53 protein-coding genes (2 of these 53 cut by a window edge) are annotated in these 57086 nt (G+C 64.2%); 22 read left to right on the top strand and 31 right to left on the bottom strand.

Features of this window, described 5'->3' with window-relative positions:
• A protein-coding gene (locus AWB67_RS02820; protein WP_200822153.1) for an arylsulfatase crosses the window boundary here: on the top strand, nucleotides 1-528 show its 3' end. Its footprint begins 1908 nt before the window's first position; only the last 528 of its 2436 coding nucleotides appear in the window; its start codon lies off the left edge, out of view; the stop codon is at nucleotides 526-528.
• 141 nt (nucleotides 529-669) lie between these two features.
• Here the strand turns inward: AWB67_RS02820 and gap are convergent, their stop codons facing one another.
• Together gap and tkt are read right to left on the bottom strand one after the other, a co-directional pair.
• Nucleotides 670-1680, bottom strand: a complete 1011-nt coding sequence (gap, locus tag AWB67_RS02825; protein ID WP_087654717.1) for a type I glyceraldehyde-3-phosphate dehydrogenase — start codon at nucleotides 1678-1680, stop codon at nucleotides 670-672.
• 63 nt (nucleotides 1681-1743) lie between these two features.
• Nucleotides 1744-3753, bottom strand: coding sequence for a transketolase (tkt, locus tag AWB67_RS02830; RefSeq protein ID WP_374729798.1), 2010 nt, complete (start codon nucleotides 3751-3753; stop codon nucleotides 1744-1746).
• Nucleotides 3754-4108: 355 nt separating this feature from the next.
• Here tkt and AWB67_RS02835 point away from each other — a divergent pair, with 355 nt between their 5' ends.
• Nucleotides 4109-4522: a VOC family protein gene (locus AWB67_RS02835; RefSeq protein ID WP_087654719.1), complete on the top strand. Its 414-nt coding sequence runs from the start codon at nucleotides 4109-4111 to the stop codon at nucleotides 4520-4522.
• A gap of 57 nt (nucleotides 4523-4579) precedes the next feature.
• Nucleotides 4580-5317, top strand: a complete 738-nt coding sequence (locus AWB67_RS02840) for a 16S rRNA (uracil(1498)-N(3))-methyltransferase (RefSeq protein ID WP_087654720.1) — start codon at nucleotides 4580-4582, stop codon at nucleotides 5315-5317.
• 53 nt (nucleotides 5318-5370) lie between these two features.
• Here AWB67_RS02840 and AWB67_RS02845 read toward each other — a convergent pair whose 3' ends face one another.
• The 3 genes from AWB67_RS02845 to AWB67_RS02855 all read right to left on the bottom strand — a co-directional run bounded on the left by AWB67_RS02845 (nucleotide 5371) and on the right by AWB67_RS02855 (nucleotide 9140).
• Nucleotides 5371-5934: a barstar family protein gene (locus AWB67_RS02845; RefSeq protein ID WP_087654816.1), complete on the bottom strand. Its 564-nt coding sequence runs from the start codon at nucleotides 5932-5934 to the stop codon at nucleotides 5371-5373.
• Nucleotides 5935-5950: 16 nt separating this feature from the next.
• Complete coding sequence (locus tag AWB67_RS02850; RefSeq protein WP_374729796.1) at nucleotides 5951-6424, bottom strand: ribonuclease; 474 nt, start codon at nucleotides 6422-6424, stop codon at nucleotides 5951-5953.
• 421 nt (nucleotides 6425-6845) lie between these two features.
• Complete coding sequence (locus tag AWB67_RS02855) at nucleotides 6846-9140, bottom strand: NADP-dependent malic enzyme (RefSeq protein ID WP_087654721.1); 2295 nt, start codon at nucleotides 9138-9140, stop codon at nucleotides 6846-6848.
• A gap of 248 nt (nucleotides 9141-9388) precedes the next feature.
• Between AWB67_RS02855 and thiL the strand changes: the two genes are divergently transcribed.
• The 4 genes from thiL to AWB67_RS02875 are packed head-to-tail and all read left to right on the top strand — an operon-like array spanning nucleotide 9389 to nucleotide 14825.
• On the top strand, nucleotides 9389-10402 hold the full coding sequence (gene thiL, locus AWB67_RS02860) for a thiamine-phosphate kinase (protein ID WP_087654722.1): 1014 nt from the start codon (nucleotides 9389-9391) through the stop codon (nucleotides 10400-10402).
• Nucleotides 10392-10934 (top strand): phosphatidylglycerophosphatase A family protein, encoded by a 543-nt coding sequence (locus tag AWB67_RS02865; RefSeq protein ID WP_200822154.1) that lies wholly within the window; start codon nucleotides 10392-10394, stop codon nucleotides 10932-10934. The genes thiL and AWB67_RS02865 overlap by 11 nt, the downstream gene beginning before the upstream one ends.
• A gap of 28 nt (nucleotides 10935-10962) precedes the next feature.
• Complete coding sequence (locus tag AWB67_RS02870) at nucleotides 10963-11463, top strand: CinA family protein (RefSeq protein WP_087654723.1); 501 nt, start codon at nucleotides 10963-10965, stop codon at nucleotides 11461-11463.
• A 32-nt stretch (nucleotides 11464-11495) separates the two neighbouring features.
• On the top strand, nucleotides 11496-14825 hold the full coding sequence (locus AWB67_RS02875) for a DEAD/DEAH box helicase (RefSeq protein ID WP_087654724.1): 3330 nt from the start codon (nucleotides 11496-11498) through the stop codon (nucleotides 14823-14825).
• A 9-nt stretch (nucleotides 14826-14834) separates the two neighbouring features.
• Here the strand turns inward: AWB67_RS02875 and pyrF are convergent, their stop codons facing one another.
• From pyrF to mpl, 16 genes are all read right to left on the bottom strand, one after another.
• Complete coding sequence (gene pyrF / locus AWB67_RS02880; protein WP_087654725.1) at nucleotides 14835-15647, bottom strand: orotidine-5'-phosphate decarboxylase; 813 nt, start codon at nucleotides 15645-15647, stop codon at nucleotides 14835-14837.
• A gap of 251 nt (nucleotides 15648-15898) precedes the next feature.
• A complete protein-coding gene (locus AWB67_RS02885; protein ID WP_087654726.1) occupies nucleotides 15899-17017 on the bottom strand; it encodes an aldose 1-epimerase in 1119 nt (372 codons plus the stop codon).
• Between the two features lie 85 nt (nucleotides 17018-17102).
• Entirely contained in the window at nucleotides 17103-17978 is an 876-nt protein-coding gene (locus AWB67_RS02890) for an SMP-30/gluconolactonase/LRE family protein (RefSeq protein ID WP_200822155.1), read from the bottom strand.
• Nucleotides 17978-18766: an SDR family NAD(P)-dependent oxidoreductase gene (locus AWB67_RS02895; protein ID WP_087654727.1), complete on the bottom strand. Its 789-nt coding sequence runs from the start codon at nucleotides 18764-18766 to the stop codon at nucleotides 17978-17980. Before AWB67_RS02895 ends, AWB67_RS02890 begins: the two co-directional genes overlap by 1 nt.
• A 25-nt stretch (nucleotides 18767-18791) precedes the next feature.
• Nucleotides 18792-19808 carry an L-arabinose ABC transporter permease AraH gene (gene araH / locus AWB67_RS02900; RefSeq protein ID WP_087654728.1) on the bottom strand — a complete coding sequence of 339 codons (1017 nt, stop codon included), beginning with the start codon at nucleotides 19806-19808 and terminating at the stop codon, nucleotides 18792-18794.
• Between the two features lie 28 nt (nucleotides 19809-19836).
• Entirely contained in the window at nucleotides 19837-21351 is a 1515-nt protein-coding gene (araG, locus tag AWB67_RS02905) for an L-arabinose ABC transporter ATP-binding protein AraG (RefSeq protein ID WP_087654729.1), read from the bottom strand.
• Nucleotides 21352-21426: 75 nt separating this feature from the next.
• Nucleotides 21427-22437 (bottom strand): arabinose ABC transporter substrate-binding protein, encoded by a 1011-nt coding sequence (locus AWB67_RS02910; protein ID WP_087654730.1) that lies wholly within the window; start codon nucleotides 22435-22437, stop codon nucleotides 21427-21429.
• A 168-nt stretch (nucleotides 22438-22605) separates the two neighbouring features.
• Nucleotides 22606-23388 carry an SDR family oxidoreductase gene (locus AWB67_RS02915; RefSeq protein ID WP_087654731.1) on the bottom strand — a complete coding sequence of 261 codons (783 nt, stop codon included), beginning with the start codon at nucleotides 23386-23388 and terminating at the stop codon, nucleotides 22606-22608.
• A complete protein-coding gene (locus tag AWB67_RS02920; RefSeq protein WP_087654732.1) occupies nucleotides 23385-24062 on the bottom strand; it encodes a 2-dehydro-3-deoxy-6-phosphogalactonate aldolase in 678 nt (225 codons plus the stop codon). The genes AWB67_RS02915 and AWB67_RS02920 overlap by 4 nt, the downstream gene beginning before the upstream one ends.
• Nucleotides 24063-24075: 13 nt before the next feature.
• Nucleotides 24076-25062 (bottom strand): 2-dehydro-3-deoxygalactonokinase, encoded by a 987-nt coding sequence (locus AWB67_RS02925; protein WP_087654733.1) that lies wholly within the window; start codon nucleotides 25060-25062, stop codon nucleotides 24076-24078.
• The gene (locus AWB67_RS02930) at nucleotides 25059-25994 is read right to left on the bottom strand and encodes an IclR family transcriptional regulator (RefSeq protein ID WP_087654734.1); all 936 of its coding nucleotides are present in this window, start codon (nucleotides 25992-25994) and stop codon (nucleotides 25059-25061) included. The genes AWB67_RS02925 and AWB67_RS02930 overlap by 4 nt, the downstream gene beginning before the upstream one ends.
• A 348-nt stretch (nucleotides 25995-26342) precedes the next feature.
• Nucleotides 26343-27065 carry a monofunctional biosynthetic peptidoglycan transglycosylase gene (gene mtgA, locus AWB67_RS02935; protein WP_087654735.1) on the bottom strand — a complete coding sequence of 241 codons (723 nt, stop codon included), beginning with the start codon at nucleotides 27063-27065 and terminating at the stop codon, nucleotides 26343-26345.
• A gap of 27 nt (nucleotides 27066-27092) precedes the next feature.
• Nucleotides 27093-27938: a shikimate dehydrogenase gene (gene aroE, locus AWB67_RS02940; protein ID WP_087654736.1), complete on the bottom strand. Its 846-nt coding sequence runs from the start codon at nucleotides 27936-27938 to the stop codon at nucleotides 27093-27095.
• Nucleotides 27935-29995, bottom strand: coding sequence for a ribonuclease catalytic domain-containing protein (locus AWB67_RS02945; protein ID WP_087654737.1), 2061 nt, complete (start codon nucleotides 29993-29995; stop codon nucleotides 27935-27937). Before AWB67_RS02945 ends, aroE begins: the two co-directional genes overlap by 4 nt.
• Before the next feature lie 137 nt (nucleotides 29996-30132).
• Entirely contained in the window at nucleotides 30133-30732 is a 600-nt protein-coding gene (locus AWB67_RS02950; RefSeq protein ID WP_087654738.1) for a YqiA/YcfP family alpha/beta fold hydrolase, read from the bottom strand.
• Nucleotides 30729-32135, bottom strand: coding sequence for a UDP-N-acetylmuramate:L-alanyl-gamma-D-glutamyl-meso-diaminopimelate ligase (mpl, locus tag AWB67_RS02955; RefSeq protein WP_125477536.1), 1407 nt, complete (start codon nucleotides 32133-32135; stop codon nucleotides 30729-30731). The genes AWB67_RS02950 and mpl overlap by 4 nt, the downstream gene beginning before the upstream one ends.
• A 178-nt stretch (nucleotides 32136-32313) precedes the next feature.
• On the opposite strand from mpl, the gene AWB67_RS02960 reads away from it, so the two are divergent.
• From AWB67_RS02960 to AWB67_RS03000, 10 genes are all read left to right on the top strand, one after another.
• Complete coding sequence (locus AWB67_RS02960; RefSeq protein WP_087654740.1) at nucleotides 32314-32967, top strand: UDP-N-acetylmuramate--alanine ligase; 654 nt, start codon at nucleotides 32314-32316, stop codon at nucleotides 32965-32967.
• Between the two features lie 30 nt (nucleotides 32968-32997).
• Nucleotides 32998-33531: a TlpA family protein disulfide reductase gene (locus AWB67_RS02965; protein WP_087654741.1), complete on the top strand. Its 534-nt coding sequence runs from the start codon at nucleotides 32998-33000 to the stop codon at nucleotides 33529-33531.
• A gap of 204 nt (nucleotides 33532-33735) precedes the next feature.
• Nucleotides 33736-33942, top strand: a complete 207-nt coding sequence (locus AWB67_RS41715) for a hypothetical protein (RefSeq protein ID WP_125477537.1) — start codon at nucleotides 33736-33738, stop codon at nucleotides 33940-33942.
• Between the two features lie 82 nt (nucleotides 33943-34024).
• A complete protein-coding gene (accB, locus tag AWB67_RS02970) occupies nucleotides 34025-34504 on the top strand; it encodes an acetyl-CoA carboxylase biotin carboxyl carrier protein (RefSeq protein ID WP_087654742.1) in 480 nt (159 codons plus the stop codon).
• 177 nt (nucleotides 34505-34681) lie between these two features.
• Nucleotides 34682-36052: an acetyl-CoA carboxylase biotin carboxylase subunit gene (gene accC, locus AWB67_RS02975; protein WP_087654743.1), complete on the top strand. Its 1371-nt coding sequence runs from the start codon at nucleotides 34682-34684 to the stop codon at nucleotides 36050-36052.
• A 6-nt stretch (nucleotides 36053-36058) separates the two neighbouring features.
• Entirely contained in the window at nucleotides 36059-36961 is a 903-nt protein-coding gene (gene prmA, locus AWB67_RS02980) for a 50S ribosomal protein L11 methyltransferase (RefSeq protein ID WP_087654744.1), read from the top strand.
• 48 nt (nucleotides 36962-37009) lie between these two features.
• Nucleotides 37010-38494, top strand: a complete 1485-nt coding sequence (locus AWB67_RS02985) for a DUF3426 domain-containing protein (protein ID WP_087654745.1) — start codon at nucleotides 37010-37012, stop codon at nucleotides 38492-38494.
• 91 nt (nucleotides 38495-38585) lie between these two features.
• Nucleotides 38586-39086, top strand: a complete 501-nt coding sequence (tpx, locus tag AWB67_RS02990; protein WP_087654746.1) for a thiol peroxidase — start codon at nucleotides 38586-38588, stop codon at nucleotides 39084-39086.
• Nucleotides 39087-39229: 143 nt separating this feature from the next.
• Nucleotides 39230-40168 (top strand): carbohydrate kinase family protein, encoded by a 939-nt coding sequence (locus AWB67_RS02995; protein WP_087654820.1) that lies wholly within the window; start codon nucleotides 39230-39232, stop codon nucleotides 40166-40168.
• 16 nt (nucleotides 40169-40184) lie between these two features.
• Nucleotides 40185-40661, top strand: a complete 477-nt coding sequence (locus AWB67_RS03000) for an outer membrane lipoprotein (RefSeq protein ID WP_087654747.1) — start codon at nucleotides 40185-40187, stop codon at nucleotides 40659-40661.
• A 208-nt stretch (nucleotides 40662-40869) separates the two neighbouring features.
• Here the strand turns inward: AWB67_RS03000 and AWB67_RS03005 are convergent, their stop codons facing one another.
• The 4 genes from AWB67_RS03005 to AWB67_RS03020 all read right to left on the bottom strand — a co-directional run bounded on the left by AWB67_RS03005 (nucleotide 40870) and on the right by AWB67_RS03020 (nucleotide 44030).
• A complete protein-coding gene (locus AWB67_RS03005; protein WP_087654748.1) occupies nucleotides 40870-41625 on the bottom strand; it encodes a histone H1-like repetitive region-containing protein in 756 nt (251 codons plus the stop codon).
• Nucleotides 41626-41654: 29 nt separating this feature from the next.
• Entirely contained in the window at nucleotides 41655-41969 is a 315-nt protein-coding gene (locus tag AWB67_RS41720) for a hypothetical protein (protein ID WP_087654749.1), read from the bottom strand.
• Between the two features lie 101 nt (nucleotides 41970-42070).
• Entirely contained in the window at nucleotides 42071-43318 is a 1248-nt protein-coding gene (locus AWB67_RS03015; RefSeq protein WP_087654750.1) for a ribonucleotide-diphosphate reductase subunit beta, read from the bottom strand.
• A 499-nt stretch (nucleotides 43319-43817) separates the two neighbouring features.
• A complete protein-coding gene (locus tag AWB67_RS03020; protein ID WP_087654751.1) occupies nucleotides 43818-44030 on the bottom strand; it encodes a DUF3820 family protein in 213 nt (70 codons plus the stop codon).
• Between the two features lie 150 nt (nucleotides 44031-44180).
• On the opposite strand from AWB67_RS03020, the gene AWB67_RS03025 reads away from it, so the two are divergent.
• Nucleotides 44181-45578, top strand: coding sequence for an MFS transporter (locus AWB67_RS03025; protein WP_087654752.1), 1398 nt, complete (start codon nucleotides 44181-44183; stop codon nucleotides 45576-45578).
• Between the two features lie 166 nt (nucleotides 45579-45744).
• On the opposite strand, the gene AWB67_RS03030 is transcribed toward AWB67_RS03025, so the two are convergent.
• The 4 genes from AWB67_RS03030 to AWB67_RS03045 form a co-directional block, all read right to left on the bottom strand.
• Nucleotides 45745-48729, bottom strand: coding sequence for a ribonucleoside-diphosphate reductase subunit alpha (locus AWB67_RS03030; RefSeq protein ID WP_087654753.1), 2985 nt, complete (start codon nucleotides 48727-48729; stop codon nucleotides 45745-45747).
• Between the two features lie 546 nt (nucleotides 48730-49275).
• Nucleotides 49276-49878 carry a 1,6-anhydro-N-acetylmuramyl-L-alanine amidase AmpD gene (gene ampD / locus AWB67_RS03035; protein ID WP_087654754.1) on the bottom strand — a complete coding sequence of 201 codons (603 nt, stop codon included), beginning with the start codon at nucleotides 49876-49878 and terminating at the stop codon, nucleotides 49276-49278.
• The gene (locus AWB67_RS03040; protein WP_087654755.1) at nucleotides 49875-50198 is read right to left on the bottom strand and encodes a PP0621 family protein; all 324 of its coding nucleotides are present in this window, start codon (nucleotides 50196-50198) and stop codon (nucleotides 49875-49877) included. Before AWB67_RS03040 ends, ampD begins: the two co-directional genes overlap by 4 nt.
• A 30-nt stretch (nucleotides 50199-50228) precedes the next feature.
• Complete coding sequence (locus tag AWB67_RS03045; RefSeq protein ID WP_087654756.1) at nucleotides 50229-51140, bottom strand: cytochrome C assembly family protein; 912 nt, start codon at nucleotides 51138-51140, stop codon at nucleotides 50229-50231.
• A 102-nt stretch (nucleotides 51141-51242) separates the two neighbouring features.
• Between AWB67_RS03045 and ffh the strand changes: the two genes are divergently transcribed.
• A complete protein-coding gene (ffh, locus tag AWB67_RS03050) occupies nucleotides 51243-52610 on the top strand; it encodes a signal recognition particle protein (protein ID WP_087654757.1) in 1368 nt (455 codons plus the stop codon).
• Nucleotides 52611-52729: 119 nt separating this feature from the next.
• Nucleotides 52730-53281 carry a hypoxanthine-guanine phosphoribosyltransferase gene (locus tag AWB67_RS03055; protein WP_087654758.1) on the top strand — a complete coding sequence of 184 codons (552 nt, stop codon included), beginning with the start codon at nucleotides 52730-52732 and terminating at the stop codon, nucleotides 53279-53281.
• Nucleotides 53282-53328: 47 nt separating this feature from the next.
• Here AWB67_RS03055 and AWB67_RS03060 read toward each other — a convergent pair whose 3' ends face one another.
• Nucleotides 53329-53928: a MarC family protein gene (locus AWB67_RS03060; protein ID WP_087654759.1), complete on the bottom strand. Its 600-nt coding sequence runs from the start codon at nucleotides 53926-53928 to the stop codon at nucleotides 53329-53331.
• 1 nt (nucleotide 53929) lies between these two features.
• The gene (locus AWB67_RS03065) at nucleotides 53930-55666 is read right to left on the bottom strand and encodes a proline--tRNA ligase (RefSeq protein WP_087654760.1); all 1737 of its coding nucleotides are present in this window, start codon (nucleotides 55664-55666) and stop codon (nucleotides 53930-53932) included.
• A 216-nt stretch (nucleotides 55667-55882) separates the two neighbouring features.
• Between AWB67_RS03065 and AWB67_RS03075 the strand changes: the two genes are divergently transcribed.
• Together AWB67_RS03075 and AWB67_RS03080 are read left to right on the top strand one after the other, a co-directional pair.
• On the top strand, nucleotides 55883-56530 hold the full coding sequence (locus AWB67_RS03075) for an RNA pyrophosphohydrolase (protein WP_087654762.1): 648 nt from the start codon (nucleotides 55883-55885) through the stop codon (nucleotides 56528-56530).
• Nucleotides 56531-56655: 125 nt separating this feature from the next.
• Nucleotides 56656-57086, top strand: partial view of a CNP1-like family protein gene (locus tag AWB67_RS03080; RefSeq protein WP_087654763.1) — the 5' portion only. The gene runs 127 nt beyond the window's last position; 431 of the gene's 558 nt are visible here — the first part of the coding sequence; the start codon lies at nucleotides 56656-56658; its stop codon lies beyond the right edge, outside the window.

The raw sequence follows: 57086 nt of genomic DNA on the forward strand, positions 1-57086 counted from the left end.
CGTCCGGACCTGATGTTCGGCCGCAAATCGCTCACGCTCTATCCGGGCATGCGCGGCATGACGGAAAACAACTTCATCAACACGAAGGCCGTGTCGTACACGATCACCGCCGATCTCGACATTCCAAAGGAAGGCGCGAAGGGTGTGATCATCTCGCAAGCCGGGCAGAACGGCGGCTGGAGTCTCTACGTCAAAAACGGCAAAACGAAGTACGTCTACAACTGGCTCTCGCGCGAGAAGTACGTGATCGAATCAAGCGAGCCGCTGCCGACGGGCCGCGTCAAGGTGACGTTCGACTTCGCCTATGACGGCGGCGGCCTGAACAAGGGCGCAACGGGTACGTTGTCGATCAACGGCAAGAAGGTCGGCTCGGGCCGCATCGAGAAGACGCAGGGCGCCGTGTATTCGCTCGCGGGCGAGACGGCGGACGTGGGCATTGACGCCCCGACGCCCGTCACCGACGACTACCCCTTCTACGACAACGAGTTCACCGGCACGATTCGTACGGTGCGTATCGACTTGAAGTAAGCCGGATCGGCGGGGGTGCTCCCCGCTGCTGTTTTACGACCAAGCCCTGCCGGCGCGCAGGGCTTTTTTATTTGCCGTCGCGCAAATAAAAAAGCCCGGCCGCTTTCGCGACCGGGGTTTTCGTGTGACATCGCAGCGCTATTACTTCGCGTTCGCGAGTGCGACGGCCGTATCCAGCATGCGGTTCGAGAAGCCCCACTCGTTGTCGTACCAGCTCGACACCTTGACCAGCCGCCCCGACACCTTCGTCAGCGTCGCGTCGAACGTCGACGACGCCGGATTGTGGTTGAAGTCGATCGACACGAGCGGCGCGTCGTTGTAGCCGAGAATGCCCTTGAGCGCGCCTTCCGATGCTTCCTTCATGATCGAGTTGACTTCATCGACCGTCGTGTCGCGCGCGGCGATAAACGACAGATCGACCACCGACACGTTGATCGTCGGCACGCGGATCGCGTAGCCGTCGAGCTTGCCGTTCAGTTCGGGCAGCACGAGACCGACCGCCGATGCCGCGCCCGTCTTCGTCGGGATCTGGCTGTGCGTGGCCGAGCGCGCGCGGCGCAGGTCTTCGTGATACACGTCGGTCAGGACCTGGTCGTTCGTGTACGCGTGGATCGTCGTCATCAGGCCGTTCACGAGGCCGATCTTGTCGTTCAGCGGCTTGACGAGCGGCGCGAGGCAGTTCGTCGTGCACGATGCGTTCGAGATGACCGTGTCCGATGCCTTCAGCACATGATGGTTCACGCCGTAGACGATGGTCGCGTCGACGTCCTTGCCGCCCGGCGCCGAGATGATCACCTTCTTCGCGCCGCCCTTGATGTGCGCGCTCGCCTTTTCCTTTGTCGTGAAGAAGCCGGTGCACTCCATCACCACGTCGACGTTCAGCTCGCCCCACGGCAGTTCGGCCGGGTTGCGGTTCGCCAGGACGCGGATCTTGTCGCCGTTGACGACGAGGTAATCGCCGTCCACCTTCACTTCGCCCGGGAACTTGCCGTGCGCTGTGTCGTACTGCGTGAGGTGCGCGTTCGTCTTGGCATCGCCGAGATCGTTGATCGCGACGATCTCGATGTCGTGCTTCTTGCCGTTCTCATAAAGGGCGCGCAACGTGTTGCGGCCGATCCGGCCGTAGCCGTTGATTGCAACGCGAATCGTCATGGTCTATCTCCTTGGCTTGAAAAAATACTTCCCGGGCGCGGCGCGTTTGAGCTTCGATAACGCTCAGGCGCCGGCGAGCGCGGCCTTGGCCGTCGCGACCACATGCTCGACGGTAAAGCCGAAATGCTTGAAGAGAGCGCCGGCCGGCGCGGATTCGCCGAACGAATCGATGCCGACCACGCCGCCTTCGAGACCCACATACTTGCGCCAGAAATCCGTCACGCCCGCTTCGATCGCCACGCGCACGACGCCCTTCGGCAGCACGCGCTCGCGGTACTCAGCGTCCTGCTTGTCAAACACGTTGGTGGACGGCATCGACACCACGCGCGCGCCGATGCCTTCCTGCGCGAGCTTCTCGACGGCTTCCATCGCCAGTTGCACTTCCGAGCCGGTCGCGATCAGGATTATCTTGCGCGCGGGGATGTCGTCGTTCCAGTCGCGCAGCACGTAGCCGCCCTTCGCGATATTCGCGATCTGTAAGTCGCTGCGCGGCGAGAATTGCAGGTTCTGGCGGCTGAAAATCAGCACCGACGGGCCTTCGTGGCCGACCGCGTGCGTCCAGGCCACGGCGGTTTCGACCGTATCGGCCGGGCGCCACGTCTGGAGTTGCGGAATCAGGCGCAGGCTCGACACGTGTTCGATCGACTGGTGCGTCGGGCCGTCTTCACCCAGGCCGATGGAATCGTGCGTGAACACGAAGATCGAACGCGACTTCATCAGCGCCGCGACGCGCAGCGCGTTGCGGCTGTAGTCGGAGAACGTGAGGAACGTGCCGCCGAACGGACGGTAGCCGCCGTGCAGCGCGATGCCGTTGATCGCCGCGCTCATGCCGAATTCGCGCACGCCGTAGTTGATGTGGTTGCCCCACTCGATGCCCTTGGCATCGTTGCCGTCGCCGGCCGCGCGCACGGGCTTCGACGCCTTCCAGTTCGTCAGGTTCGAGCCGGTCAGGTCGGCCGAACCGCCGAGCAGTTCCGGCAGCGCGGCGGCGAGGCCGTCCAGCGCCTGTTGCGACGCCTTGCGAGTCGCGATCGTTTCGGCCCGCTGGTTCGCGCCTTCGATGATCTTCTTCGCGTCGTCCACCCAGTTCGCCGGCAATTCGCCCTTCATGCGGCGCGTGAATTCGGCGGCTTGCTGCGGATGCTTCGCGCGGTAGGCGTCGAACGCCTTGTTCCACTCGGCCTCCGAGTGCGCGCCCTGCTCCTTCGCGTCCCACGCCGCGTACACCTCCTGCGGGATCACGAACGGCTCGTACGCCCAGCCGATCGCGGCGCGCGTATCGGCGATTTCCTTGTCTCCGAGCGGTGCGCCGTGCGCGTCGTGGCCGCCGGCCTTGGTCGGCGCGCCCTTGCCGATCACCGTGCGGCAGCAGATCAGCGTCGGCTTGTCCGCGTTCTTGGCCTGCGCGATGGCGGCATCGACGGCATCGACGTCATGGCCGTCCACTGCGCGGATCACGTTCCAGCCGTAGGCTTCGAACCGCTTCGGGGTGTCGTCGCGGAACCAGTGCTCGACGTGGCCGTCGATCGAGATGCCGTTGTCGTCGTAGAGCGCGATCAGCTTGTTCAGCTTGAGCGTGCCGGCGAACGAGCAGGCTTCGTGCGAGATGCCTTCCATCAGGCAGCCGTCGCCGAGGAACACGTACGTGTGGTGATCGACGATCGACGCGCCTTCCTTATTGAACTCGGCGGCGAGCAACGCTTCGGCGAGCGCCATGCCAACCGCGTTCGCGAGACCCTGGCCGAGCGGGCCGGTGGTCGTCTCGACGCCTGCCGTGAGGCCCACTTCGGGGTGGCCCGGCGTCTTCGAATGCAATTGGCGGAAGTTCTTGAGCTCGGCGATCGGCAGGTCGTAGCCGGTCAGGTGCAGCAGCGAATACAGCAGCATCGAACCGTGGCCATTCGACAGCACGAAGCGGTCGCGGTCGGCCCAGTGCGGATTCGACGGATTGTGCTTCAGATGGCGCGACCACAGCGCGACGCCGATTTCCGCCATGCCCATCGGCATGCCCGGGTGGCCGGAATTGGCTTGTTGAACGGCATCCATCGACAGCGCGCGAATCGCGTTGGCCATCAGGGCGGTTTGGCTGGAGATCGGGGTCGTCATGTGGATTCGGGGTAAGTCCTGAAATGATCCCGGATGTTTCCGGATGACGCGCCGGGCGGCGGCGAACGATGCTTTCAGGCCCCGGAACGACGAGAAACGAGGAGGATCAGAGGCCGCCATTCTAACAGACACGTCTGATTGACAACGTCCGAAAGCCGGCAGACAGGCGGCGCGAATCGAGTCGGGGCGCCATGTTTGTTCAGGCACGCTCCGTGCATTCGTCCACGCGACGTGCGTCTGGATGGCCGATTGGCTGACCTTTGAGCGTCAAACCTTCGTGGCACAATGCGCCTCACGGACCCAAGCTGCAGGAGTTTTCCCGATGACCGATCCCCGCCCAGCCGATGTGCCGTGGCTGACGCCTTACCTGACCGTCCACGACGCGCGCGTCGCCACCGGCTTCTATGAGCAGGCGCTGGGTTTCGCCGTGCGCGACAGCGTCAACGACGACGGCGCGGTCATCCACGTCGAGATGACATATCGCGGGCAGTTGATTTTGATGTTCGCGCCCGAGGGCGCGTACGGCTCGCAGGCGCGCACACCGAAGACTTCCGGCCTGATGGCGCCGCAGTCGTTCTACCTCTACGTCGACGATGTCGATGCCGTCTATGCTCGCGCGCTGGCGGTTGGGGCGAAAGGGCTGATCGAGCCGCAGGACCAGTTCTGGGGCGACCGCTTTGCACAATTCGAGGACCCGGACGGCTATCGCTGGGCGATCGCGCGGCATCTGAGCTAAGGCGCGCCACCCGCTCTCCACCTTATCCGCTGGCACCATGAGCCGGCGATCATCGACATGCCACGCTTTTTCGTTGACCGTCCGCTTGTCGCGGGCGAAACCCTTCCGCTGCCCGACGACGTCGTGCGGCACGTCCACGTCCTGCGCCTGCAAACCGGCGACGCGATCACGCTCTTCGACGGCGCCGGCGGCGAATTCGACGCCGAACTCACCGATATCGCCAAGCGCGCGGCGGTCGCGCGCATCGGCGGGCATCACGATCGCGAGGCCGAGCCGCCGTATCGCGTGACGCTGGCGCAAGGCGTCGCGGGCGGCGACAAGATGGACTGGCTGATCGAGAAGGCCGTCGAACTGGGTGTCGCTGCGCTCGTGCCGCTGACAGCGGAGCGCGGCGTCGTGCGTCTTGCTGGAGAACGCGCGCTCAAGCGTCAGGCGCACTGGCAGGCGCTCGTGCGCGCAGCGTGCGAGCAGTGCGGACGCAATCGCGTGCCCGAAGTCGCGCCGCCGCGCGATCTCGACGCGTGGCTTTCCGGAATGCCGCCCGCTGTGGACGGTGAGATGCGCTTGCTGCTATCGCCGCGCGCGGAGGTGAGCTTCGCATCGCTGCCGAGTGCGCCGCCGATCGATCCGGTCACGGTGTTGATCGGCCCGGAAGCAGGTTTTTCACCTTCAGAGGAGAAATATATCGTAGATGCGGGATTTACGACGCTTGGGCTAGGCCCGCGCGTCCTGCGTACCGAAACTGCTGGGATCGCCGTACTGGCGGCGCTGGCTGCGCGCTGGGGTGGGTGGTAAACGCAAAAAGCCGGTCGCAGAGACCGGCTTTTTGCTGCAAAGAAACCTGACGCTCAGGCAAACGAATAAAACACCCGGAACGCCACGCGCCGCTCGGCCCAGAACTCGGACGCCTCGCGGAACACGTCGAGCAGCGTTTCGCGCCCTTCCTTGTCGAATTTCTGCGCGATCGGCAGCGCCTCGAGCACGATCACGAAGCCCGGCTGCGAACCCGCCTTGTGGACGAGATCGGTGAGACTGTCGTACAGCGCGTCGTAATTCTTGCCGAAGTGCTTGGGAAACAGAAACGACGTAGCGATGGTTTCGAGCACTTCCTGCTTGCTCTGCGCCTGCCCGCAATACGCGAAGAGAAAATGCTGGCCGAGCCGGCTGGCTTCGTCGGCGAGGTCCTGCACGCGATACGCGCGGATCGACTGCACGATGTTCGGCCGCACCGTCCTGAAAAGACTCATGGACCCCTCGTCCGTTGATGAGAGCGCCGGGTTCGGTTCGTCGTCGGATCTGTCGTCGTGTTCAGTCGTGCGTAGCCGAAGTACTCGCTGGAACAGGTTGCCATCGCCGGTGGCGAAAAGATCACCCGCCGCACCGTTGCCGTGCGCGTAGATGTTGTCGCTCATGCCGTTCATCCCGAAGTTATCCCGCAATGCGTTTAAAACTGGCGTAATGGTCGTCGGAGTAATAACACTCGCCGATCTGCCGCCGAGGCCCACCGCACACGATCCGGCGCGCGCCGCGGTCGCGGGCACGCGGCGTGGGGACGGTGTACTCGTGGTAATAGCCGCGCGGATGCGGCGGAAGCAAACGCTCGCGATTGCCGAACACGACGCCATCCTTCTCGAACGGATACGGCCCGCCGGACTCGATCAGCCGCAGCGTCGCGATGGCCTGGTTCGGCAATTTCGCGACGGCGACGATGTCGCGACCGTCTTCCGTTTCCCGCTTGACCGAGCCGCCCGATGCGCTCCGTCCCGGCGATTCCGCCGGCTGAACCGGCTGGGCCAAAGCGCTCGAACCGGGCGCCGTATCAAGCGCGTCCGGACCATGCATGCCCTTGTCACAGCCGCTCAGGACCACGAAAAGCGCAAGAATGCAGTGCTGAAACCACATGCGCTTCACGTAGCGATATCCCCGCGATAAACCCAGATTTCGACGACCATTAAAGACGTAAGGGTATCGCTAATGACACCCGGAATCAACGTTCGGCCGGGAAATGAAAGTTCGGTCGGCGCTTTGGAGCCGAGTTTTGCGCCCGCAAAACTGGGCCGCTGGCGCAATTTTTAGCCCAAATCTGAGAGATTTTTATCTCGGATACGCTAATAATTAGATCCAGCATGGTTCAGAGACCCGGGGGCATGTTTGCCTCGCTTGTCGCCGGCCTCGCGGCGCTCGCCGTCGCCATTGCTGATTGGAGGAGACGCAAATCCCCTTGCATGCCTCAAAGCGTGCCGGTCATCCGGCACGCTTTTTTTTTGATTTTTTTCGTGGAGGCAAGGGGTGCGGCGCTCGTTGCGAGCCCCGCACCGGGATTTCAGCGCGTGGCCGTCGTGTCCGCGACCAAAAGCGCCGTCATGTTGACGATCCGCCGCACCGTCGCCGAAGCGGTCAGCACATGCACCGGCTTCGCCGCGCCGAGCAGGATCGGCCCGATCGCGATGTTGTTGCCCGCGGCCGTCTTCAGCAGGTTGTACGAAATGTTCGCGGCATCGATGTTCGGCAGGATCAGCAGGTTCGCGTCGCCTTCGAGCGTCGATTCCGGCAGCACTTCCTTGCGCAGACGCGCATCCAGCGCGACGTCGCCGTGCATTTCGCCATCGACATCCAGGTCCGGCGCGCGTTGCTTGAGCAATGCCAGCACGTCGCGCATTTTCTGCGCGGAAGGCGCGTTGCTCGTGCCGAAATTCGAATGCGACAGCAGCGCGATCTTCGGCTCGATACCGAAGCGCCGCACCTCTTCTGCCGCCATGATCGTGATTTCGGCGAGCTGCTCGGGCGTCGGATCGACGTTCACGTGCGTATCGACGATGAAGATTTGCCGCCCCGGCAGCACCAGCGCGTTCATCGCGGCGTAGACCGTCGCGCCTTCCTTCCTGCCGATCACCTGATCGATGAAGTGCAAATGGCGATGCGTCGTCGAAACCGTGCCGCAGATCATGCCGTCCGCCTCGCCGCGCTCGACCAGCATCGCGCCGATCAATGTCGTGCGGCGGCGCATTTCGAGCTTCGCCATCTGCTCGCTGATGCCCTTTCGCGCCATCATCTTGTAATAGCTCTGCCAGAAATCGCGATAACGCTCGTCGTGATCGGTGTCGATGACGGTGAAATCGACGCCCGGCGTCAGCCGCAGGCCGAACTTGTGCAGGCGCTGCTCGATCACCGCCGGACGGCCGATCAGGATCGGACGGGCGATTTTCTCGTCGACCGCGATCTGCACCGCGCGCAGTACGCGTTCCTCTTCGCCTTCCGCGAACACGATGCGCTTCTTCTCCGCCTCGACGCTGCGCGCGAGCTGGAAGATCGGCTTCATCGTCGTGCCGCTGTGGTAGACGAATTGTTGCAAGTGCTGCTCGTACGCTTCCATGTCCTCGATCGGACGCGTCGCAACGCCGGAATCCATCGCCGCCTTGGCGACTGCCGGCGCAATCTTGACGATCAGACGCGGATCGAAAGGCTTCGGAATCAGATATTCCGGACCGAACGACAGATCCTGAATGCCATACGCCGTCGCGACGATATCGCTCTGTTCCTGGCGCGCGAGTTCCGCGATCGCGTTCACGGCGGCAATTTCCATCTCGCGCGTGACCGTGGTCGCACCTGCATCGAGCGCGCCGCGGAAGATGAACGGGAAGCAGAGGACGTTGTTGACCTGATTCGGATAGTCCGTGCGGCCGGTGGCGAGCACGGCGTCCGGGCGCACTTCGAGCGCGAGTTCCGGCAGGATTTCAGGTGTCGGGTTGGCGAGCGCGAGAATCAGCGGCTTCGTGCCCATGCTCTTGACCATGTCCTGCTTGAGCACGCCGCCGGCCGAAAGACCGAGGAACACATCGGCGCCTTCGATCACTTCAGCCAAAGTGCGCGCTTCCGTTTCGCGGGCGAAGCGTTCCTTGTCGGGGTCCATCAGTTCGACGCGGCCCTTGTAGACCACGCCGGCCAGATCCGTCACATAAATGTTCTCGAGCTTCATGCCGAGATCGACGAGCAGATCGAGACACGCCAGCGCGGCAGCGCCCGCACCGGAAGCCACGAGCTTCACTTCGGCGATATTCTTGCCGACCACCTTCAGACCATTGGTAACAGCCGCCGCGACGACGATCGCGGTGCCGTGCTGGTCATCATGAAAGACCGGAATCTTCATGCGTTTGCGGCATTCCCGCTCGACGATGAAGCAATCCGGCGCCTTGATGTCTTCCAGATTGATGCCGCCGAAGGTCGGTTCGAGCGCGGCGATCACATCCACCAGCTTGTGCGGGTCCATCTCGTTGAGTTCGATGTCGAACACGTCGATGCCCGCGAATTTCTTGAACAGCACCGCCTTGCCTTCCATCACCGGCTTCGACGCGAGCGGCCCGATGTTGCCGAGACCCAGCACCGCCGTGCCGTTCGTGACCACGCCGACGAGGTTGCTGCGGGCGGTAAAGCGCGCGGCATTCAGCGGATCTTCGACGATCGCCTCGCACGCGAACGCTACGCCCGGCGAGTACGCCAGCGCGAGGTCGCGCTGGTTGATCATCTGTTTGGTCGGCGCGATGGCGATCTTGCCCGGCGTCGGAAATTCGTGGTAATCGAGCGCAGCTTCGCGCAATTTGGTATTGGCGGATGTCGTCATGAGGCGGGCCGGCAGGCGAGATTAGAATAGAAGTTCGAACGCATTGTAGCGCCATTCAGGCACCGATTCGGGTTGAAATCGGCGCAATTCGGGTGCAACTGCCACGACCGGAACACGCTGAAAGCGCACGCCCCGCAAGGCGTTCGAGGGTCTAAAGTCGTCTAACCCGTTTTATCCGGCCGGGAAACGCGCGCATCTGCGCGCACCGATGTCCATTCCACCATTCCTAATTCGCTTCCGGGCCCACGATGCTTTCCGAGTTTTCCCTGATCGAGCGTTTTTTCGCCCGCCGTGCGTCGGCGCCGTTGTCGAACGGTGCGGCAAGAGCGCCGCGCGCGGCGCTAGGCATCGGCGACGATTGCGCGCTGATCGTCCCGGCGCCCGGCCAGCAGCTCGCGATATCGACCGACATGCTGGTCGAAGGCCGCCACTTCTTCGCCGACGTCGATCCGCACGCGCTCGGCCACAAGGCGCTCGCGGTCAATCTGTCGGATCTGGCCGCGATGGGCGCCGCGCCCCACGCGTTCACGCTGGCGCTCGCGCTGCCGCGCGCCGACGAGCGCTGGCTCGCGGCGTTCAGCGACGGGCTCTTCGCGCTCGCCGAGCGTTTTGGCTGCGAGCTGATCGGCGGCGATACGACGAGCGGCCCGCTCAACATCTGCATCACCGTGTTCGGCGACGTCCCGCCGAACGCCGCGCTGCGTCGCGACGCCGCGCGCCCGGGCGACGACATCTGGGTCTCCGGCACGCTCGGCGACGCACGCGCGGGACTCGGCCTCGTGCGCGGCGAATGGCGCGTCACCGACGAAGCGTCGGCCGCTCGATGCAAACGCGCGCTGGAGCGCCCGGAGCCGCGCGTCGGGCTGGGACTGGCGCTGCGCGGCGTGGCGCACGCGGCGCTCGATATCTCCGATGGCCTCGCCGGCGATCTCATGCACATATTGAAGCGCTCGAACGCGTGCGCCATCGTCGATGCGGACGCCGTGCCGATATCCGACGCGCTCGCCTCGCTGCCCGAAGAGGTGCGCCGGTCGTGCGCACTCGCCGGCGGCGACGACTACGAACTGTGCTTCACCGCCCCCGCCGAAGCGCGCGGAAAGGTGGAAGGATTAGCCGAACGGGAGAACGTGCGGGTCACGCGCATCGGTACAATCGAAGCGATCGGTTCCGTGGCGCACGCGCCGTCCATCGCCTGGCGCGACCGCAACGGCGCCCCGCTCTCCCTGACGTTGCAAGGCTTCGACCACTTTCATGCAGACTGACCCCACGCTCGCGAGCGATTCCGCCGCGCCGCTCAAGCCACCCAAGCCCCCGCGCAAGGCAAGCGCGCGCTTCATGCTGACGCATCCGTTGCACATCCTTTCGCTCGGCTTCGGCAGCGGCCTCTCGCCTATCGCGCCGGGCACCGTCGGCACGCTGTTCGCGTGGGCGTCGTTCGTCGCGTTCACTCAGTATCTGACGGTGGCCGAATGGGCGGTGCTGATCGTCGTCGGTTTCGTGGCGGGCTGCTGGTTCTGCGGCTTCACGGCGACGAAGATGGGCGTGGCCGATCCGTCGCCGGTCGTGTGGGACGAGATCATCGCGTTCTGGCTCGTGCTGCTCTTCGTCACGCCAGTCACGTTTACCGGGCAATTGTGGGCGTTCATCGTGTTCCGCTTCTTCGACATGGTGAAACCGCCGCCGATCCGCTATTTCGACCGTAACCTGAAAGGCGGTTTCGGCATCATGTTCGACGACCTCGTCGCCGCTTTCCTCACGCTGCTCGTGATCGCGCTCTGGCGCATGACCGTCTGAAACCTTTCGGCCCCTTCGAGACACCATCATGGCTACCGATAACGTCGTTCACCAACTCGCGATCCGCGTCGGCAACAAGCTGCACGAGGAACGGCTCATGCTCGCCACGGCGGAATCGTGCACCGGCGGGATGGTTGCCACCGCGATCACCGACATCTCCGGCAGCAGCACCTGGTTCGAACGCGGCTTCGTCACGTATTCGAATCTCGCGAAGACGGAGATGATCGGCGTGCCGGCCGCGCTCATCGAGCAGCACGGCGCGGTGAGCGAGCCGGTCGCGCGGGCGATGGCCGAGGGTGCGCTCCGCAACAGCCGCGCGCAGGTATCGGTGGCGATCACGGGTGTCGCGGGCCCGGCGGGCGGCAGCGAAGCGAAGCCGGTCGGCACGGTGTCGTTTGCGTGGAGCAACCGGCTGCACACGGCCGTCGAGACGCAGCTCTTCAAGGGCGATCGCGAGCAAGTCCGGGCGCAAGCCGCCGCGCACGCGTTGCGCGGGCTGCTGGAATTGCTCGAGCGGCGTGAACGGTGAACCGGCGCGCCGCACAAAATGAAACTGCCTGAATGAACGATTCGACCTCCCCGAACAACCCCGTTTCCTACGATCGAGCGCAGGTCGTGCAATGGCTCGGCGCCAAGACCGTCGCCAAGGCGGTGCCGTATGTCGGCGCCGTGTCGGGGATGCGATGGCGCGGCGATGGACTCACCGCGCGCGTCCAGGGCACACAGCCGGCGCCTTATCTGGTGCAGTTGAAATTTCACCCGAAATCCGACAGCCAGATCCTCGACGGCAACTGTACGTGCCCGGTCGGCCACTTCTGCAAGCATATCGGCGCCGTGCTGCTCGCGAATCTCGCGCCGGCGCCGCAGCAGGAAGGCGGCTTGCGGCCCGAGCTGTCCGAATGGCTGAACCGCTTTCGCACGCGCGTCGCGGCGGCCCGGCCGACTGGCGGCGCGCAGCCCGCCGCGAAAACACAGGCGGTGTACGCGCTTGCCTACGTGCTCAATACGCCGCAACTGGACCATCATCCCGAGCTGCAGATTTTCAAGACGCGGCTCGGCATCGACGGCACGATCCGCGATTTCGACCGCTGGAATGCAAGCAACGCGGCCTTGTCGAATCCGGCGAAATTCATCGCCGACGACGACCTCACGATCCTGCGCGCGCTGATCCCCGGCAAATCCGCGGGCGACGTGCTCGGCAGCTTCGTCCTGAGCGGCCCGGCCGGCGCCGCCCTCATGCCGAAACTCCTCGCAACCGGACGCTTTTTCACGGAACTCGCCAAGCACGCCGGCAACGTGCACGCCGGCACGCCGCTGCGCGAAGGGCCGGCGCGCGCCGGACGCATCGACTGGATGCCGGAGACACACGACCGGCTGCGCCCCGTGCTGCATGCGAGCCCGCGCGCGAACGCCGTGCTCGCAACCGAACCGCGCTGGTACGTCGACGCTGAGACGGGCGAAGCCGGCCTCGTCGACACGCCGATGCCCGCGCGCCAGCTCGCCGACTATCTCGCAATGCCGCCGATCACGCTCGCCGAAGCGCCGCTCGTCGCCGCCGCGTTGCGCGACTGCGCGCCCGCGCTGCCGTTGCCGCCTTCGCGCGACAGCGGCGAGATTCGCGTGATCGACGCGGCGCCCCTGCCAGTGCTCACGCTCGACACGCTGCCGGTGTACGTCGCGCGTTTCGGCAAGTACGACCATCGCGCGACGTCGCTCGACTTCGCGACGGTCAGCTTCGATTACGACGGCCTTCAGGTCGCGGCCGAAAGCGCGTCGATGATGATTCACCGGCGCGGCGACGAACTCGTCGAGATCAAGCGCGACGACGCTGCGGAACGGGAACGCCTGGAGCAGCTCGCCGATACCGGTTTGCAGCGGCTCCCGCTGCAGCACGTCTACGGCCCGAAGCCGTTTCCGGCCGGGCTGCGCGCGCTGAACGACCCGAAGGCGTGGGATGCGTTCGTCGCCGATGCGCTGCCGCTCCTGCGCCGCGACGGCTGGCGCGTCAACATGACGCACGACTTCAGCTTCAACGTGCTCGACATCGACGACATCGAAGGCAGCGCGCACAGCGCGGGCGACGGCTGGTTCGATCTCGAAATGGGCATCACGGCGGGCGAGCGCAAGCTGCGCCTGGAACCGCTCTTGGCCGATCTCTTTCGCCGCGACCGGCGCTGGCTGTCGGGCATGCTCGATTCGATCGCCGATGACGAGGGCGTCGAATTGCGCACTGATCAGGGCGAGCGGCTGCGTCTGATGGCGAACCGGCTGAAACCCGTCGTGCGCGTGCTGATCGACCTGTTCAGCTCGATGGGCGAAGGCGAGGCGCTGCGCATTCCCGCGCTCGACGCCGGCCGTCTCGCCGCGCTGGAGGACACGCAGCGCTGGCAGTTTCGCGGCGATACGTCGGTCATCGAACTCGCGCGGCGACTGCAAACGTCGAACGGGCCGCACGAGGTTCCGGTGCCCGCCGGCCTGCGCGCGGAATTGCGCACGTATCAGCGCGAGGGCCTGAACTGGATGCAGTTCCTGCGCGAACACGGCCTTTCGGGCGTGCTCGCCGACGATATGGGTCTCGGCAAGACCGTGCAGACGCTCGCGCACATCCTCGCGGAGAAGGAAGCGGGCCGGCTCGACCGCCCCGCGCTGATCGTCGTGCCGACGACGCTCGTCCACAACTGGTGCGAGGAAGCGGGCCGTTTCGCGCCGGATCTGAAAGTGCTCGACCTGCACGGCCCCGAACGGCGCGAGCGCTTCGAGCAGATCGGCGCGCACGATCTGATCCTCACGACCTACGCGCTGTTGTGGCGCGATCACGAGGCGCTCGCCGAGCACGACTATCACCTGCTGATCCTCGATGAAGCGCAATACGTCAAGAATTCGACGACCAAGGCGGCTACCAGCATCCGCGAACTGCGCGCGCGGCATCGGCTGTGCCTGACGGGCACGCCGCTTGAAAATCACCTCGGCGAGCTGTGGGCGCAGTTCGATTTCCTCCTGCCGGGCTTTCTCGGCACGCAACGCGACTTCACGAAACGCTGGCGCGCGCCGATCGAAAAGGACGGCGACACTGTCCGGCGCGAGCTGCTTGCGCGGCGCATCCGGCCGTTCATGCTGCGTCGCCGGAAGGACGAGGTCGCGAAGGAATTGCCGCCGAAGACGACGATCGTGCGTACCGTCGATCTCGAAGGCGGGCAGCGCGATCTGTATGAAACGGTACGCACGGCGATGCAGGAAAAAGTGCGCTCGGCGGTGTCCGAGCATGGCTTCGCGCGCAGCCACATCGTCGTGCTCGATGCGCTTTTGAAGCTGCGGCAGGTGTGCTGCGATCCGTCGCTCGTCAAGCTGAAACAGGCGAAGCGCGTGGAGGAATCGGCGAAACTCGAGCTGCTGCTGGAGATGCTGCCCGAATTGATCGAAGAAGGACGCCGCGTGCTCGTGTTCTCGCAGTTCGCGGGGATGCTTGCGATCATCGCGGCGGCGCTCGACAAGGTGTCCATTCCCTACGCGATGCTGACCGGCGACACCACCGATCGCCGCACGCCGGTGCGCCGTTTTCAGGACGGCAAGGTGCCGCTCTTCCTGATCAGTTTGAAGGCAGGCGGCGTCGGCCTGAACCTGACCGCCGCCGATACCGTGATCCACTACGACCCGTGGTGGAACCCGGCCGCCGAGAACCAGGCGACGGACCGCGCGCATCGGATGGGGCAGGACAAGCCGGTGTTCGTGTACAAGCTGATCGCGGCCGGGAGCATCGAGGAGAAGATCGTCGCGATGCAGGGCAGGAAGGCGGCGCTCGCCGACAGCATTCTTTCGGAGGACGCAGCGGGCGCCACGAAGTTCTCCTCCGACGACCTCGACGCGCTGTTCGCGCCGATGCCGTCTCTCTGACGCCTTTGCTCAGCGATACAGGTTGATCGTGTCGCGCGTTTTCTTCGCCGCTTCGGCAGCGGCGGCGGCGAAATCGTCGCCCTTGCCGGCATAGATGATCGCGCGCGACGAATTGATCAGCATCCCCGCGCCGCCTTCCGTGCGGCCGGCACGCACCGTCGCCTCGACGTCGCCGCCCTGCGCGCCGATGCCCGGAATCAGGAGCGGCATGTCCCCGACGATCCCCCGCACCACTTCGACCTCTCGCGGAAACGTCGCGCCGACGACGAGGCCAAGCTGCCCGTTCGCGTTCCATTTCTCCGCCGCGAGCCGCGCGACGACGTGATAGAGCGGGCGGCCGTCGGTGTTCAGAAATTGCAAATCGGAGCCGCCGGGGTTCGACGTGCGACACAGTACGATCACGCCGCGCCCTTCGTGCGCGAGATACGGCTCGATCGAATCGAAACCCATGTACGGATTGACCGTGACGGCGTCGGCGTCGTAGCGCTCGAACGCTTCGCGCGCGTACTGCTCGGCCGTGCTGCCGATGTCGCCGCGCTTCGCATCGAGGATCACCGGCAGGCCGGGATGCTGCTCGTGGATGTGCGCGATCAACTGTTCGAGCTGGTCCTCGGCGCGGTTCGCCGCGAAATACGCGATCTGCGGCTTGAACGACGACGCGTACGGCGCGGTGGCATCGACGATGGCGCGGCAGAAGTCGAAGATCGCATCGGGACGGTTCTTCAGCGCTCCGGGAAATTTGGACGGCTCCGGGTCGAGGCCGACGCACAGGAGCGACTGAGTCCGCGTCCACGCGGCGTTGAGAGATTCGATGAAGGGCATGGCAGGCCGGAGGGAAGGTTCGATGCCACGCATTTTAACGTGTGAGGGTGGTTCCGATCCCGGCGGGGGTACGCTTGCGGCGAAGGCTCGTTCGTAAGGGTGCTTCGCTCGTGGTTGAGGGAGAACGGCTGCTGGCGGCAGCTTTCGTTTCCTCAAAAACGTCGTCTCTCTCGCCGTGGCGGTCAGCAGTCCCACGCCCTCACCTCCCGGCAAGGCAAATGCATACACCCACCGCAACGCTCAAATTACCCCTACCGCGCCGCCGCCCTGCCCCGCGCCTTCGTCCCGGCTGCCGACCGCGGCCGTCCGCGTCGCGCGGATTCCCCCGTGCGCTCGACCGTAAAGCGAAACTCCCGCGTCAGCTTCTCGCCGGGCGCGAGCACCGTCATGCCGTGCGCTTCGCCGCCGCCCGGCAAATTCACCGCGTTGATCGGATGATCGACCGGCTCGAAGCAGAAATAATTCTCCCCCGGCGGCGCGTACAGCACGTAGTAATCCGTGTTCGCGGAAATTGTCAGCGAGAGACGGCGCTTCGGCCACATCACGCTCGTGCGGCCGCTCCAGCCGGTGAACGCGTTGTTCACGAGCGTCGAAGGCATCGGGTAGGCGACGCCGAACTGCCACGCCGGCGGCGCCGGAACATGGCGCACGGGAAGCCAGTCGTCGCCGCAGAGCCACAGGCCACCCGCCGCCGCCGACAGTTCCGTGTCCGCCTCGCGCATCAGGAACGGATGCAGGCCGAGGCCAAACGGCAGTGCGTCACGGCCGGTATTCTCGACATGCAGCGTGACGACGAGCGTCGCGCCATCCAGCCGATACGTCTGCGCCGCGCGATACGAATACGGCTTGCCGGCGCGCCGGTCGAGCGTCAGGCGCACGTGCGACGGCTCCTGCTCGTCCACTTCCCACGCGCCGAGCCAGCCATCGCCGTGCAGCGGCAACGGTTCGTCGTCGCGATTGCGCGGCACGTCGATCGCGCGGCCGGAGAAATTGAAATGCCCGTTGCCGATACGGTTCGAGTACGGCAGGAGTGGATAACAAGCGAGCTGGTTCGGATCGGTATCGGCGCACGGCTCGGCGCAAGGGCGGAAGATCGGCACGAGCGCGCCTTCATGACGCCAGTCGAAACGCGTGATGCCGCCTCCGAGCGCGGGCGCCACGTCGAGCCGCAAGTGCGAATTCGCAAGCGTGATGCAGCCGTCGACCACGGCACCGCCCATCGCGACGACTGAAGTGCCGGGCCCGGGCCGTATCGGCGGCTCGGTGGCGGCGGCGAGCCGCGAGGCGCGGGCGCTGGCTCCCGCCGTGGAGGACGTCGAAGTGGATGCAGGCTTCACGCTTTCCGCTGAAACTGTTCGGGCAACAGTCATGGCTCACGCTCCATCGAGAGGCGACAGTCCGGCTTGGCCGGTCGGGCGGACGGCGCGTCGTTGCGCGCCGTCTCGGATTCTTGACTTACGCCTTTCCTGCGAACACCGGCTCGGCGACACCGCGCGCGCCGGGTGTCGCGATGAAAACACCGCCTGCGTGCAAGTCGCCTTGCAGCGCCTGATCGTCGAGGCCGATGCGCGCGCTCGTCACATATAGCGTCCCAAAGTCCGCGCCGCCGAACGCGACGCAGCTCGGCTGCGCGGTCGGCACGTCGACGCGCGCGGTCTCGCGGCCGTCCGGTCCGTAGCGTACGACGCGCGCGCCGCCCCACTGCGCGTTCCAAAGGCCGCCATCGCCGTCGATGGCGGAGCCGTCGGGTTCGCCGGTGGCGTCTTTCAGCTCGACGAACACGCGATCGTTGTCGAACGTCGGGTAGTCGCAGGCGCGGATTTCACGCGCCGGCGAATCGCAGTAGTACATCGTCGCGCCGTCCGGGCTGAACGCGATGCTGTTCGAAATCGCGCAATCGCCGAGCGGCAGCCGTTCCAGCGACAAATCCGCATTCAGCCGATAAAACCCGCCGATCGCCTCGGCCTTCGCCACATCGTGCTTCGTGCCGAACACGAAGCGCCCCTGGCGGTCGCATCGGCCGTCGTTCACGCGCGTCGGCAGGCCGGCTTCGACGTCCATGACCGTGTCGATTTCGCCCGTCGCGAGGTTGAAGAACGCGAGCCGCGACGCGAGCCCCAGCAGCAAGAATCCCGGATCGGCGCACAGAGCAAAGCACGCGAGCCGCTCGGACATCGCGAACGAATGGCTCGTCCGATCGCGCGGATCATAGCGCCACAAGCGCGCGCCTTCAATGTCGGTCCAGTAGAACCGCCCGCTCGACGCGCACCACGTCGCGCCTTCGCCCAGCGCGCACTGGCTGTCGACCAGGAGTTCCGCGGGCGCTGCCATCACGCCCAGCCTGCGTCGATGACCATGTCCTGCGCGGTCATCATGCGGCTGTCGTCGGAGGCGAGGAAGAGCGCGGCGCGCGCGAGATGCACCGGCAGCAGTTCGCCGTCGATGCACTGCCCTTCCTTGAGCGTGCGGCGGCCGGCGTCGTCGAGCCAGAGGCGCTTTTGCTTTTCCGTCATCACCCAGCCCGGCACGAGCGTATTCACCCGGATGTTGAACGGCCCCAGATCGCGCGCGAGGCCGCGCGTCATGCCCTGCACCGCCGACTTCGCCGTCACGTAGACCGGATAGCCGCCGTTCTTGAGCATCCAGCTCACCGATCCGAGATTGATGATCGAGCCGCCGCCGAGTTGCTTCATGTCCTCGATCACGGCTTGCGCCGCGAAAAACTGGTGCCGGATGTTCACCGCGATGCCCGCGTCGTAGGACTCGGGCGTCACGTCCTCTATCTTGTGGCGCTTGTCGTTCGCGGCGTTGTTCACCAGCACCGCGATCGGTCCGAGCGCATTGCGCACGTCGGCGATGCCTTTTCGCAACGCGTCGATATCGGTGAGATCGACGCGCAGGAACATCGGCCGGAAGCGGCCTTCGGCGAGATCCGCGCCCAGTTGGTCGGCTAGCGCTTCGCCCGCGTCGGTATCGATGTCGAAGAACGCGACCTTCGCGCCCTGATCGAAGAAATGCTCGACGAAGCCCGCGCCGATGCCGGTCGCGCCGCCTGTGATCAGCACCGTCTTGCCGGCGAGGCTGGGATAGCGCGCGAGCGCCGTATCGATGGATGCCATGCTCGTTCTTCCCTCTGACAAATGGTTAGTCACGCGATCCGCGGTTCTTCAACTGGTCGAGCAGCACCGCCGCCAGCAGGATCGCGCCGCGCACGAGGTACTGGTAGAAGGCGTCGATGTTCATCAGGTTCATCACGTTCTCGACCGTGCCCATGATCAGCACGCCGATCACGACGCCCGAAATCGTCGCGCGGCCGCCCAGCAGCGACACGCCGCCCAGCACGCACGCCGAAATCACGTTCAGCTCGAAACCCTGCGCGGCGTTCGGCTGACCGGAAGTGATCCGCGACGCGAGGATCACGCCCGCCAGCGCGGTGACGGCGCCCTGAATCAGGAAAATCCAGACGCGCGTGCGTTCGACGTTGATCCCCGCGAGCCGCGACGCTTCCGGATTGCCGCCGATCGCCAAAGTATTGCGACCATACACCGTTTGGTTGAGCAATACGCCAAAAACGATGAAGCACGCGAGCGTGACCCAGATCGGCAGGGAGATGCCGAAGAGCGTCAGTCCGCCGAGCGCGATAAAAGTATCCGACGACACGCCCACCGCCTGCCCGTGCGACACGATGAAACCGAACCCGCGCACGATTTCCATCGTCGCGAGCGTCGTGATCAGCGCGTTGATGCGCAGGTACGCGATCACCGCGCCGTTGATGAAGCCGATCACCGCGCCCGCCGCGACCGCCGCGACGATCGAGATGAACGTGTTGCCGGTGGCGTTGAGCACCATCGCGCAGAGGACGCCGGCAAACGCGATCGTCGAGCCGACCGAGAGGTCGAAGTCGCGCGACGCGAGGCAGAACATCATCGTGCACGCGACCATGCCGATCTGCGAGATCGAGAGCGCGAGGCCGAGCATGTTCTCGATCGAGAAGAAGTGGTCGACCGTCGCCGACATCGTGACGAACATCACGATGAAGATCACGATCAGGCTGTATTCGGTGATCTGTTGCCACCATTTCTGCTTGTCGGTTTTCGGCGGAATCAGCGCGTTCGCGACCGATTCGCTCGCCTGGCTGACGATGTTTTCTCTTGCTTCCATGATTCGCTCCGTATTCCCTAGAACCCGTTCAGGCCGCCTTGGCCGTCGTATCCGACTGCGGCAGCGCGAGACTCAGCACCGATTGTTCGTTCGCCCGCGCGCGCGGCAATTCCCCCGCGATCCGACCCTGTCGCATCACGACGATCCGGTCCGACACGCCGAGCACTTCCGGCAGCTCTGACGAGATCATCAAGATCGCGCAGCCGCGCTCGGCTAGTTGATAGATGACGTTGTAGATTTCGTGCTTCGCGCCGACGTCGATGCCGCGCGTCGGTTCGTCGAGGATCACGACTTTCAGGTCCGGCTCGGCGAGCCAGCGCGACAGAATCGCCTTCTGCTGGTTGCCGCCCGACAGGAAGCGGATCTTCTGCTTGCGGCTCGGCGTCTTGATCTTGAGCAGCTTGATGAAGCGCTCGGCCGTCTGCGCTTCCTTCTTGCGGTCGAGGAAGAACCCGCCGTGCAGATAGTGCCGGCGGCACGAGATGTTGATGTTCTCCGCGACCGTCGCCATCGCGATCACGCCTTCTTCCTTGCGGTCTTCCGGACACAGCACGATGCCGTTGCGGATCGCCTCGCCGGTGCTGCGCACCTTGATCGGCTTGCCGTCGAGTTCGATCGTGCCCGCTTTTTTCTTGTCGGCACCGTAGACGAGGTGCATCAACTCGCTGCGCCCCGCGCCGACGAGCCCGAAGAACCCGACGATCTCTCCGCGCCGCACCTCGAAGCTGGCCGGCGCGTTCAGCACATGCCCTTCGACGTTCGCGACCGAAAAGCGCACCGGGCCGAGTTCGCGCGGCTTGTAGTCGTAGATGTCGCTGATTTCGCGGCCGACCATCTCCTGCACGAGCGTCTCGCGCGGCACGTCGGCGAGTTTTTCGTGCGACTTGATCTTGCGACCGTCGCGGAAAATCGTGCAGGTGTTGCACAGCTCGTAGATCTCGTCCATGCGGTGCGAGATGTAGATCAGCGCGCGGTTGTCCGCCTGCAGATCGCGCACGAGCTTGAAGAGCACTTCGGTTTCGCGGTGCGAGAGCGAGCTCGTCGGTTCATCGAGTGCGATCACCCGCGCGTTGCGGAGCAGCGCTTTACAAATTTCCACCATCTGCCGCTGCGCGATCGAGAGCTTGCGCAGCTTGGCGTTGGGGTCCAGATCGACGCCCATCGCTTGCAAGCGTTCCTTCACATGCTTTTTCGCTTCGCGCTTGTTCACCCAGCCGAACGTGCTCGGCAGCGCGCCGAGCAACAGGTTTTCGGCAACCGTGAGATCCGGCACGTATTGCAGTTCCTGGTGGATCACCGCGATCCCGGCCGCAATCGATGCCGCCGCGCTCGGAAAATGCACTTCCTTGTCGTCGATGAGGACGCGGCCCGAGTCGGGCTGGTACTCACCGCCGAGAATCTTGAGCAAGGTCGATTTACCTGCGCCGTTCTCGCCCATCAGGCCGTGAACCTCGCCTGCGTGGACGTCGAACGACACGCCGTCGAGCGCGCGCACGCCTGGAAACACCTTGCCGATATTGTCAAAACGCAGCGTCGCTGACACATCGCCTCCTTGAGTTCTTCGAAGGCCGTCCGATAAACATACGTGGACGGCCTTTCTTCCACCTGACGTAGAACCTTACTTAGCCGACGCCAAGCCCATCTTTTCACGCACTTCCGCCACGTTGTCGCGGGTCGCGAGCATGCCGCTCGTGAGCGTGAGCTTCGGCGGTTCCTTGCCGTCCTTGATCCAGGCGTACATCAGTTCCGACGTTTCCTCGCCGTGGCGCTTCGGGCTGATGATCACGGTGCCGAAGAAGCCGGTCGGGTTCGGCTTCTTGAACTCGTTCAACGCCGAATCCGATCCGCCGATCCCCACGCCGATCATGTTGTCCGCCTTGAAGCCCCGGCCTTCCGCCGCGCGCACGGCGCCGAGCACGCCTTCGTCGTTCAGCGCGAACGCCACCCAGTGCTTGAACTTCGTGTTCTTCGTGAGCGCGATGTTCGCGGCGTTGAACGCGTTTTCCGTGTCGGTCTTCGCCTGCGGCGCCATGATGATGTTGGCCTTCGGGAAGCCAGCGGCGACGAGCGCGTCGGCGGCGCCGGTCGTGCGGTCGTGGGCGGTCGGGAGCTGCTCGTAGGTCACGTCGATCGCGCCGACGTCGGCCATGTTCCAGCCGCGCTTCTTGATCTCGGCGGCGATGCCCTCGCCCACTTGCTTGCCGATGTTGTAAGCCGAGATGCCCATGTGCGGCACCGATTCGATCGGCTTGCCGGCGCCGTCGACCAGGCGGTCATCGACCGTCATCATCTTCAGACCGTCGGCTTTGGCCTTGGCAACGATGCCCGGCCCGAGCTTCACGTCAGGCGTGCAGATCACGAAGCCTTGCGCCTTCTGGGCGGCGAGGTTGTCGATCGCGCTCATCACCTTTTCGCCCGACGGTGCGCCGATCTTCACGAGCGTGAAGCCTTTCTCCTTGGCGGCCATTTCCGCGAACTTCCACTCGTCCTGGAACCACGGCTCCTCGGGCTGCTTCACGAGAAAGCCGATCTTGACCTGATCGGCAGCTTGCGCCACCGGTGCCGAAATCAGCGTGGCGCTCGCGGCGGTGGTCGCGGCAACCAGCGTGAGGAACATTCTGCGTTTCATGTTGTGTCTCCTGACGTGTGTTTCTTGGTCCATGCGCTTTTTAGAGCGCTAACGAAGGTGTGTGGCCGTGTGTCGACCAGAGCTAGTTCTTTGGCGCTTACTCTGGTCCCATGCCGCGAAGCGGCACGGCTTCTTATGTCGCACCACGGCCTGTGCGTGAAATCTTTCTCAATCGTGGTAAAGCACCGAACGCCCGCCATCCACGGTGATGCAGCTTGCGTTGATAAACGGCGCCTCGTCCGATGCGAGGAACACCGCCGTCATTGCCACTTCTTCCGGCCGGCCCATGCGCTTCATCGGCTGGAGATCGAGCGTCGCCTGCTTCGCGGCGGCGGGATCGGGTTGTTCGTTCCACCAGTCATACGCGAGCTGCGTCTCGATATAACCCGGCGCGATCGCATTGACGCGCACGTTGCGCTCCGCGTATTCGATGCCGAGCGCGCGCGTCAGGCCGATCACGCCGTGCTTCGCGACCGGATACGGGAAGCAGCCGCGGATGATCTTGAAACTGTGCGTCGAGGCGATGTTCACGATGCTGCCCGCACCGCGCTCGACCATGCCCGGCAGCACCGCGCGGCAGCCGTTCCAGACGCCGTCGAGATCGACGGCGAAGCAGCGGCGCCAGTCGTCGTCGGTCATCGTGAGCGGGTCGCGGAACATGTTGATGCCCGCGTTGTTGACGAGCACGTCGACCGGACCGAACGATGCCTGCGCCCGCGCGACCGCTTCCTGCACCGAGGCGCTTTGCGTCACGTCGGTCTGCACAGCGAGCACGTTTTGCGAGCCGGTCTCCCGCACGATGCGTTCGGCCGTCGCGCGCGCCGTCTCGATATCGAGTTCCGCGAGCACCACCGCAGCGCCTTCGCGCGCGAAGGCGAGCGCGATCGCCGCGCCGATTCCGCGCCCGGCGCCCGTGATCAAACCGACCTTGCCGGAGAGACGCGCCGTCATTTCTTCTCACCCCGCGCGATGCGCAATCCGTTGACGAACGCCTTCGCATGCGATGCCGTGACGGCCGCGCTCTGCCCCGGCGTGTACAGCGCCGAGCCGAGGCCGAAGCCGTTCGCGCCCGCCGTGAGGAACGGCCCCATGTTGTCCGGCGAAATCCCGCCGACCGGCACGAGCGGCACCGCCGCCGCGATCACCGCGCGCCACGCCTTCACGACGTGCGGCCCGAGCTGCTCGGCCGGGAACATCTTCAGCACGTCGGCGCCGTTCTTCAGCGCGATGAACGCCTCGTTCGGCGTCGCGACGCCCGGCGCGCACGCGAGGCCCTGCGCTTTCGCGGCGCGCACGACGTCGGCGTCGCTGTGCGGCATGACGATCAGATCGCCGCCCGCAGCCTTCACCTGCGCGACGAAGCTCGAATGCAGCACCGTCCCCGCCCCGACGATCGCGTCGGCGGGCAGCGCCTGGCGGATCGCGGCGATGCTGTCGAACGGCTGCGGCGAATTGAGCGGCACCTCGACGATGCGAAACCCCGCTTCGTAGAGCGCGCGGCCGTGGTCGGCGGCATCGGCGGGCGTGACGCCGCGCAGGATCGCGATCAGCGGACAGGCGCTGAACGCGGCGTCAAGTCCGGCGTGCGGCGCGTACGGCGCGGGCAGGTTGATGTGAGGTTGCATGTCGCTACTCCTTTCAGTTGGCGCGGACGGCGGCGCGCACGAGTCCCGCCTGCGCTGCGATGCGGAAAAGACCACGTTCGGTGGCATCGGCGACGGTTTTCGCGTCGTCGCAGCCGAAGCGTTCGAGCGCCACGCGATACCGCTCGCACAGCGCCTCGTTGCCGATCAGCCGCAGCGTCCGCCCTGCGAGATTCGACTGCTCACGCGCGAGCACCTCGTTCAGTCCGCGCAATTCGTGGCCGATCAAAAGCCCCGACAAATAATCCGACTGCTGCTCCGGTGCGAGCTGGCCGGTCAGCCCGAGCGTCCGGGTGCTGAAAATCGTCGCGAGCATGCCCGCGTGACCCGCGTCCTTCGCCGTATCGACGCCGCGAACGAACGCGTCCGGGTCCTGCTGCGCGGTCGCGCGCATCGTGCGGCCGAGGATCGTGTGGTCGCGCAGCGCGCCGAACGTCTCGCCGGTCATGAATGTATAAAAGCGCTCGATGCGCCCTTCGAACACGAACGCCCACTTAGCGTGCGTGCCCGGCAGGCCGATCAGCGCGCCGTGCGGCTCGTGTCCGAGCGCGGCGTCGCCGGCGAGCGCGCCGACGATCTGCGTCTCCTCGCCGCGCATGACATTCGGCATCGCGCCGGCCTGCAGCACGCCGGGCACGATGTGGACCGTCGCGCCGTTCGCCGCCGACACCTCGACGATGCCTTTCACGAGCGCCGAGGCATCGGCGGGCGTTTCGACATACGGCGCTTCCACCCAACCCTGCGCGCTGCCGACCATGCCTGCGGCGATCACCGGCAGTCCGGGATGGCTTGCGAGCCACCCGCCGCAGGTTTCGTCGAACGCCTGGTCGAAGCCGCCCGCGGGCAGCTTCATGATCCCCGCCGGCGACGCGCGCGAATCCAGCACCGCGCCGTCGTCGCCGAGCAGGTAGGCGCGCAGCGCGGTGGTGCCCCAATCGAGGGCGACGAGCGCGGCTGCGTGCTTCGGGGTCGCGTCGCTCATCGCTTGATCCTGCGCGTCGTGGGCTGCGGCACGCGCCAGCCGAGTTCCTCCGAGATCGCGCGCGCTTCGCGCTGCACGACCGGAATCAATTCTTCCATGCGCTCGTGCGGCATGTAGGGAATCGTGCTCGCCACCGAGAGCGCCGCCACGATCGCGCCCGAAGCGTCGCGCACGGGCGCCGCGACACAACGGATCGACGCTTCGTTTTCTTCGAGGTCGAACGTGAAGCCGCCCTGCGCATAGCGCGTCATGCGCTGCAAAAAAGTATCGATGTCGGGCCGATGGTCGGGCTTGAAACTCGCGCCGGCGAGCGCCCGGTGCGACGACTCCAGCAGCTTCTTCCACAACTCGTGCGGGAGGTCGAGCATCATCGCCTTGCCGATGCCGGTCGATGCGAGCGGCATCCGGTGCCCGACGCGCGAGCGCATTTCGAGGCCGCGCGTGCCGGGGATCTTGTCGATGTAGAGGACGTCGTCGCCATCGCGCACGCCGAGGTGGATCGTGTCGTGAGTGTGCTGCGCGAGCGCTTCGAGATGCGGGCGCGCGACGGCGGTGAGTGGCATCTGTTCGAGCGCGATCGTGCCGAGTTCGATCAGCTTCGGCCCGAGCAGATAGCCGCCCTGCACTTGCCGCAGATAGCGCGCCTGCACGAGCGAGCTGACGAGGCGGTGCGTCGTGCTGCGCGTCGTGCCGAGCGCGGCGCCGAACGCGCGCAGGTCGCGCGCGCCGTTCGCGGCGGCTTCGAGGATCGCGAGGCCGCGCAAGAGCGTCTGCGTGCCCGCCTGCTGCGGCGTGATGTCGACGAGCGCGCTCGGCAGCGCCAGCGAGTCGGGATCGCGGCCGTTCGCGCTTGCGTTGGTTTTATCGACGGCTTTCGGCGCGACGGCGTCAGCGACGTCAAGGTCGATATCGGAATTCGTAGGCTTGTTCATGGCGCTCGATGCTCGATGCTCGTTGGACTGGGCGGCGCGGCGTCAGGCGCGGGGCGTGAGACGCAAACGGCGCGCGGCGAGGGAAATCGCCGGACGTGGCGGCGCGGCCTGCGGGCGCAGGCGGTCGGTCGATGGCATGGCTTGTCTCCGTTCTTTTTTCGCGCGGCTCGTGCTGGATTTGCCGCATCGCGAGTGCCGTTCAGGCTGTGGACGAATTCTAGTTCCGCTTGTCTCGAAAATTCAATATGTGATTGCAGTGTTCAGATAATGGGAGTTACTCGACAAGGACAAATAAAAAAGCCCTGATAAATCAGGGCTTTACTCGTTTAGCGGCATCACACTAAAAACTCACTGCGGCAATTCGGCTGCTCCCATGCGCTTTGCGATCACTCTTGCGCGTTGCGTCAGATACGCCGAACCGCGATGCTCATCGAAATATCGCGGACGGGGCAGCATCACCGCGAGCCTCGCACTTTGCGCGGGCGTCAGATTTGCCGCCGACGTCTTGAAGTAATACTGCGCCGCCGCTTGCGCCCCATACACGCCGTTGCCCCATTCCACCGAATTGAGATAGATCTCGAAGATGCGTTCCTTGTCCATCAGCAGTTCGAGCATCCACGTGATGACGAGCTCATCGGCCTTGCGGATATAGCTCTTCTCCCGCGACAGGAACAGATTGCGCGCGAGCTGCTGCGAAATCGTGGACCCGCCCGCGACGATCTTCCCGCGCGCCTTGTTCTTCTCCCAGGCTTGCAGGATGGCGTCGGTTTCGTAGCCGTTGTTGCTGGCGAAGTTTGCATCCTCCGACGCGATGATCGCGCGCTTCAGATTGCGCGAAATCTGGTCATACGGAACCCAGGTGCGCTGGATCGACAGATCAGGCCGCTCCTGCTTGAGCCGCCACGCATCGGAACGCATGAAAGCGGTCGACGACGGATTGACCGTCGTCCAGATAGCGATCTGCGCGAAAAAGTAGAGTTGCGTCGCGAGGAACGCGATGGCGAGCACCGAGACGCCGTACAGAATCCAGCGCGCCGGGCCGAGACGAACCGCCGTTTTCGTTCGTGTCATGGCAGGAAGTCCGCGCGGTCCGGTGGATCAGGCTTGCGCGCTCAGAACCTTGCGCAGTTCGCGCAACACGACGCCGCCGTCGGGCCGCACGCCGCGCCACACATAGAACGATTCCGCCGCCTGCTCGACCAGCATCCCGAGCCCATCCGACGCGCGCGCGCCGAGCGCTTCCGCGTGGCGCATGAAAACCGTCGGCTGCGGGCTGTACATCATGTCGTAGGTGAGCGAGCCTGAGCCATAGACGCCGTCGTCGCAATCGGGGAGCGCGGCGTCGAGGCTGCCGGCTGTCGCGTTGACGATCACGTCGTATGGGCCGGCTTCGACGGCATCCGCGCCGCCGCCCGAAAAGCGCACGTGCGCGGCCTCTGCGGCATCGGCGAATTGATCGACCAATTGATGCGCTTTGGCTGCTGTCCGGTTCACGATCGTCAACGCGGCGGGCTTCTTCTCGAACATCGGCAGCACGACGCCGCGCGCCGCGCCACCCGCGCCGAGCAGCAGAATCCGCGCGCCTTCGAGCCGCACGCCGAGGTTCTGCTCGATGTCGCGCACGATGCCGACGCCATCGGTGTTGTCGCCGCGAATGCCGTCGATGGTGAACGCAAGCGTGTTCACCGCGCCCGCCGCAGCGGCGCGCGGTGTGAGCGAATCGGCGAGCGCGTGGGCGTCGAGCTTGAACGGCACGGTCACGTTCATGCCGCGTCCGCCCGCTTCGATGAACGCGCGCACGTCGTTCGCGAACGCGCCGATCGTCCCGAGGATGCGGCCGTACTCGACCGGCTCGCCCGTCTGCTCGGCGAAACGCGCGTGAATCCACGGCGACTTGCTGTGTTCGATCGGATTGCCGATCACGGCGTAGCGGTCGAGGTTCATCGCGTCTCCGTCGCGTCGGTGGGGGGTTGTTCGGGCTCGCCGGCCGGGGCTTCCGGCGTGGCTTCGGCCTGCGCTTCGGCTTCGCTTTCGGCGCTCAGATCGGTCGTCTCGATAATTTCCTCTTCGGCCTCCTCTTCCGCGACTTCAGCCGATGCCGACGGCGCATCGATTACATGCAGCAGCCGGCACGACGCCTCGACGGTCAGTTCATCGATCGACATCACGTCGAGCATCACCTTCGTGCCGCGCGCGTGCACGCCGAGACCCGGCACATGCAGCATCAGCGGGATTTCGTCGAGGCGCACGAGATCGTCCTTCACCACCGACGCCGCCACGTGCTTCCTGTTCTCCTGCTTGAGCCAGCGCAGGCACCAGAAATACTCCATGCGGCGCTGGTGATCGGCGTAGGCGGAATACGTATCGTCGAAGCCCTGCACGACAGCAAAGAGATCGGCGTCCTTCGGCTTGAACGGCGCGGCGAGCTTCGCCGTCACGCCGTGCTGCACGCATGCGAGCAACTGCCACTGGTTCACCAGATCGACGTAGCGGCGCAGCGGCGACGTGCTCCACGCGTATTGCGCGACGCCCAAGCCTTCGTGGGGCGCGGGCGTCGTCTGCATGCGGGTGCGCTTCGGGCCCGGCCCGCCGAAACCGCGCTGCGAGCGGTAGATGCCCGGCACGCCGTGGTCGTTCAAAAACGCGCCCCACGACGAATTCGCGAGAATCGCCAGTTCCGCGACGATCAGATCGAGCGGCGATCCGCGACGGCGCGGCGTGATCGTGATGTGTTCGCCTTCCACATAGAAGTTGAAATCGTTGTTGCGCTGCACTTCGCGACGCAGGCCGTAAGTCGCGCGCGCTTCCTGGCGCTTCTCGAACAGCGCCTGTGCGAGCGGCCAAAGGACCGCGATGTCTGCCTTGTGCGGATAATCGCCGCTGCCGTTCGCGAGCGTTTCCTCGGTGACGAATTCATCGAGATGGTTGTGGCGCAGGTTGCTCTTCACGAACACGCGCTCGGCGCGCGTCTCGGTGGCGACGATCTCCTGCGTCGCGCGATTCACGATGATGTACAGCGACAGCGCCGGGCGCAGCCCGCCCTCGGCGAGCGTGAACGCCTCGACGACGCTGTCGGGCATCATCGTTATCTTGTCGCCGGGCATGTAGACCGTGGAAAGACGCGTGCGCGCGATCGCATCGACCATGTCGCCGCGCGCGATGCCGAGCGCCGGCGCCGCAATATGGATACCGACGCGCACGCGGCCATCTGCCAGATGCTCGACGGAGAAGGCATCGTCGATTTCGGTGGTCGTGACGTCGTCGATGGAGAACGCTTCGACGTCCGCTTGGGGCAAATCCTCAGGCAGCGGCGGAATCTCGACCGCCGCAAAACCGATGCCGTGCGGGAAGAATTCGGACAGGAAACGCGCCTCGTGCAACGCCCGCGCCGACGGAATCCCGCCGCATTCGAGCATCAGCCGCGCCTGCGAAATGCCGCGCGCAGCAGCGGCGGCTTCGAGCGCCTTGTATTCAATCGAATTCTTGTCGGGCTTGGTCAGGAGGCCGATCGCCTTGCCGGCGAGCGCCTCGGGCAGCTTGCCCGCCTTCAGTTCCTCTTCGTAGCCGGCCTGCACGAGCGCCTGCTGGCGCTTCTTTTCCAGCGACGCGAGCGCCATCTGCAACTGTTCCTGCGGCGCGCGCTGATACTGCCCGCGCCCCTTGCGGCGGAAATACACCGGCGCGCCGTGCATGCGCAGCACGAGCGCCGCGCGTTCGACCGCGCCGAACTTGTCGCCGAAATAATCGGCGCCGAGCGTCGCGAACGGAAACTCTTCGTCGGGCGCGCATTCCCACAGGAAGTCGAGGTCGATGTCCTGGGCGATGGTGTCGGCTTCCTTTATCAGGTCGCCGGCGGTGGGCTTCTCGAATTCGATCAACACGTCTTTCGCGCGCACTTTCGCTCGCCGGCCGCCCGGCAACTCGACCTGGAAGGCGTCGCCCTGTTTCGACAGGACCGCTCCGGCCTTGAAACTACCCGATTCCTCAAAGAAAACGTTCACTCAATACTCTCGCAAGACTGTGGACCGGCGAGCGCGATTGCTCGCCGTATTCGATTTAGCTTAGGGCAACGTGGATCTGGCGCTGGTTTTAAACGCAGCGCTCGCTCGCGGCAGAAGGCGGACGGCGGACGGCACGCTCACGCCGCCGCGTGCGCCACCGTCGCGGGCGGACGCGGCGCGCAAAACACGAGCACTTCATCCAGATACTTCGGAAAATCGCTGATCGCGTGATCGCCGCCCTGGATCAGCGTCGTGCGCACGTTGGGGTAATGCTCGAGCATCGTGCGGTAGTCGAGCACTTCGTCGCCGGTCGCGGCTATCAGATAGTAGCGCTCCGGCCGCGTGATGGCGTCGACGCCGAGCGCGCGCAGTTCATCGAGATGAACCGGCTCCACGACGATGCTGCCGCCGCCATGCCACAACGGCTGTTCGCCGAGGTAGTGGCTCAAATCGCGCTGCGGCACGACCGCTGGATTGAGCAGTACCGCGCGCCAGCCGTGCTTTTCGGCGAGGTACGTCGCGTAATAGCCGCCGAGCGAACTGCCGATGACCGTGACATCTTCTGCATCGGCTTTTGCGACCAGCGATTCAGCCAGCGCGATCGCTTCGCGCGGCGAAACGGGCAGGACCGGGCACTGCCATTCGTCGAGCCGTCCGAGTTCCGCGAGACGCGCGCGCATCACGCGCGCCTTGAACGATTGCGGTGACGAGCGAAAGCCGTGCAGGTAGAGAATCACGCGTGGCCCCTGGCGGGTCGCGCCGAAAGCGCGTCCAGCAGTTTCTGATGCACGCCGCCGAAGCCGCCGTTGCTCATCACGAGGACGTGATCGCCCGGCTCTGCGGCGACGACGACCGCCTTGACCAATTGGTCGATTTCGTTGAACGCGCGCGCCTTTTCGCCGAGCGGCTCGAGCGCTTCGGCGAGATCCCAGCCGAGCTTGTCGCGGCCTTCGCGCGCGCCGTAGCCGAAGACGAGATCGGCGTCTTTCAGACTTGCAGGCAGTTGCGCCTTCATCGTGCCGAGTTTCATCGTGTTCGAGCGCGGCTCGAGCACGGCGAGAATGCGCGCCGCCTTGTCCGCCCCACCGATGCGCGTACGCAAACCGGCGACGGTGGTTTCGATGGCGGTCGGATGATGGGCGAAATCGTCGTAGACGGTGATGCCGTCGACGCTGCCCTTCACTTCCATGCGCCGCTTGACGTTGCGAAAACTCCCGAGCGCCTTCACCGATATCGAAGGCGGCACGCCGACCGAGCGCGCCGCCGCGATCGCCGCGAGAGCGTTCATGCGGTTGTGCTCGCCCTGCACCTGCCAGTCGACGACGCCCATGCGCTCGCCTTCCCAGTACACGGCGAACTGTTCGTCGACGGTCGCGCCGTCCGTAGCTGGCAGCGCCTGCCAGCCGCCGTCGACGCCGAAGCGTTCCACGCCCGACCAGCAGCCGCGCGTCAGCACGCGTTCGAGCGCGCTCTCGCGGCCGTTCGTCACGACCCGCCCGACGCCCGGCACGGTGCGCACGAGATGATGGAATTGCGTTTCGATGGCGGCGAGATCGGGGAAGATGTCGGCGTGATCGAATTCGAGGTTGTTCAGCACCGCCGTGCGCGGCCGGTAGTGGACGAATTTCGAGCGCTTGTCGAAGAACGCGGTGTCGTACTCGTCAGCTTCGATCACGAAGAAGCTCGAATCGGTCAGCCGCGCCGAAATGCCGAAGTTCAGCGGCACGCCGCCGATCAGAAAGCCCGGATTCAGCCCGCCTTCCTCTAGCAGCCACGCGAGCATCGAACTCGTCGTAGTCTTGCCGTGCGTGCCAGCGACCGCGAGCACCCATTTGCCATTCAGCACGTGCTCGCCGAGCCACTGAGGCCCCGACGTATAAGGCAGCCCGCGATCGAGAATCGCCTCCGTCAGCGGATTGCCGCGCGTGACCACGTTGCCGATCACGAAGAGATCAGGTTGGAGCGAAAGCTGTTCGACGCCGTAACCTTCAATCAACTCGATGCCTTGCGCTTCGAGTTGCGTGCTCATCGGCGGATAGACGCCGGCGTCGCAGCCGGTGACCTTGTGGCCCGCCTCGCGGGCGAGGACGGCGAGACCGCCCATGAAGGTGCCGCAGATGCCGAGGATGTGGATGTGCATAAAGCCTGGTCGCGCGCGGGGCGCAGTCTCGGAAAACACAGGCCGGGCGGCTTTCAAGGGCCCGACCGCGAAGAAACAAGAAGGCGCTTATTGTAACCGAGGGCGCCAGCCGCTCCGGCTTTCCGCACGGCCGTTTGCCGCAGCCGGAAGGCTCCCTGATCTCTAGTATGATTCCGAGATGATTCGCAAATCTCATTTCGATCCGCAGCGCGTTCGCGAGGAAATCGCGATCGCCGCTGCGCGGATGATCGCCGAAGACGGGCTCGACTACTCCACCGCGAAACGCAAGGCGGCGAAGCAGGTTGTCGGCGAGACGAAGGTCGGCGGCGAATGGCTGCCGGATAACGACCAGATCGAAGAAGAGATTCGCGAGTATCAGTCCCTTTTCCAGAGCGACACGCAGCCCGTCGTGCTGCGCCGGATGCGCGAAGTTGCGCTCGACTGGATGCTGCGGCTCGAACAGTTCAGTCCGTATCTGACGGGCGCTGTCTTGAACGGCACGGCAGGTGAACATTCCGACATCCATCTGCAATGTTTCTGTGACAACCCCAAGGAAGTTGCGATTTATCTGCTGAACGCGAATGTTCAATATGACGTGTCCGAGACTCGGCACTTCGCCGGGCGCGGCTATGTCGAAACCCTGAGCTTCCTGAACCGGCCGACGCGCGCGGAAGAACCTATGGGCATCCACATCGCGCTCTACGACACCAACGATTTGCGCGGTGCCGTGCGCGCCGACGGCCGCGGACGGCAGGCGCGCGCGAATGCGTCGGCGGTGCGCGCGCTGCTCGGTCCCTCCGATACGCCACCGGCCATCGGCATTGCCGGCTGATTACGGCGCAACGCACTTACAAGTATCTACATGAACTCGAAACGCATTCTGGCGGCCATCGTGGTCGCGATCGCCGCTACCGCTGGCGGCTTCTACGCCGGTCACCTGATGACGGGCGGGACGAGCGAAGCGGCTTCGTCGTCGAACGCCGTCGATCATTTGTGGACCGCGACGCTTCAAAACGCCGACGGCACGCAGCAATCGCTCGCGGCCTTCAAGGGAAAACCGATCGTCGTGAACTTCTGGGCATCGTGGTGCGGACCGTGCGTGAAAGAGATGCCCGCGCTCTCCGCGCTGCACACTCAATATAAGAAGAAGGGCATCACGTTCATCGGCCTGGGCGTCGATACCGAGAAAAACATCAACGATTTCCTGCGCAAGGTGCCGGTGAGCTACCCCGTGTACATCGCAGGATTCGGTGGCGCCGACCTCGCCCGCCACTTCGGCGATGACGCCGGCGGTCTGCCATTTACCGTCGTAATCGACGCAAAAGGCGTCGTACGGTCGACAAAACTCGGCGAAGTCGATCCTGCCGAGCTGAAACACACGCTCGACGCGCTGTAACAGTCATTCGCGCGACTCACGCAAATTGGCGCCGGAAGGCGCCAATTTCGCATCCATTTGCTTATTTTTGAGAGAACATGCGGGCACGAGCGTCGCCGATGGTGTAATTTGTGCCGGTAACAAATTAAGCGCCGCCCTGTAAAACTAGACAAAATTCTCTAAAGAGCGCTAAAGTGCGCCCAATTCGCACAAACCGAAGCGACTATGACCTCAACGCTGACGCTGCGCAGCATTCATCCGAAATTGGGCGGGATCCGGGAACCGGATGCCGCCGTTCACGTAGCGGCGACCGCCACGCGCGCCCCGCTTCATCGCAGCAACCGCAAGTGCTTCCGGCATCAACATCACTGTTCCGGCCAGATCGCAATGAACGCGGTCTCGTTCAGACAGGCACTGCCACCGGCACGTTGACCCGCCGGCCACGCGACACCCATAAATCAAGTCAAGCACCGGAAGCACTTCCGGTCTCCAAGTATTGAAAGGGGATTTTTCGATGGACCTTCGTAAACTCAAAACGCTGATCGACCTCGTCTCGGAATCCGGTATCTCGGAACTCGAAGTGACGGAGGGCGAAGGAAAGGTTCGCATCGTCAAGAACGCGGCGCCCGTGTACATGCAGGCGCCCCAGCAGTACATGCCGCAAGGCCTGCCGCAGCAGGCGCCGCAGTTCGGCCCCGCGAGCGATGCCGGCGCCGCCGCTGCGCCGGCCGCGGCTCCCGTCGCTGCCGCACCTGAAGGCCACATCGTGACCTCGCCGATGGTCGGCTCGTTTTACCGCGCGCCGTCGCCGGGTGCGGAGCCGTTCGTGCAGGTCGGCGATACGGTGAAGGAAGGCCAGACGATCTGCATCATCGAAGCGATGAAGCTCCTGAACGAGATCGAGTCGGACAAGTCGGGCGTCGTGAAGGAAATTCTGTGCGAGAACGGGCAGGCGGTCGAATACGGCCAGCCGCTTTTCGTGATCGGCGAGTAAGCCGGGCGAATTCATGCCGCACCGGCGCGCCGCGCTTCATCGGAACGGGCGCAATGGCGTTGGCAAACTCAGGCATTCGCCGCGTCCGCGTGAGCGCTCCGAAGCAACCGGAGCAGCAACGCGCCGCCGATCCTCCAGGGCCGCACAGCCGGTCCGCTGATGAGTCGAATAATTGCTATGTTTGAAAAAATCCTCATTGCGAACCGTGGCGAGATCGCGCTTCGCATCCAGCGCGCGTGCCGCGAACTGGGCGTCAAGACGGTCATCGTCTATTCGGAAGCCGACAAGGAAGCGAAGTACGTAAAGCTCGCCGACGAAGCGGTCTGCATCGGACCGGCGCCGTCGAACCTTTCGTACCTGAACATGCCGGCGCTCATCAGCGCGGCCGAAGTCACCGACGCCGAAGCGATCCACCCCGGCTACGGCTTTCTTTCGGAGAACGCGGATTTCGCGGAGCGCGTCGAGCAGTCGGGCTTCACGTTCATCGGGCCGCGTCCTGAAACGATCCGCATGATGGGCGACAAGGTCACCGCCAAGCAGACGATGATCAAGACCGGCGTGCCGTGCGTGCCGGGCTCGGAAGGCGCGTTGCCCGACGATCCGAAGGAGATCGTGAAGATAGCCCGCACGATTGGTTATCCGGTGATCATCAAGGCGGCGGGCGGCGGCGGCGGGCGCGGGATGCGCGTCGTGCACACGGAAGCGGCGCTCGTGAACGCGGTCAACATGACGCGCGAGGAAGCGGGCCGTGCGTTCGGCAATCCGCAGGTCTATATGGAGAAGTTCCTTGAGAACCCGCGTCACATCGAGATCCAGATTCTCGCGGATTCGTTCCGCAACGCGATCTGGCTCGGCGAGCGCGATTGCTCGATGCAGCGCCGTCACCAGAAGGTGATCGAGGAGGCGCCGGCGCCGGGCGTTCCGCGCCGTCTGATCGACCGGATCGGCGACCGGTGCGCGGAAGCGTGCAGGAAGATGGGCTATCTCGGCGCGGGCACGTTCGAATTCCTGTACGAAAACAACGAGTTCTATTTCATCGAGATGAACACGCGCGTGCAGGTCGAGCATCCCGTGACGGAGCTGATCACCGGCGTCGATATCGTGCAGGAACAGATTCGCATCGCCGCGGGCGAGAAGCTCTTGTTCCGCCAGAAGGACATTCAGTTCCGCGGCCACGCGATCGAATGTCGGATCAACGCGGAAGATCCGTTCAAGTTCACGCCGTCGCCGGGACGCTTGACGTCGTGGCATTCGCCGGGCGGGCCGGGCATCCGCGTCGATTCGCACGCGTACAACGGCTATTTCGTCCCGCCGAACTACGATTCGATGATCGGCAAGCTGATTTCCTACGGCGCGACCCGTGAGCAGGCGATCAACCGTATGCGTATCGCGCTGTCGGAAATGGTCGTCGAGGGCATTTCGACCAACATCCCGCTGCATCGCGAGATGATGATCGACGCGAAGTTCGTCGAGGGCGGCACGAGCATCCATTACCTCGAAAACAAGCTGGCCGCGCGCCAGGCGGCCGTCGCCGCTGAAGAGGCGTAAGCACAAATGAGTTACCGGGAACTGATCGCCGAGCTGGATCGCGAGCACGCGGAAGCGCTGTCGGACGCGTTGCTGGAAGTCGGCGCGCTGTCGGTGTCGGTGGAAGACGCCGACGCCGATACGCCCGACGAGCAGCCGCTCTTCGGCGAGCCCGGTCTCACACCGGAACGCAGCGCGTGGAAGCGCTCGCGCGTCGTCGCACTCCTCGCCGAAGACGCCGATCCGGCCGTGCTGCTCGCGGCGGCATCGAACGAAATCGGCCTGGCGCAGGCGCCGGCATTCACCGTGCGCGACGTCGAGGAACAGGACTGGGTGCGGCTCACGCAGTCGCAATTCGATCCGATTCCGATCGGCGAGCGCATCTGGGTCGTGCCGTCCTGGCATGACGCACCCGATCCCGACGCGCTGATTCTCGAACTCGATCCGGGTCTCGCGTTCGGCACCGGCAGCCATCCGACGACGCGGCTTTGCATGGAGTGGCTGGAGCTTTCGGTTCAAAAAGATCACTCTGTGCTCGACTACGGCTGCGGCTCCGGCATCCTCGCGATCCTCGCAAAAAAGTGCGGCGCGAATCCGGTGTTCGGCATCGACATCGATCCGCAGGCGGTCGAGTCGGCGCGCCAGAACAGCGAGCGCAATCACGCGGAAGTCACGTACGGCCTGCCCGCCGATTGCCCCGCCGGCGAATTCGATATCGTCGTTGCGAATATCCTTTCGAATCCGCTCAAACTGATGGCGTCGATGCTCGCAGCGAAGGTAAAACCGGGCGGGCGGATCGCGCTCTCGGGCATCCTCGCGCGGCAGGCCGACGAGGTCGCGGCGGTCTATGCGCGCTGGATCGACATCGGCGTCTGGCGCGAACACGAAGGCTGGGTATGCCTCGCCGGGATTCGACGCGAAAGCCTTTAGAATAGCGCCATCGTCCACGAACCGGCCCTCAGGGCCTGCGGCTCAAACATGGCGCTGGCAACCCGCTGTCCTCACTGCGACACCGTATTCCGACTCGATCCGCATCTGCTCGCGCCGCATGATGGCCGCGTGCGCTGCGGGCATTGCCAGGAAGTTTTCGACGCCGCGCACTATCAGTTTGAGTTGACGCCGGAGGGAGGTGTCAAGGCTGCTGAAGTTGGGCAGGCGGTTGCGAAACCTGCTGTCGCGACTTCGCCGGAAGCAACCAAGGCGGAAACGGTAAACGGCACGGCCGTCGAGCACGCGGCGATAAAGACCGAGCCCATTGCGCCGGCTCCCGCGAGCGAGCCGATCGCAGAAACGACGCAACCGGCCAAAAGCGAGCCGGCCTTCTCGAACGAAGGCTCGGACGATGCCGCCGCCGCACTGAAACAACCACAAGCCGCCCCCGCTCAGGCACCCGCACTCGACCCCTTCGGCAAGCCGCACACGAAATCTTTTATCGCGAACGGGGATGCGACGTCAGCAACATCGGCCGCGCCCGCCGACACCTTCGACGAAGATAAGACGGTATTCGCGGCGTTCGGGCATCGTGTCGAGGAGAGCCCTGCTCCGAGCGAATCGCTCGCCGAGCCGCTCATCGGCGAACGCGTCGAGCCATCGCTGGAAGCCTCGGTGAAGGCACCGGCCGGACTCTACGCTGCTACCCCCGCTCCATCGACTTCCCCAGCCGATACCCAAGGCAGGCGTTTCGTACGCGCCCGCACCGGACCGCTCGCGGATCATCCGGCCGAACCCGACGCGAAAGCCGAAGCGCACGAAGCCCACGAAACACACGATGCACACGAAACGCGCAGTGAACCGTTCGTCGGCCCGTCCGCGCACGCTCGATCCGCGACGCCCGAAGCCGAAGGCACGACCCCACCGCCCGCCAGCACCCCCTGGCCCTCCGATCCCGAGCCGCGCTTCAACGCGCCGCCCTACGCCGGCACACACAGCGGCGAAGCCGAGCCCTACCCGCTACTTCGCGAAAAGCCGTCGCTGTTGCGCTCGCCGGCGTTCTGGCGCGTCGCGGGCCGGGTGATCGCGGTCGTCCTCGCGATCACGCTCGTGCTGCAAATACTCTGGTGGCAGCGCGAAAGCGTGATGGTGTACTTCCCACCCGCGCAGTCGCTCTACGCGAAAGCGTGCGAGGCGTTCGACTGCGCCGTTACACCGCCGCGCGACATCGACGGCTTGCAGATCGAGAACTCGAACCTACGCCAGGTCGATGGCCCGCATCGGCTCGAACTGCGGCTCGCGCTGCGCAACCGGTTCGACGTCGCGCTTGCGTACCCGGCGCTCGAACTCACACTCCTCGACGACAAGAACAACATCGCGATTCGCCGCGTGCTGTGGCCGCAAGACTACGCGCGGCCCGGCACGGTGTTCGTGACCGGCCTCGCGCCGCGCAGCACGCAGGCGGTGATCGTGCGGCTCGATACCGGCGAGGCGGTGGCCGCGAACTATCGTGTGCAGGTTTTCTATCCGTGATGAACCCACGCCCTTCGCTTTCTTTCCCCGCGCGCATCCGGTCCCGGACGCGCGCATTCCTCTGAACATCACACGCAATCAGGAGCGCAACATGAGTCAAGTCACCCTCGGCGGCAACCCGATCGATGTCGGCGGCACGTTCCCGTCGGCGGGCCAGCAGGCTGCCGATTTCACGCTGGTCGGCGCGGATCTCGGCGACCTCAAGCTCGCGAATTTCGCCGGCAAGCGCAAGGTACTGAACATCGTGCCGAGCCTCGACACGCCGACCTGCGCCACATCGACCCGCAAGTTCAACGAATCCGCCGGCAAGCTCGACAACACGGTCGTCGTGGTCGTCTCGGGCGACCTGCCGTTCGCGGCCAAGCGCTTCTGCGTGACGGAAGGCCTGGAGAACGTCGTGACGGCATCGACGTTTCGCGGCACCGATTTTGCGAAGGCCTATGGTGTCGACGTGACGAGCGGCCCGCTGAAAGGGCTGACGGCGCGCGCGGTCGTCGTGATCGATGAAAACGACAAGGTCGTGCATTCGGAACTCGTGCCGGAAATCAAGAACGAGCCGAACTACGACGCGGCACTCGCTGCACTGAAGTAAGCAACGTATGCGCGGACCGTTCGCGGTCCGCGCATTCATCATGCGGTGACCTCGCCCGTCAGGTCGAACCTGCCGCCGCCTGATGAATGCGCCATCGAAACGCGCAATTCTTTCTCACCTATTCGATTCAAAGGACGTTCGCCTTGGCTACGCTCATCTGCGGCTCGCTCGCCTACGACAACATCATGACTTTCCAGGGGCGCTTCGGCGACCACATCCTGCCGGACCAGGTGCACATGCTGAACATCAGCTTCCTGGTCCCGACGATGCGCCGCAACTTCGGCGGTTGTGCGGGCAACATCGCGTATGCGCTGAACGTGCTCGGCGGCGACGCGAAGATCATGGCGACGCTCGGCGACGCTGACGCGCAGCTCTACATCGACCGGCTGGACGCGCTCGGTCTCTCGAAGGAATACGTGCGAGTGCTGCCGGGCCAGCACTCGGCGCAATGCTTCATCACCACCGATCTCGGCAACAACCAGATCACCGCGTTCCATCCGGGCGCGATGATGGAGTCGCATCAGAACCACGTCGATCAAACCACCGGCATCACGCTCGGCATCGTCGCCCCGGATGGCGCCGACGGCATGCGCCAGCACGCCGACCAGTTCGCCGCGAAGGGCGTGCCGTTCGTCTTCGATCCGGGCCAGGCGCTGCCGATCCTCGAAGGTGTGGAGCTTCGTCACATGATTGAACTTGCCTCTTACGTGGCGGTCAACGATTACGAAGCCAAGTTGTTGAGCAACAAGACCGGCTGGTCCATCGAGGACATCGCAGGCCGCGTCGAGGCGCTGATCGTCACGCGCGGCGAGCACGGTGCGCAAATTCATCATGAGCAAGGAATCGAGGAGATTCCGGCGGTGAAGGCGCGGCAGATCGTCGATCCGACCGGTTGCGGCGACGCGTTCCGGGGCGGCTTGCTGTACGGTATCGACAACAAGCTTGGCTGGGAGAAGACCGGTCGTCTTGCCAGCCTGATGGGGTCACTCAAAATCGAACATCAGGGACCGCAGACTTACGCGCCCACGCGCACCGACATCGAAGAACGTTTCAAGCAGGCTTTCGGAAGCAGCCTGTCGTAATTAGTGGAGCAAGGCAATGAAATTCATCAGTCGTATCGTGCTGGCAGTAGCGCTCGTCAGCTCAGTGGCCATGTCGGGCTGCGCCTACAACAGCAGTTCGCCCGACGTCTATACTGCATCGCAGGCGCAACGTGAAGAGACCGTCCGCATGGCGACGGTCGAAAGCGTGCGCGGCGTGAAGATCAGCTCGAACAACGGGCAGCCGAGCGGCCTTGGCGCGATCGGAGGCGGCGCGCTCGGCGCGGTGGCCGGCAGCGCGCTCGGCGGCGGACGCGGGTCGATTCTGACCGGTATCGTCGGCGGTCTGGCGGGCGCGGTGGCGGGCAACGCGGTGGAGAACACCACGGCAGTCAAGAACGGCCTCGAGATCACCGTGCGCCTCGACAACGGCGACATGCGCGCCATCACGCAAACCTCGACCGGCGAAGTGTTTCAGGCCGGCGAGCGCGTTCGTCTGCTGTCTAGCGGCGGCGTGACGCGCGTCACGCACTGAGGAGCCTGGCCGGCATCGTCGCCGGTTAGTCGCGAGGGTCAACATCGCGCATGTGCCGAACGGCACATGCGCTTTTTTTCGTCCATACGCCACGCGATGCCGATAAAAAACCCGCCGCTGGATCTCCCTGGCGGCGGGTCTTGACCGGGTAGCCCTACCCGGTCGTGAGACACATCGAGTGTGTCGCGGTGCTGCGTGCTGCTGTCGCTTACGGACGGCTGCCCGTCGGGAACGGCCATGCGGCAGCCGGGTTCAACGCCGTCTTGACCGCTGAAGCCGGAGCCGGAGCTGCCGGAGTCGTGGCGGTGGTTGCCGGAGCTGCAGCCGGGGTCTTCTTCGCGGCAGCGGCCTTCTTGACCGGCGCCTTTTTCGGAGCCGGGGCGGCAGCTTTCTTGGCTGCGACGGGAGCTGCGCTTTTGGTAGCAGCAGGAGCAGCAGGCGCTGCGGGTGCAGCCGCAGCCTTCTTCGCAGCAGGCGCCTTCTTGGCAGCAGGCGCTTTCTTGGCAGCCGGAGCCTTCTTCGCCGCAGGGGCCTTCTTCGCAGGAGCCTTTTTCGCGGGGGCTTTGGCAGCGGCCTTCTTGGCAGGCGCTTTCTTCGCCGCCGCCTTCTTGGCCGGGGCCTTCTTCGCTGCGGCCTTCTTCGCCGGCGCCTTCTTCGCCGCGACCTTCTTGGCGGCGACCTTCTTCGCTGCGGCCTTCTTCGCCGGCGCCTTCTTGGCGGCTACTTTCTTCGCAGCGGCTTTCTTCGCCGGAGCTGCCTTCTTCGCCGCGACCTTCTTCACCGCGACTTTTTTCGCTGCTACTTTCTTTGCTGCGACCTTCTTGGCCGGTGCCGCCTTCTTCGCGGCTACCTTCTTCGCCGGAGCGACCTTCTTCGCTGCGGTTGCCTTCTTGGCGGCTGTTTTCTTCACGGCCGGCTTGGCTGCAGCCTTCTTGGCGGCGGGTTTTTTCTTGGCAAGTGCCATCATTTTCTCCTTCAGGTTTCAGATGAGAGTCAGTTCAAACAACACCCTTCGTCAAAACCCGCTTCCCGCATGGGCTTCTCACGACCCACGCTACGAAGCGGATTATTCATCGGCGTACGCTGATGGAGCCCGCTTACGCTAATGAATACGGCAAGGCGCGCCGTGCCCCGAGGCACCGCGCGCCAAATTGAGTCGACACCCAACACCGGTGCCGGCAATCGCTTGATCGAACCGGCGGCTAAGCCGCCGGCATTTTCCGGGGGGAAGTTTGCCCGTCCCACTGAAGGGTTCGCAAAACGCCTGTCTTCTAGTCGGGCCATTGGCCCTCGAGGCGCACTTTGCATCAGGCGACCGTTCTCCTAAACCTTGACTGCAGATGCTCGCGTTGGTCGCGGCGGCACCTGCATCCCATCGATTTCCGTCTGCAACACGTCCTGGCTTGTTGTTATTCCCAGGTCAGCGCGCCGCCCGTTTGATAATCAATCACGCGTGTCTCGAAGAAGTTGCGTTCCTTCTTCAAGTCGATCATCTCGCTCATCCACGGGAACGGGTTCTCCTCGTTCGGGTAGAGCGGATCGAGGCCAATCTGCTGGCAACGTCGATTGCAGATGAAACGCAGGTAGCTCTTGAACATCGACGCGTTCAGGCCGAGCACCCCGCGCGGCATGGTGTCTTCAGCGTAGCGATATTCGAGTTCGACTGCCTGCTTGAAAATGTCGCGGATCTCCGCGCGGAATGCCGGCGTCCACAGTTGCGGCTCTTCCAGCTTGATCTGGTTGATCAGGTCGATGCCGAAATTGCAGTGCATCGACTCGTCGCGCAGGATGTACTGGTACTGCTCCGCTGCGCCCGTCATCTTGTTCTGCCGGCCGAGCGCGAGGATCTGCGTAAAGCCGACGTAGAAGAACAAGCCTTCCATCACGCAAGCGAACACGATCAACGACTTCAGCAATTTCTGGTCCGCTTCGAGCGTGCCGGTCGTGAAAGCGGGATCGGTGAGCGTCTGGATGAACGGAATCAGGAACTCGTCCTTCGCGCGGATCGAGTCGACCTCGTGATACGCGTTGAAGATTTCGCTCTCGTCGAGCCCGAGCGACTCGACGATGTACTGATACGCGTGCGTGTGGATCGCCTCTTCGAACGCCTGGCGCAGCAGGAACTGGCGACACTCGGGCGCCGTGATGTGGCGGTAGGTGCCGAGCACGATGTTGTTCGCGGCGAGCGAGTCGGCAGTCACGAAGAAGCCGAGGTTGCGCTTCACGATGCGTCGTTCGTCGTCGGAGAGGCCGTTGGGGTCTTTCCACAGGGCGATGTCTCGCGACATGTTCACTTCCTGCGGCATCCAGTGGTTGGCACAACCCGCCAGATATTTTTCCCACGCCCATTTGTACTTGAACGGCACGAGCTGATTGACGTCGGTCTTGCCGTTGATGATGCGCTTGTCGGCGACGTTCACGCGCGCTTCGCTCGCGGCGGCGATGGCGCCAGCGGAGGCTGCGGCGGGAGCGACGAAATCGTTGGAGAAGATGTTGCTTGCCGAAGGCGTGTGGAGGGCGGCGTGTGAAGCAGCTTGATGACCGGTGCGCGAAGCTTCCTGCATGCCGGCAACCGCACTCGCGGCGTTGCGCAACACGTTAGGTTGCGAAGCGCTCGACGGAGCTACGGCAGTGGTCTCGTCATCCCAGTTGAGCATAGATTCTCACCATCAATTTAGATCGGTTTGTACCATCTTTTCATGAGCGATAAAAGAGCTTGCTCATGAAAATTCCTGTTTTGTGTTCGCGTTGCTACTTGCATACAACACTTTGCTCAACGCATCGTGTGTGAAGCCTCTCGCGACGTGTGCTGCTGCTTGATCGAAGCGGTCGTCATCGAGCTTCATTGCATGCTTCGAGCGTCGACTTGTTGCCTCGTGATGTTGCTGCTTCGAGTGCGTGAAGAGAGCGAGACGATGAAGCGTTCGTTGCTTCGATGACGCACATCGCGCAGCGTGCGATGCACCCTCTTGCGAGGCGGTTGATGTTGCATCGGATGGCTCGTTTCAGTGCCTGCGAACCCGCTTTCCTGCGTCCGATGCGTTGCCGAAGTTTAGCATCGGCGGTCTTGAAATTCCACTAGATATTGGGCCAATTTTGCCTCACACCACTAGCTATAGTGGACGTTGGATTGCCCCGTCAAGCCCCTCGCAGCGCTCATCGCTTCCTCAAAGGCTCGAGCAGAGAGCGCAGATTGTTGTGATCGATCTCGTGCATGAGCGCAAGCAGGCGCCCGAGTTGTCCCTGCGGAAAACCCTCACGCGCGAACCACGCGAGGTAGTTGCCAGGGAGGTCAGCGAGCACGCGTCCCTTGAACTTTCCGTAAGGCATCGTCTGCGTGACGAGGCGCTGCAAATCTTCCGGGTCCATGTCGTTCGATCCTTTGTGTCGATGCGTCGTGTCGATGAGCCGCGCAGTATCGCCGATGCGCTCTCCGAGCGTGGTCCATGCCTCAGCGGCTGCTCCATATCGATGCCATAATCGCCGCTCCCGCCGCGAAGAGATGTTCCTCGATTCTCCATGCCGCTCGCCATCAAAGCTTTCGTTGCCCCTCTCATCGTCGCGTGCGCGATGTTCATGGAAAGCGTGGATGCGAATGTCATCGTGACGGCCATTCCCGCGATGGCCCGCGCGTTCGGACGAGACCCCGTCACGCTGAAGATCGCCGTCACCAGCTACGTGCTCGGCCTGGGCGTGTTCATCCCGATCTGCGGCTGGGTCGCCGACCGCTTCGGCGCCCGCACCGTCTTTCGCACCGCGATCGGCATCTTCGTCATCGGCTCGCTGCTCTGCGCGGCCTCCAATTCCCTTGCGACCTTCACGCTCGCGCGCTTCGTGCAGGGCGTCGGCGGCGCGATGATGGTGCCGGTCGGGCGCATCATCATCTTCCGCTCGGTGCGCCGCTCGGAGTTCATCCGCGCGATGAACTACCTGAGCGTGCCGGCGATGCTCGGCCCCGCCGTCGGGCCGCTGCTCGGCGGCTTCATCACGACGTACCTGCACTGGCGCCTGATCTTCTTCATCAACATTCCGATCGGGATCGTGGGCATCTATCTGACGAACCGCTATATCGCGAACTCGCGCGAGGAGCATCCGGGTCCGCTCGACTGGTTCGGCTTCTTCCTCTCGGCGACGGGCGGCACGCTGCTGCTGCTCGGGTTGTCGCTCGTGGGCGGCGAGCTCGTTCCGAACAGCATCGCAGGCGCGATGTGCGCGGGCGGCGCGGTGATGGTCGCGGTGTACTGGCTGCACTCGCGGCGCGCGCTGCGTCCGCTGCTCGACTTGCGCTTCTTTCGCGTGCCGACGTTTCAGGCGAGCGTGCTCGGCGGGTCGCTGTTTCGCATCGGCCTCGGCGCGGTGCCGTTCCTGCTGCCGCTCGCGCTGCAGGAAGGGCTCGGGATGACGGCGTTCAAGTCCGGGTCGATCACGTGCGCGTCGGCGTTTGGCGGGATGTTCATGCGCTCGCTGGCGTCGCGGGTGCTGCATCGGTTTGGCTTCCGGCAGACGCTGATGGTGAACGCGGCGCTCTCGGGTATCGCGATCGCGGCGTGCGGGATGTTTTTTCCTGGCACGCCGACCTGGGTCATCTGGGCGGTGGTGCTGCTCGGCGGGTTCTTCCCGGCGTTGCAATTCACGAGCCTGAACTCGCTGGCTTATGCGGAGATCGAGACCCGCGACGTCGGCCGCGCGACGAGTCTCGCGAGCTTCGTGCAGCAGGTGTCGCTCGGGCTCGGGGTGACGATTGCGGGGATTACGCTTGAGATATCGCAAAGCATGCACGGGCATCCGACGATTATCTGGGCGGATTTCTGGCCGGCGTTCTTCGTCGTCGGCGCGTTCTCGTTCTTCTCCATTCCGGTAACCGCTCGTCTCTCGCGAGATGCCGGGTCGGAGATTTCACGGGGGTCGCGGGGGTGACTGCGCGACTGTTTACCGCTGAGGCTTCGTGATTGCCGCGGCGCATCACGACCGGTAAACGGATCGGGCCGGTATCGAAAGCATTCCGATACCGGCCCGAGTCTTGAATCGTTGCTGCTGCGGACGATGATCGAACCGCTCGGTCATCGCCTTTCTACCTCCGCGCTTACTGGCACGCCTCGCACTCGTCAAACCCCGGATCACCCGGACGCATCATGCACACGGGTCCGTCGGCTTCCGGAGCCGCCGCCACTGCCGCCGCATTGAACCCGCCCGCCGACACACCGCCGACACCCGCGCCGCCGCCAAAGCCAGCGCCCGAGGCACCCGATGCACCACTACCCGATTCCCCCGACGGCACCGAATTCAGCGCACCGTGCGCGACGGTCGACTTCTCGACGCTCGTCGCCGACATCGTGCGGAGGTAGTACGTCGTCTTGAGACCACGCAGCCACGCCAGCTTGTACACCTCATCGAGCTTCTTGCCCGACGCGCCCGCCATATAGATATTCAGCGACTGAGCCTGATCGATCCACTTCTGGCGGCGCGACGCCGCTTCCACGACCCACTTCGCGTCGAGTTCGAACGCCGTCGCGTAGATCGCGCGGAGGTCGGCCGGGATGCGGTCGATGCGCGAGAGCGTGCCGTCGAAGTACTTCAGGTCGGAGACCATCACTTCGTCCCACAGGCCGCGCGCCTTCAGGTCGTGCACCAGATAGTCGTTCACCACCGTGAACTCGCCCGACAGATTCGACTTCACATACAAATTCTGGAACGTCGGCTCGATACACGCGGAAACGCCGATGATGTTCGAAATCGTCGCCGTCGGCGCGATCGCAACGCAGTTCGAGTTGCGCATGCCGTGCGTGGCGATGCGCGAACGCAGCGTCGCCCAGTCCATCGTTTCGCTTTCGTCGACTTCGACGTAGCCGCCGCGCTCTTCGGCCAACAGCTTCAGCGAATCCTGCGGGAGGATGCCGCGATCCCACAGCGAGCCGCGATAGCTCGAATACCGGCCGCGCTCCTGCGCCAGTTCCGTCGACGCGTAGTAGGCGTAGTAGCAAACCGCTTCCATCGACCGGTCGGCGAACTCGACCGCTTCCTGCGACGCATACGGCGTGCGCAGCAGGTGCAGGCAATCCTGGAAGCCCATGATGCCCATGCCGACCGGACGATGCTTCAGGTTCGAATTCCGCGCTTTGGCGACGGCGTAGTAATTGATATCGATCACGTTGTCGAGCATGCGCATCGCCACGCTGATGGTGCGCTTGAGCTTGTCGTGATCGAGCGCGAGCGTGCCGTCGGCCTGCTTCGCCAAGTGGGCGACGAGGTTCACCGAGCCCAGGTTGCAGACGGCGATTTCCGTGTCGCTCGTGTTCAGCGTGATTTCCGTGCACAGGTTCGACGAGTGCACGACGCCCACGTGCTGCTGCGGCGAGCGGATGTTGCACGGGTCCTTGAACGTGATCCACGGATGGCCGGTTTCAAACAGCATGCCAAGCATCTTGCGCCACAGTTGCGCCGCCGGAAGCTTTTTGAACAGCTTGATTTCGCCGCGCGCCGCTTTCTCTTCGTAAGCCGTGTAAGCCTTCTCGAACGCCGCGCCGAACAGGTCATGCAGGTCCGGGCAGGTCGCCGGCGAGAAAAGCGTCCAGTCGCCGCCTTCGTGCACGCGCTTCATGAACAGGTCGGGAATCCAGTTCGCCGTGTTCATGTCGTGAGTGCGTCGACGGTCGTCGCCCGTGTTCTTGCGCAGTTCGAGGAATTCCTCGATGTCCAGGTGCCATGTCTCCAGGTACGCGCAGACCGCGCCCTTGCGCTTGCCGCCCTGATTGACCGCGACGGCCGTGTCGTTCACGACTTTCAGGAACGGCACCACGCCCTGCGACTTGCCGTTCGTGCCCTTGATATGCGAGCCGAGCGCACGCACGCGCGTCCAGTCGTTGCCAAGGCCGCCCGCGAACTTCGACAGCAGCGCGTTCTCCTTCAGCGCTTCGTAGATACCGTCGAGATCGTCGGCGACGGTCGTCAGGTAGCACGACGACAGTTGCGAGCGGCGCGTGCCGGAGTTGAACAGCGTCGGCGTCGATGACATGAAATCGAAGCTCGACAGCACGCCGTAGAACTCGATCGCGCGCGCTTCGCGGTCGATTTCGTTGAGCGCCAGACCCATCGCGACGCGCATGAAGAACGCCTGCGGCAGTTCGATGCGCTTGCCTTCCGTGTGCAGAAAGTAGCGGTCATACAGCGTCTGCAGGCCGAGGTAGCCGAATTGCAGGTCGCGATCGGCGTCGAGCGCGGCGCCCAGGCGCTTCAGGTCGTACTGCAGGAGCTTGTCGTCGAGAAGCTCCGCTTCCACGCCTTGCTTGATGAAGAGCGGGAAATATTCGGCGTAACGCCCGCCCATTTCGCCTTGCGGGACTTCCTCTTCCAGAATTTCGCGACGGATCGTGTGCAGCAGGATGCGCGCCGTGACCTGGCTGTACGCCGGGTCCTTCTCGATCATCGTGCGGGCGGCGAGGATGGCCGAGTCGTAGACCTGGCTCATCGGCACGCCGTCGTACAGGTTCTTCACCGTTTCCGCGACGATCGGATCGGCGTTGACCACATCGCCCAGGTTCGCGCACGCCTCGATGATGCGTGCCTTCAGCGCATCGAGGTCGAGCGGACGGCTGATCCCGCCGTCGATCACGTTGATGCCGAGCGCATTCGCCTTCACTTCCGGCGCGTGCGCCCGTTCCTGCGTGCGCTTCTCGCGATACAGCACGTAGGCGCGCGCGACGTTGTGCTCGCCGCCGCGCATGAGCGCCAGTTCGACCTGATCCTGAATGTCTTCGATATGGAACGTGCCGCCGTTCGGACGGCTGCGCACCATCGCGCGGACGACGCTTTGCGTCAGTTGCTCGACGAGCTCGCGCACGCGCGCGGACGCCGCGCCCTGCCCGCCGTTCACAGCGAGGAACGCCTTCGTGACGGCGATCGCGATCTTCGACGGCTCGAACGACACCACGGTCCCGTTACGACGGATGACTTTGTAGTCGGCGAGCGTCGTGTTCGGCGCGAGCGCCTGGGCGCCCGTCTGTTGCTGGCCACCCGCGGCGCGCGCGGATGCGCCTTCGTAGGAGGTCGTGGCGTTGTCGGTGGTTTGCATGTGCAAAACTCCTGGTGTTCGATGGTGCGGAACGTCCGCGATGGGTTGGTTCAAGTTCGCGCCGGGTGCGTCACCGGTGCGGACCTCTGGAAACTGAAAACGGTCAGCCGGAGAAACAGGTTTCGCTCGAGCTGCGCCGTTTTTGCCCGACGCTTTTCTGCGATGGGTGGCTTTCATCGACTGTGTGGTCTTCTCGGTGCTGCGTGCTCGCGGTATTGCCGGCCGTGTTGCCGGCGGATTCGCAAGACGCCATTGCTACGCTTCTGTTCGCGACCGCGCCTGGTTCTGGTTTGATTTCATGACCGCGCGGCCGCCAACAATCACTACCCCGTAAAGCCAACGGCGCCGACTTTTGGGAAGGGCGCCGCGTGAATGACACAAGATGTAGTGCAAATTGCGTCTCTAGGCACCAAGTATAGTGGACCTCGGCGAAGTCTCAAAAAGATTTATTTGCCTGTCGAATGCTTGGCCGGGGTTGACTTTTGCTTCGCCAAAGCACGACAAGGCCTCGGGCGTTCCTCGTGCTGCGACGCAACGAGAATGCCCTCACGCGTGATCGAGGTACGGGAAGAATCGCGGCGCAAGGCCGCTCGCCCGTCGCAGGCGCGGCCAGTCGAAGTGAGGGCCGGGATCGGTTTTGCGGCCGGGCGCAATGTCGGAATGGCCGGCGAGCGCATCGATCGGATAGCGGGCTGCGAGCACGCTTACGAGTGGAGCAAGCGCGTCGTACTGGGCCGATTCGAACGGGCTGTGGTCGCTGCCTTCCAGTTCGATGCCGATCGAAAAATCATTGCAGCGCTCGCGTCCGCAGAACGTCGAGACGCCCGCGTGCCACGCGCGCTCGTTGCACGAGACGTATTGCTCGATCGCGCCGTCGCGGCGAATCACGAAATGCGCCGATACGCGCATGCCGCGCAGTTGATCGAAGTACGGATGCGCGCCGTGGTCGAGCGTGTTCTGGAAGAAATCGCGGATCGCGTTGCCGCCGAAGTCGTCGGGCGGCAGGCTGATGTTGTGCACGACGATCAGCGTCGGCAGGATCGCGCCGGGCCGCGCCTCGAAATTCGGCGACGGCAGGCGCGTCGCGGTGGCAAGCCAGCCGTCTGCATCGACCGAAGCCTGAGCTCCGGCGCGCGGCGATGGCGTCATCGGGCGTCGCGGCCCGTCGGGCGAGCCGCGTAACGATGCGCATGATCGGAGCAGCAGAAGCGCTTGCCCGCTACCACGAGCGATTCGCTACTCGGCGTGTGCACGCCGCACTGGGCGCAGCGCACGAGCGGATCGGTGAGTTGCGGTGCGTCGCCGGACGCACGGCCGCTGCGGCGGTAGGTGCCGCCCGTCGTGCCCGTGCTGTTGCCCGTGCCCGGTTGCGGGCCGGTTTGCGCGGTGCGCTCGGTGGCGCGGCGCAGCTTGCGGAACACCCACTGGCTCGCGAAGAACAGGAAGATCAGAAGCAGGATTTGTCGCATGGCGTGACTAATATAAGTAGGCTGTCCGGCTCAGACGACGGCGCGGTGCAGCAGCACTTCGAACACGAAGCGGCTGCCGACATAAGCGAGCAGCAACGCGACGAACGAAGCGAGCACCCAGCGCAGCGCGGCACGTCCGCGCCAGCCGGAAACGCGGCGTGCGGTCAGGAGCGCGCCGAACATGAGCCACGAAAGGAACGCGAACACCGTCTTGTGATCGAGCTTGAACGCGCGATCGACGAGTTGTTCGTTGAAGGCGATTCCCGACACGAGCGTCAGTGTCAGCAGCACGAAGCCTGCCGCGATCAGCCGGAACAGCAGTTTTTCGAGCGTGAGAAGCGGCGGCAGCGTGTCGAGCCAGCTCGAAAGCCAGCCGTTCGACGTATGACGCACGGCCGTTCCGCGCATGCCTTGCAGACGCTTCTCGACCATCATCATGAGAATGGCGTGGAGCGCGGCGATCGCGAACAGGCCGTACGCGATATTGGCGATCAAAAAGTGCAGCTTGAACATCGGCGCGGCGGAATACGGCAGCACGCGCACGCCGCCGAAGACGAGCGGCATCAGCGAGGCGAGACACGCGAGCGGCAGCACGAGGAGCCTCAAGCCGTCGAGCGGAAAGAAAAAGCTTTCGATCCAGTAGATGCCGGCGCCCAGCCAGAACATGGCCGAGAGCGCGAACGCGAAGCCGAAGACCATCGCGTTCTGGGGAAAGATCGTGGTGTGCAGGAGGACGCCGTGCACGAGCAGCGCTATAAATAATAGAGCGCGCCCGATTCCGCTCATGCCCGACGCCTTCGACGCCCGCGCGCTCGGCACCGGCGCGCCCGCTGGAATGCCCGCCAGCGCGGGCCCGATGGCCGTGTGGCGATGCGCGCGCCAGCCCGCTACGGCAAGGCCACCGTAGAGAAGCGCAGTGAGGGCATACAGTACAATATCCATGTTCGAAGTTTACACTAGGCCCCGAACTCACGACGTCTTCCCCTCCCGCCGACAAGGGCGGGACCGGGCGCCACGACGAGGCCGCACTCTCTACCGCTTCCCATGCTCGACAATCTGACTCAACGGATGGCGCGCGTCGTCAAGACGCTGCGCGGCGAGGCCCGGCTCACCGAGGCTAACACGCAGGAAATGCTGCGCGAAGTGCGCCTCGCGTTGCTGGAGGCGGACGTCGCGCTGCCGGTCGTGCGCGAATTCATCGCGAAGGTGAAGGAAAAGGCGCTCGGCGAGGAAGTCATCTCCAGCTTGTCGCCGGGACAGGCGCTCGTCGCCGTCGTGCAGCGCGAGCTCACGGCCGTGATCGGCGGCGATTACGAAGGCAAGGCCGCCGAGCTCAATCTCGCCGTCGCGCCGCCGGCCGTGATCCTGATGGCCGGCCTGCAAGGCGCCGGCAAAACCACGACCACCGGCAAGCTCGCCAAACTTCTGCGCGAAAAGCACAAGAAGAAAGTGCTGACGGTGTCCGTCGACGTCTACCGCCCCGCCGCGATTCAGCAGTTGAAAACGGTGACCGAGCAGGTTGGCGCGGACTTCTTCCCGTCGGAGCCGAACCAGAAGCCGGCGGATATCGCGCGCGCGGCCGTCGACTGGGCGAAACGCCACTACAACGACGTGCTGATCGTCGATACGGCGGGCCGTCTCGGCATCGACGAAGCGATGATGAACGAGATCAGCGAGTTGCATGCGCTGCTGAAACCGGCTGAAACGCTCTTCGTCGTCGATGCGATGCTCGGCCAGGACGCCGTCAACACCGCGAAGGCGTTCAACGACGCGCTGCCGCTTACCGGCGTCGTCTTGACCAAGCTCGACGGCGACTCGCGCGGCGGTGCGGCGCTTTCCGTGCGTCACGTGACGGGCAAACCGATCAAGTTCGTCGGCGTCGCGGAAAAGCTCGACGGCCTCGAAGTTTTCCACCCGGACCGGATGGCGAACCGGATCCTCGGCATGGGCGACATCATGGCGCTCGTCGAGGAGGCGCAGAAAGGCGTCGATACGAAGGAAGCGCAAAAGCTCGCCGACAAGGTCAAGAAAGGCGGCGACTTCGACCTGAACGACTTCAAGGCGCAGCTTTCGCAGATGAAGAAAATGGGCGGCCTCTCGTCGCTGATGGACAAGCTGCCCGCGCAATTCCAGCAGGCCGCGCAAGGCGCCGACATGGGCGTCGCCGAGAAGCAGATGCGCCGCATGGAAGGCATCATCAATTCGATGACGATCCAGGAGCGCGCGAAGCCCGAACTGATCAAGGCCGCGCGCAAGCGCCGGATCGCGGCGGGCGCGGGCGTGCATGTGCAGGACGTCAACCGGATGCTCAATCAGTACGAGCAGATGCGCGGCATGATGAAGAAGCTGAAGGGCGGCAATCTGCAAAAGATGATGCGCGGCATGAAAGGCATGATGCCGGGCATGCGTTAAGCAGCGTTTTTCGGAACCCGCGCCTCGCCGACAAGCTGCGGCAAGCGCGGGTTTATCATAAGGCGCTCGCCGCCGTTTTTTCCCACACTAAGTATTCACGCCACCGCGCCGTTTCCCTTATGAATCGCGAAGAAGCTCTCCACATTTTCAGCCACTCCGAAGAGATCGTTTCGGTGGCCGAGGTCAACGCGTCGATCGGGCGCATGGCGCAGGACATCCGGGCGGCGACGAGCGAGGAGTTTCCCCTCGTGCTCTCCGTCATGGGCGGCGCGGCGGTCTTCACCGGCATGCTGCTGCCGCATCTCGATTTCCCGCTCGAGTTCGATTACATCCACCTGACGCGCTATCGCAACGCGATCAAGGGCGGCAGCGAGATGCAATGGCGCGTGGCGCCGGCGGAATCGGTGAAGGATCGCGTGGTGCTCGTGCTCGACGACATCCTCGACGAAGGCGAAACGATGGCCGCGATCCGCGACCGCATCATGGCGATGGGCGCGAAACAGTTCCTGTCGGCGGTGCTGTGCGAGAAGATCATTCCGAAGGCGAAGCCGCTGCGCCCGGACTTTTGCGGATTCGAAGTGCCGGACCGCTACGTGTTCGGCTGCGGGATGGACGCGAAGGGCTACTGGCGCAACCTGCCGACCATTCGCGCGCTGACCGAAGGCGCTTGATCGCGCTTCTAGTCACGCAATAAAAAAAGCGGCCGCGGCCGCTTTTTTTACAACTGATGCACGAAGGTCCGTATCCCGGTCAAGATCATCTCGACCGATATCGCGACCAGCACCAGCCCCATCAGCCGCTCGAACGCGGTGACCGCCCGCTCGCCCAGCCAGTGCTGTATCTTCTCGGCGAGCATCAGCACGATCGCGCAGACGATCATCGTGACCGTCAGCGCGCCGATCCACTCCATCATCTTCCCCGGCGCCTGCGACGTCAGCAGCATCACCGTCGCCAGCGCCGACGGACCCGCGAGCGCAGGAATCGCGAGCGGCACGATCAGCGGCTCACCGCCGCGCGAATCGCCACCCATCGGGCCGTCTGGATGCGGGAAGATCATCCGCAGCGCGATCAAAAACAACACGATCCCGCCGCCGATCCGGAGCGACAAGTCGGTGAGACTCATCGCGCGCAAAAACCGGTCGCCGACCAGCATGAAGAGCAGCAAGATGCCGAACGCGATCGCGATTTCCCGCAGGATCACGATGCGCCGCCGCTCGGCCGCCACCCCGCGCAGCGCGTTGATGAAGATCGGAATGTTGCCGAGCGGATCGGTGATCAGGATCAGCAGGACGGTCGCCGACAGGAAGTTGTATTGCACGTTACTTGGCCAGGGCCGCGCGCACCTTCTCGATCACCACGCCCGCCGCGTCATCCACCGGGAGCAGCGTGGCTTCGGTGTCGCGGCGCCCCTGATATTCGAGCTTGCCTTCCTTCAGGCCACGGTCGCCGATCACAAGCCGATGCGGCACGCCGATCAGTTCCCAGTCGGCGAACATGACGCCCGGCCGCTCGCCGCGATCGTCGAGGATCACGTCGATGCCGGCTTCCTGCAGCGTCGCGTAAAGCTTGTCGGCCTGCTCGCGCACGGCGTCGCTCCGGTCGTAGCCCATCGGGCACAGGACGACTTCGAACGGCGCAATCGCTTCCGGCCAGATGATGCCCTTGTCGTCGAAATTCTGTTCGATCGCGGCGCCCAGCACACGCGTCACCCCGATGCCGTAGCAACCCATCTGCATCGGCGCGGGCTTGCCGTTTTCGTCGAGGAAAGTGGCGCCCATCGAATCGGAATACTTCGTGCCGAGCTGGAACACGTGACCGACCTCAATGCCACGGCAAATCGCAAGCGTCCCTCGGCCGTCCGGCGACGGATCGCCCTCGACGACATTGCGGATATCCGCCACCACCGGTTCCGGCAGGTCGCGGCCCCAGTTCACGCCGGTCGTGTGGAAATCGACCTCGTTCGAGCCGACCACGAAGTCGCTCATGTTCGCGACCGTGCTGTCCGCGATCACCTTCACCGGCTTTTTCGTGCCGACCGGGCCAAGATAGCCCGGCGGCGTGCCGAACCAATCGACGATTTCCTGCTCGGTCGCGAACCGGTAGCCGGCAAGGCCGGGTTGCTTGTTCGCCTTGATGCCGTTGAGCGAGTGATCGCCGCGCAGCATCAAGAGCCAGATGGTCGGTTCGGCGCCTTCGTTTTCGGTGGCGAGAACGATCGACTTGATCGTGCGCTCGAGCGGAATGTTCAGATATTCCGCGACCGCCTCGCACTTCGCCTTACCAGGCGTCGGCGTCTTTTTCAGCTCCTCGGCGGGCGCGGCGCGCGTCGCAGAAAGCGGCAGCGCGTCGGCGGCTTCGACGTTCGCCGCGTAATCGGAATCCGGGTTGTACGCGATGGCGTCCTCGCCCGTATCGGCGATCACGTGGAATTCGTGCGATCCGCTGCCGCCAATCGAGCCGTTATCGGCCGCGACCGCGCGGAATTCGAGCCCGATGCGCGTGAAAATGCGCACGTACGCGTCGAACATCTTGCGATACGACTCGGCGAGACCGGCCGTGTCCTTGTCGAACGAATACGCATCTTTCATGATGAATTCACGGCCGCGCATCACACCGAAACGCGGACGGATTTCATCGCGAAACTTCGTTTGAACCTGGTAGAAGTTCACCGGCAACTGACGATAGCTCTTGATCTCGCGACGCGCGATGTCGGTCACGACTTCCTCGTGCGTCGGCCCGACCACGAAATCGCGCTCGTGCCGGTCCTTCATGCGCAGCAGTTCGGGGCCGTATTGCTCCCAGCGGCCTGATTCCTGCCACAACTCGGCCGGCTGCACGGCCGGCATCAGCAATTCGAGCGCGCCTGCGCGATTCATCTCTTCACGCACGATGGCCTCGACCTTGCGGATCGAGCGCAGCCCGATCGGCAGGTAGTCGTAGATACCGCCCGCGACGCGGCGAATCATGCCGGCGCGCATCATCAGCTTGTGGCTGACAATCTCGGCGTCGGCGGGAGCTTCTTTCAGGGTGCCGATGAAGAAACGTGATGCTTTCATTGAGGAAATTTTCCAAAAGCGGAGCGCGCCGGACTGCCGAAAAGCGGCGTGAAGGCGTGCAAGACGGATGAAATCGGGATGGCCCGCGGAAAGAAGAATCTGCCGCTGGCCGGAATGCTCGGCGAAAGGCGTACCCAGATTCGGGTTCGTGCCGGTGCGCCAGGCCCGTTATCTGTTTATAATCAAAGCAATTTTAAAGGATTCGAAGGTGGTTGTATGCTCGATCGTGAAGGCTTTCGCCCGAACGTCGGCATCATCCTCTTGAACGCGCGCAACGAAGTGTTTTGGGGTAAGCGGCTGCGTGAACATTCCTGGCAGTTTCCGCAAGGGGGCATCAAGTACGGCGAAACCCCTGTGCAAGCGATGTATCGGGAGTTACACGAAGAAACCGGTTTGCTTCCGGAGCACGTCAAGGTCGTGGGTCGAACCCGCGACTGGCTGCGTTATGAGGTGCCGGACAAGTTCATCAAGCGCGAGGTGCGCGGCCATTATCGTGGCCAGAAACAGATCTGGTTTCTGCTGCGAATGGTAGGCCGCGATTGCGACATCTGCCTGCGTGCGACTGATCATCCGGAGTTCGATGCCTGGCGCTGGAACGAGTATTGGGTCCCGCTCGATGCGGTGATCGAGTTCAAGCGTGACGTTTATCAACTGGCGCTCACCGAGTTGTCGCGCTTCTTACGGCGAACCGCCGCCAGAAGCGAACGCGGCGAGCGCGTCGCACATCATGGACCGCGCTACCCGCGCGTCATCCAGACGATGACGATCGAAGCACCCTCGGTTTCCGCGGCCGGCACCGCGGTTGAGGCAGAATGCTCGATCGAGGAAGTGCATGTTTTCGCGCAGCGTCCGCTGCACGACTGACACGACGCTTCCTTGCAAATTTTTCCACTCAGTACGACTCAAAGCGGCGACACGGCAACGTGTCCCGCTTTTTTCCGCGCAGCAGCTTGCGTTTCGTGCACGCGGATGTTTTCGGGAAGACCTAATTGAAAGCCATCGCCTTATTTGCGGCATCCGCGGCAGCGCTTGCCGTGCTCGCCGGTTGTTCCAGTACGAAGGGCCCGTCCAACCAGGACGACAGCGCGTTCGCCTACCTGCTCGACAGAAAGCCGGAATGGACCGAGAACAAGGTCGATAACCTGCCGCCGTTGCCGCAGGCGTCGAATCTGCTGGCGTTCAACGTCTCGCAAAACACGCCGCTGAATTTTTCGATCGACAAGACCTCGGTGTCAGTGGGGACGGATGGCGTCGTGCGATATACGGTTGTGGTCACGAGTCCGGCGGGTGCGCGCAACGTGAATTACGAAGGGATTCGCTGTGATAACTACGAGTGGCGCCTCTACGCGAGCATCAACGATGACCAGAACGCCTGGGACCGCACGGTCGCGAACGACTACCGACGCATCGAGAACGGCGA

The organism is Caballeronia terrestris (genome assembly GCF_001544515.1).
In the GTDB taxonomy this organism is placed as follows: Bacteria; Pseudomonadota; Gammaproteobacteria; order Burkholderiales; family Burkholderiaceae; genus Caballeronia; species Caballeronia terrestris.

Bases quoted from the DNA above. Each gene is read 5' to 3' on its own strand.
- gap (WP_087654717.1), bottom strand. From the start codon at position 1,680: ATGACGATTCGCGTTGCAATCAACGGCTACGGCCGGATCGGCCGCAAC.
- tkt (WP_374729798.1), bottom strand. From the start codon at position 3,753: ATGGCCAACGCGATTCGCGCGCTGTCGATGGATGCCGTTCAACAAGCC.
- AWB67_RS02835 (WP_087654719.1), top strand. From the start codon at position 4,109: ATGACCGATCCCCGCCCAGCCGATGTGCCGTGGCTGACGCCTTACCTG.
- AWB67_RS02840 (WP_087654720.1), top strand. From the start codon at position 4,580: ATGCCACGCTTTTTCGTTGACCGTCCGCTTGTCGCGGGCGAAACCCTT.
- AWB67_RS02845 (WP_087654816.1), bottom strand. From the start codon at position 5,934: ATGAGCGACAACATCTACGCGCACGGCAACGGTGCGGCGGGTGATCTT.
- AWB67_RS02850 (WP_374729796.1), bottom strand. From the start codon at position 6,424: ATGTGGTTTCAGCACTGCATTCTTGCGCTTTTCGTGGTCCTGAGCGGC.
- AWB67_RS02855 (WP_087654721.1), bottom strand. From the start codon at position 9,140: ATGACGACATCCGCCAATACCAAATTGCGCGAAGCTGCGCTCGATTAC.
- thiL (WP_087654722.1), top strand. From the start codon at position 9,389: ATGCTTTCCGAGTTTTCCCTGATCGAGCGTTTTTTCGCCCGCCGTGCG.
- AWB67_RS02865 (WP_200822154.1), top strand. From the start codon at position 10,392: ATGCAGACTGACCCCACGCTCGCGAGCGATTCCGCCGCGCCGCTCAAG.
- AWB67_RS02870 (WP_087654723.1), top strand. From the start codon at position 10,963: ATGGCTACCGATAACGTCGTTCACCAACTCGCGATCCGCGTCGGCAAC.
- AWB67_RS02875 (WP_087654724.1), top strand. From the start codon at position 11,496: ATGAACGATTCGACCTCCCCGAACAACCCCGTTTCCTACGATCGAGCG.
- pyrF (WP_087654725.1), bottom strand. From the start codon at position 15,647: ATGCCCTTCATCGAATCTCTCAACGCCGCGTGGACGCGGACTCAGTCG.
- AWB67_RS02885 (WP_087654726.1), bottom strand. From the start codon at position 17,017: ATGACTGTTGCCCGAACAGTTTCAGCGGAAAGCGTGAAGCCTGCATCC.
- AWB67_RS02890 (WP_200822155.1), bottom strand. From the start codon at position 17,978: ATGGCAGCGCCCGCGGAACTCCTGGTCGACAGCCAGTGCGCGCTGGGC.
- AWB67_RS02895 (WP_087654727.1), bottom strand. From the start codon at position 18,766: ATGGCATCCATCGATACGGCGCTCGCGCGCTATCCCAGCCTCGCCGGC.
- araH (WP_087654728.1), bottom strand. From the start codon at position 19,808: ATGGAAGCAAGAGAAAACATCGTCAGCCAGGCGAGCGAATCGGTCGCG.
- AWB67_RS02910 (WP_087654730.1), bottom strand. From the start codon at position 22,437: ATGAAACGCAGAATGTTCCTCACGCTGGTTGCCGCGACCACCGCCGCG.
- AWB67_RS02915 (WP_087654731.1), bottom strand. From the start codon at position 23,388: ATGACGGCGCGTCTCTCCGGCAAGGTCGGTTTGATCACGGGCGCCGGG.
- AWB67_RS02920 (WP_087654732.1), bottom strand. From the start codon at position 24,062: ATGCAACCTCACATCAACCTGCCCGCGCCGTACGCGCCGCACGCCGGA.
- AWB67_RS02925 (WP_087654733.1), bottom strand. From the start codon at position 25,062: ATGAGCGACGCGACCCCGAAGCACGCAGCCGCGCTCGTCGCCCTCGAT.
- AWB67_RS02930 (WP_087654734.1), bottom strand. From the start codon at position 25,994: ATGAACAAGCCTACGAATTCCGATATCGACCTTGACGTCGCTGACGCC.
- mtgA (WP_087654735.1), bottom strand. From the start codon at position 27,065: ATGACACGAACGAAAACGGCGGTTCGTCTCGGCCCGGCGCGCTGGATT.
- aroE (WP_087654736.1), bottom strand. From the start codon at position 27,938: ATGAACCTCGACCGCTACGCCGTGATCGGCAATCCGATCGAACACAGC.
- mpl (WP_125477536.1), bottom strand. From the start codon at position 32,135: ATGCACATCCACATCCTCGGCATCTGCGGCACCTTCATGGGCGGTCTC.
- AWB67_RS02960 (WP_087654740.1), top strand. From the start codon at position 32,314: ATGATTCGCAAATCTCATTTCGATCCGCAGCGCGTTCGCGAGGAAATC.
- AWB67_RS02965 (WP_087654741.1), top strand. From the start codon at position 32,998: ATGAACTCGAAACGCATTCTGGCGGCCATCGTGGTCGCGATCGCCGCT.
- AWB67_RS41715 (WP_125477537.1), top strand. From the start codon at position 33,736: ATGACCTCAACGCTGACGCTGCGCAGCATTCATCCGAAATTGGGCGGG.
- accB (WP_087654742.1), top strand. From the start codon at position 34,025: ATGGACCTTCGTAAACTCAAAACGCTGATCGACCTCGTCTCGGAATCC.
- accC (WP_087654743.1), top strand. From the start codon at position 34,682: ATGTTTGAAAAAATCCTCATTGCGAACCGTGGCGAGATCGCGCTTCGC.
- prmA (WP_087654744.1), top strand. From the start codon at position 36,059: ATGAGTTACCGGGAACTGATCGCCGAGCTGGATCGCGAGCACGCGGAA.
- AWB67_RS02985 (WP_087654745.1), top strand. From the start codon at position 37,010: ATGGCGCTGGCAACCCGCTGTCCTCACTGCGACACCGTATTCCGACTC.
- tpx (WP_087654746.1), top strand. From the start codon at position 38,586: ATGAGTCAAGTCACCCTCGGCGGCAACCCGATCGATGTCGGCGGCACG.
- AWB67_RS03000 (WP_087654747.1), top strand. From the start codon at position 40,185: ATGAAATTCATCAGTCGTATCGTGCTGGCAGTAGCGCTCGTCAGCTCA.
- AWB67_RS03005 (WP_087654748.1), bottom strand. From the start codon at position 41,625: ATGGCACTTGCCAAGAAAAAACCCGCCGCCAAGAAGGCTGCAGCCAAG.
- AWB67_RS41720 (WP_087654749.1), bottom strand. From the start codon at position 41,969: ATGCAAAGTGCGCCTCGAGGGCCAATGGCCCGACTAGAAGACAGGCGT.
- AWB67_RS03015 (WP_087654750.1), bottom strand. From the start codon at position 43,318: ATGCTCAACTGGGATGACGAGACCACTGCCGTAGCTCCGTCGAGCGCT.
- AWB67_RS03020 (WP_087654751.1), bottom strand. From the start codon at position 44,030: ATGGACCCGGAAGATTTGCAGCGCCTCGTCACGCAGACGATGCCTTAC.
- AWB67_RS03025 (WP_087654752.1), top strand. From the start codon at position 44,181: ATGCCGCTCGCCATCAAAGCTTTCGTTGCCCCTCTCATCGTCGCGTGC.
- AWB67_RS03030 (WP_087654753.1), bottom strand. From the start codon at position 48,729: ATGCAAACCACCGACAACGCCACGACCTCCTACGAAGGCGCATCCGCG.
- ampD (WP_087654754.1), bottom strand. From the start codon at position 49,878: ATGACGCCATCGCCGCGCGCCGGAGCTCAGGCTTCGGTCGATGCAGAC.
- AWB67_RS03040 (WP_087654755.1), bottom strand. From the start codon at position 50,198: ATGCGACAAATCCTGCTTCTGATCTTCCTGTTCTTCGCGAGCCAGTGG.
- AWB67_RS03045 (WP_087654756.1), bottom strand. From the start codon at position 51,140: ATGGATATTGTACTGTATGCCCTCACTGCGCTTCTCTACGGTGGCCTT.
- ffh (WP_087654757.1), top strand. From the start codon at position 51,243: ATGCTCGACAATCTGACTCAACGGATGGCGCGCGTCGTCAAGACGCTG.
- AWB67_RS03055 (WP_087654758.1), top strand. From the start codon at position 52,730: ATGAATCGCGAAGAAGCTCTCCACATTTTCAGCCACTCCGAAGAGATC.
- AWB67_RS03065 (WP_087654760.1), bottom strand. From the start codon at position 55,666: ATGAAAGCATCACGTTTCTTCATCGGCACCCTGAAAGAAGCTCCCGCC.
- AWB67_RS03075 (WP_087654762.1), top strand. From the start codon at position 55,883: ATGCTCGATCGTGAAGGCTTTCGCCCGAACGTCGGCATCATCCTCTTG.